57 protein-coding genes and 1 riboswitch (2 of these 58 cut by a window edge) are annotated in these 57,671 nt (G+C 42.2%); of the genes, 43 read left to right on the top strand and 14 right to left on the bottom strand.

Going from position 1 to position 57,671, the window contains the following annotated elements; all coding sequences use genetic code 11:
- Positions 1-418, bottom strand: partial view of a glycine betaine uptake BCCT transporter gene (locus ACTWPX_RS08060; protein ID WP_443119276.1) — the start only. 1,079 nt of this gene lie to the left of the window's left edge; the window shows 418 of its 1,497 coding nt (coding positions 1-418); the start codon lies at positions 416-418; its stop codon lies off the left edge, out of view.
- A 333-nt stretch (positions 419-751) separates the two neighbouring features.
- On the opposite strand from ACTWPX_RS08060, the gene ACTWPX_RS08065 reads away from it, so the two are divergent.
- The 4 genes from ACTWPX_RS08065 to ACTWPX_RS08080 all read left to right on the top strand — a co-directional run bounded on the left by ACTWPX_RS08065 (position 752) and on the right by ACTWPX_RS08080 (position 4,402).
- The gene (locus ACTWPX_RS08065) at positions 752-1,219 is read left to right on the top strand and encodes a divergent PAP2 family protein (RefSeq protein ID WP_128524373.1); all 468 of its coding nucleotides are present in this window, start codon (positions 752-754) and stop codon (positions 1,217-1,219) included.
- Positions 1,220-1,283: 64 nt separating this feature from the next.
- A complete protein-coding gene (locus ACTWPX_RS08070) occupies positions 1,284-1,451 on the top strand; it encodes a hypothetical protein (protein WP_443119277.1) in 168 nt (55 codons plus the stop codon).
- Positions 1,452-1,816: 365 nt separating this feature from the next.
- On the top strand, positions 1,817-2,716 hold the full coding sequence (locus ACTWPX_RS08075) for a glycine betaine ABC transporter substrate-binding protein (RefSeq protein ID WP_443119278.1): 900 nt from the start codon (positions 1,817-1,819) through the stop codon (positions 2,714-2,716).
- A gap of 237 nt (positions 2,717-2,953) precedes the next feature.
- The gene (locus ACTWPX_RS08080) at positions 2,954-4,402 is read left to right on the top strand and encodes a protein adenylyltransferase SelO (RefSeq protein ID WP_443119279.1); all 1,449 of its coding nucleotides are present in this window, start codon (positions 2,954-2,956) and stop codon (positions 4,400-4,402) included.
- Between the two features lie 271 nt (positions 4,403-4,673).
- Here ACTWPX_RS08080 and ACTWPX_RS08085 read toward each other — a convergent pair whose 3' ends face one another.
- Positions 4,674-5,417, bottom strand: coding sequence for an ABC transporter permease (locus ACTWPX_RS08085; protein WP_443119280.1), 744 nt, complete (start codon positions 5,415-5,417; stop codon positions 4,674-4,676).
- Positions 5,418-5,433: 16 nt separating this feature from the next.
- Positions 5,434-6,345 (bottom strand): ABC transporter ATP-binding protein, encoded by a 912-nt coding sequence (locus ACTWPX_RS08090; RefSeq protein ID WP_443119281.1) that lies wholly within the window; start codon positions 6,343-6,345, stop codon positions 5,434-5,436.
- 205 nt (positions 6,346-6,550) lie between these two features.
- Between ACTWPX_RS08090 and ACTWPX_RS08095 the strand changes: the two genes are divergently transcribed.
- The 8 genes from ACTWPX_RS08095 (at position 6,551) to ACTWPX_RS08130 (ending at position 15,361) form a co-directional block, all read left to right on the top strand.
- Entirely contained in the window at positions 6,551-8,464 is a 1,914-nt protein-coding gene (locus ACTWPX_RS08095; protein ID WP_443119282.1) for a BglG family transcription antiterminator, read from the top strand.
- A gap of 94 nt (positions 8,465-8,558) precedes the next feature.
- Positions 8,559-10,508 carry a fructose-specific PTS transporter subunit EIIC gene (locus ACTWPX_RS08100; RefSeq protein ID WP_443119283.1) on the top strand — a complete coding sequence of 650 codons (1,950 nt, stop codon included), beginning with the start codon at positions 8,559-8,561 and terminating at the stop codon, positions 10,506-10,508.
- A 232-nt stretch (positions 10,509-10,740) separates the two neighbouring features.
- A complete protein-coding gene (locus ACTWPX_RS08105; RefSeq protein ID WP_443119284.1) occupies positions 10,741-11,169 on the top strand; it encodes a MarR family winged helix-turn-helix transcriptional regulator in 429 nt (142 codons plus the stop codon).
- Between the two features lie 39 nt (positions 11,170-11,208).
- Complete coding sequence (locus tag ACTWPX_RS08110) at positions 11,209-12,066, top strand: pirin family protein (RefSeq protein ID WP_443119285.1); 858 nt, start codon at positions 11,209-11,211, stop codon at positions 12,064-12,066.
- A 235-nt stretch (positions 12,067-12,301) separates the two neighbouring features.
- Positions 12,302-13,522, top strand: a complete 1,221-nt coding sequence (locus tag ACTWPX_RS08115; RefSeq protein WP_443119286.1) for a GNAT family N-acetyltransferase — start codon at positions 12,302-12,304, stop codon at positions 13,520-13,522.
- Between the two features lie 275 nt (positions 13,523-13,797).
- On the top strand, positions 13,798-14,232 hold the full coding sequence (locus tag ACTWPX_RS08120) for a YndM family protein (RefSeq protein ID WP_443119287.1): 435 nt from the start codon (positions 13,798-13,800) through the stop codon (positions 14,230-14,232).
- Positions 14,233-14,479: 247 nt separating this feature from the next.
- Positions 14,480-14,677, top strand: coding sequence for a cold-shock protein (locus ACTWPX_RS08125; RefSeq protein ID WP_128524349.1), 198 nt, complete (start codon positions 14,480-14,482; stop codon positions 14,675-14,677).
- A gap of 486 nt (positions 14,678-15,163) precedes the next feature.
- Positions 15,164-15,361 (top strand): cold-shock protein, encoded by a 198-nt coding sequence (locus ACTWPX_RS08130; protein WP_128524347.1) that lies wholly within the window; start codon positions 15,164-15,166, stop codon positions 15,359-15,361.
- A gap of 183 nt (positions 15,362-15,544) precedes the next feature.
- Here ACTWPX_RS08130 and ACTWPX_RS08135 read toward each other — a convergent pair whose 3' ends face one another.
- Together ACTWPX_RS08135 and ACTWPX_RS08140 are read right to left on the bottom strand one after the other, a co-directional pair.
- Positions 15,545-17,506: a hypothetical protein gene (locus ACTWPX_RS08135; protein ID WP_443119288.1), complete on the bottom strand. Its 1,962-nt coding sequence runs from the start codon at positions 17,504-17,506 to the stop codon at positions 15,545-15,547.
- 30 nt (positions 17,507-17,536) lie between these two features.
- The gene (locus tag ACTWPX_RS08140) at positions 17,537-18,796 is read right to left on the bottom strand and encodes an ATP-grasp domain-containing protein (protein ID WP_128524344.1); all 1,260 of its coding nucleotides are present in this window, start codon (positions 18,794-18,796) and stop codon (positions 17,537-17,539) included.
- Between the two features lie 362 nt (positions 18,797-19,158).
- Here ACTWPX_RS08140 and ACTWPX_RS08145 point away from each other — a divergent pair, with 362 nt between their 5' ends.
- Positions 19,159-19,602 (top strand): YkvA family protein, encoded by a 444-nt coding sequence (locus tag ACTWPX_RS08145; protein WP_443119289.1) that lies wholly within the window; start codon positions 19,159-19,161, stop codon positions 19,600-19,602.
- 241 nt (positions 19,603-19,843) lie between these two features.
- Positions 19,844-22,036 (top strand): Z1 domain-containing protein, encoded by a 2,193-nt coding sequence (locus ACTWPX_RS08150; protein WP_443119290.1) that lies wholly within the window; start codon positions 19,844-19,846, stop codon positions 22,034-22,036.
- Between the two features lie 63 nt (positions 22,037-22,099).
- On the opposite strand, the gene ACTWPX_RS08155 is transcribed toward ACTWPX_RS08150, so the two are convergent.
- Both ACTWPX_RS08155 and ACTWPX_RS08160 read right to left on the bottom strand, forming a co-directional pair.
- Positions 22,100-22,378 carry a hypothetical protein gene (locus tag ACTWPX_RS08155; RefSeq protein WP_443119291.1) on the bottom strand — a complete coding sequence of 93 codons (279 nt, stop codon included), beginning with the start codon at positions 22,376-22,378 and terminating at the stop codon, positions 22,100-22,102.
- Between the two features lie 94 nt (positions 22,379-22,472).
- On the bottom strand, positions 22,473-22,967 hold the full coding sequence (locus ACTWPX_RS08160; protein ID WP_443119292.1) for a GNAT family N-acetyltransferase: 495 nt from the start codon (positions 22,965-22,967) through the stop codon (positions 22,473-22,475).
- Positions 22,968-23,268: 301 nt separating this feature from the next.
- Here ACTWPX_RS08160 and ACTWPX_RS08165 point away from each other — a divergent pair, with 301 nt between their 5' ends.
- The 8 genes from ACTWPX_RS08165 (at position 23,269) to ACTWPX_RS08200 (ending at position 29,044) form a co-directional block, all read left to right on the top strand.
- A complete protein-coding gene (locus ACTWPX_RS08165) occupies positions 23,269-24,282 on the top strand; it encodes a MerR family transcriptional regulator (RefSeq protein WP_443119293.1) in 1,014 nt (337 codons plus the stop codon).
- 106 nt (positions 24,283-24,388) lie between these two features.
- Positions 24,389-24,790: an NUDIX domain-containing protein gene (locus ACTWPX_RS08170; protein ID WP_443119294.1), complete on the top strand. Its 402-nt coding sequence runs from the start codon at positions 24,389-24,391 to the stop codon at positions 24,788-24,790.
- A 190-nt stretch (positions 24,791-24,980) separates the two neighbouring features.
- Entirely contained in the window at positions 24,981-25,757 is a 777-nt protein-coding gene (locus tag ACTWPX_RS08175; protein WP_443119295.1) for a SurA N-terminal domain-containing protein, read from the top strand.
- A gap of 207 nt (positions 25,758-25,964) precedes the next feature.
- On the top strand, positions 25,965-26,480 hold the full coding sequence (locus tag ACTWPX_RS08180; protein ID WP_443119296.1) for a DNA topology modulation protein FlaR: 516 nt from the start codon (positions 25,965-25,967) through the stop codon (positions 26,478-26,480).
- A gap of 36 nt (positions 26,481-26,516) precedes the next feature.
- Positions 26,517-26,708 (top strand): hypothetical protein, encoded by a 192-nt coding sequence (locus ACTWPX_RS08185; RefSeq protein ID WP_443119297.1) that lies wholly within the window; start codon positions 26,517-26,519, stop codon positions 26,706-26,708.
- 8 nt (positions 26,709-26,716) lie between these two features.
- Positions 26,717-26,908 (top strand): hypothetical protein, encoded by a 192-nt coding sequence (locus tag ACTWPX_RS08190; RefSeq protein ID WP_443119298.1) that lies wholly within the window; start codon positions 26,717-26,719, stop codon positions 26,906-26,908.
- A 994-nt stretch (positions 26,909-27,902) separates the two neighbouring features.
- A complete protein-coding gene (locus tag ACTWPX_RS08195; RefSeq protein WP_443119299.1) occupies positions 27,903-28,334 on the top strand; it encodes an SRPBCC domain-containing protein in 432 nt (143 codons plus the stop codon).
- A gap of 152 nt (positions 28,335-28,486) precedes the next feature.
- On the top strand, positions 28,487-29,044 hold the full coding sequence (locus ACTWPX_RS08200; protein WP_443119300.1) for a GNAT family N-acetyltransferase: 558 nt from the start codon (positions 28,487-28,489) through the stop codon (positions 29,042-29,044).
- Positions 29,045-29,162: 118 nt separating this feature from the next.
- On the opposite strand, the gene ACTWPX_RS08205 is transcribed toward ACTWPX_RS08200, so the two are convergent.
- Positions 29,163-29,891, bottom strand: a complete 729-nt coding sequence (locus ACTWPX_RS08205) for a general stress protein (RefSeq protein WP_443119301.1) — start codon at positions 29,889-29,891, stop codon at positions 29,163-29,165.
- A 254-nt stretch (positions 29,892-30,145) separates the two neighbouring features.
- Here ACTWPX_RS08205 and ACTWPX_RS08210 point away from each other — a divergent pair, with 254 nt between their 5' ends.
- The 11 genes from ACTWPX_RS08210 to ACTWPX_RS08260 all read left to right on the top strand — a co-directional run bounded on the left by ACTWPX_RS08210 (position 30,146) and on the right by ACTWPX_RS08260 (position 40,768).
- Positions 30,146-30,673, top strand: a complete 528-nt coding sequence (locus tag ACTWPX_RS08210) for a GNAT family N-acetyltransferase (RefSeq protein ID WP_443119302.1) — start codon at positions 30,146-30,148, stop codon at positions 30,671-30,673.
- Between the two features lie 101 nt (positions 30,674-30,774).
- Positions 30,775-31,086: a hypothetical protein gene (locus tag ACTWPX_RS08215; RefSeq protein ID WP_443119303.1), complete on the top strand. Its 312-nt coding sequence runs from the start codon at positions 30,775-30,777 to the stop codon at positions 31,084-31,086.
- Positions 31,087-31,364: 278 nt separating this feature from the next.
- Positions 31,365-32,072 carry a hypothetical protein gene (locus ACTWPX_RS08220; RefSeq protein WP_443119304.1) on the top strand — a complete coding sequence of 236 codons (708 nt, stop codon included), beginning with the start codon at positions 31,365-31,367 and terminating at the stop codon, positions 32,070-32,072.
- 626 nt (positions 32,073-32,698) lie between these two features.
- Positions 32,699-32,851: a hypothetical protein gene (locus ACTWPX_RS08225; protein ID WP_443119305.1), complete on the top strand. Its 153-nt coding sequence runs from the start codon at positions 32,699-32,701 to the stop codon at positions 32,849-32,851.
- 302 nt (positions 32,852-33,153) lie between these two features.
- Entirely contained in the window at positions 33,154-34,515 is a 1,362-nt protein-coding gene (locus ACTWPX_RS08230; RefSeq protein ID WP_443119306.1) for a sigma-54 interaction domain-containing protein, read from the top strand.
- Positions 34,516-34,599: 84 nt separating this feature from the next.
- On the top strand, positions 34,600-35,991 hold the full coding sequence (locus ACTWPX_RS08235) for a YjiH family protein (RefSeq protein WP_443119307.1): 1,392 nt from the start codon (positions 34,600-34,602) through the stop codon (positions 35,989-35,991).
- Positions 35,992-36,004: 13 nt separating this feature from the next.
- Positions 36,005-37,321, top strand: coding sequence for an aspartate aminotransferase family protein (locus ACTWPX_RS08240; RefSeq protein ID WP_443119308.1), 1,317 nt, complete (start codon positions 36,005-36,007; stop codon positions 37,319-37,321).
- Between the two features lie 347 nt (positions 37,322-37,668).
- Entirely contained in the window at positions 37,669-38,199 is a 531-nt protein-coding gene (locus ACTWPX_RS08245) for an RDD family protein (protein ID WP_443119309.1), read from the top strand.
- The gene (locus ACTWPX_RS08250; protein ID WP_443119310.1) at positions 38,196-38,936 is read left to right on the top strand and encodes a DUF3784 domain-containing protein; all 741 of its coding nucleotides are present in this window, start codon (positions 38,196-38,198) and stop codon (positions 38,934-38,936) included. The genes ACTWPX_RS08245 and ACTWPX_RS08250 overlap by 4 nt, the downstream gene beginning before the upstream one ends.
- 216 nt (positions 38,937-39,152) lie before the next feature.
- Positions 39,153-40,373, top strand: a complete 1,221-nt coding sequence (locus tag ACTWPX_RS08255; RefSeq protein ID WP_443119311.1) for a hemolysin family protein — start codon at positions 39,153-39,155, stop codon at positions 40,371-40,373.
- Positions 40,374-40,396: 23 nt separating this feature from the next.
- Positions 40,397-40,768, top strand: a complete 372-nt coding sequence (locus tag ACTWPX_RS08260) for a YbaN family protein (protein WP_443119312.1) — start codon at positions 40,397-40,399, stop codon at positions 40,766-40,768.
- A 121-nt stretch (positions 40,769-40,889) separates the two neighbouring features.
- Here the strand turns inward: ACTWPX_RS08260 and ACTWPX_RS08265 are convergent, their stop codons facing one another.
- On the bottom strand, positions 40,890-42,524 hold the full coding sequence (locus ACTWPX_RS08265) for a DUF2207 domain-containing protein (RefSeq protein ID WP_443119313.1): 1,635 nt from the start codon (positions 42,522-42,524) through the stop codon (positions 40,890-40,892).
- Positions 42,525-42,628: 104 nt separating this feature from the next.
- Positions 42,629-43,243 carry a superoxide dismutase family protein gene (locus ACTWPX_RS08270; protein WP_443119314.1) on the bottom strand — a complete coding sequence of 205 codons (615 nt, stop codon included), beginning with the start codon at positions 43,241-43,243 and terminating at the stop codon, positions 42,629-42,631.
- Between the two features lie 233 nt (positions 43,244-43,476).
- A riboswitch (SAM riboswitch) is annotated at positions 43,477-43,588 on the top strand.
- 78 nt (positions 43,589-43,666) lie between these two features.
- On the opposite strand from ACTWPX_RS08270, the gene ACTWPX_RS08275 reads away from it, so the two are divergent.
- Complete coding sequence (locus ACTWPX_RS08275) at positions 43,667-44,716, top strand: homocysteine S-methyltransferase family protein (protein WP_443119315.1); 1,050 nt, start codon at positions 43,667-43,669, stop codon at positions 44,714-44,716.
- Between the two features lie 130 nt (positions 44,717-44,846).
- On the opposite strand, the gene ACTWPX_RS08280 is transcribed toward ACTWPX_RS08275, so the two are convergent.
- Positions 44,847-45,110 carry a hypothetical protein gene (locus tag ACTWPX_RS08280; protein ID WP_443119316.1) on the bottom strand — a complete coding sequence of 88 codons (264 nt, stop codon included), beginning with the start codon at positions 45,108-45,110 and terminating at the stop codon, positions 44,847-44,849.
- Positions 45,111-45,334: 224 nt separating this feature from the next.
- The gene (locus ACTWPX_RS08285) at positions 45,335-46,159 is read right to left on the bottom strand and encodes a CAP domain-containing protein (protein ID WP_443119317.1); all 825 of its coding nucleotides are present in this window, start codon (positions 46,157-46,159) and stop codon (positions 45,335-45,337) included.
- Between the two features lie 416 nt (positions 46,160-46,575).
- Here ACTWPX_RS08285 and ACTWPX_RS08290 point away from each other — a divergent pair, with 416 nt between their 5' ends.
- Both ACTWPX_RS08290 and ACTWPX_RS08295 read left to right on the top strand, forming a co-directional pair.
- Positions 46,576-47,928, top strand: a complete 1,353-nt coding sequence (locus ACTWPX_RS08290; protein ID WP_443119318.1) for a tetratricopeptide repeat protein — start codon at positions 46,576-46,578, stop codon at positions 47,926-47,928.
- Between the two features lie 109 nt (positions 47,929-48,037).
- Positions 48,038-48,805 (top strand): ion transporter, encoded by a 768-nt coding sequence (locus ACTWPX_RS08295; RefSeq protein WP_443119319.1) that lies wholly within the window; start codon positions 48,038-48,040, stop codon positions 48,803-48,805.
- A gap of 322 nt (positions 48,806-49,127) precedes the next feature.
- Here ACTWPX_RS08295 and ACTWPX_RS08300 read toward each other — a convergent pair whose 3' ends face one another.
- Both ACTWPX_RS08300 and ACTWPX_RS08305 read right to left on the bottom strand, forming a co-directional pair.
- Positions 49,128-50,459, bottom strand: a complete 1,332-nt coding sequence (locus ACTWPX_RS08300) for a short-chain fatty acid transporter (protein ID WP_443119320.1) — start codon at positions 50,457-50,459, stop codon at positions 49,128-49,130.
- 306 nt (positions 50,460-50,765) lie between these two features.
- Complete coding sequence (locus tag ACTWPX_RS08305; RefSeq protein WP_443119321.1) at positions 50,766-51,899, bottom strand: zinc-dependent alcohol dehydrogenase; 1,134 nt, start codon at positions 51,897-51,899, stop codon at positions 50,766-50,768.
- A gap of 256 nt (positions 51,900-52,155) precedes the next feature.
- Between ACTWPX_RS08305 and ACTWPX_RS08310 the strand changes: the two genes are divergently transcribed.
- The 7 genes from ACTWPX_RS08310 to ACTWPX_RS08340 form a co-directional block, all read left to right on the top strand.
- Positions 52,156-52,530: a GntR family transcriptional regulator gene (locus ACTWPX_RS08310; protein ID WP_443119322.1), complete on the top strand. Its 375-nt coding sequence runs from the start codon at positions 52,156-52,158 to the stop codon at positions 52,528-52,530.
- On the top strand, positions 52,530-53,447 hold the full coding sequence (locus ACTWPX_RS08315; RefSeq protein ID WP_443119323.1) for an ABC transporter ATP-binding protein: 918 nt from the start codon (positions 52,530-52,532) through the stop codon (positions 53,445-53,447). The genes ACTWPX_RS08310 and ACTWPX_RS08315 overlap by 1 nt, the downstream gene beginning before the upstream one ends.
- Complete coding sequence (locus tag ACTWPX_RS08320; RefSeq protein ID WP_443119324.1) at positions 53,419-54,165, top strand: hypothetical protein; 747 nt, start codon at positions 53,419-53,421, stop codon at positions 54,163-54,165. Before ACTWPX_RS08315 ends, ACTWPX_RS08320 begins: the two co-directional genes overlap by 29 nt.
- The gene (locus ACTWPX_RS08325) at positions 54,162-54,851 is read left to right on the top strand and encodes a hypothetical protein (RefSeq protein ID WP_443119325.1); all 690 of its coding nucleotides are present in this window, start codon (positions 54,162-54,164) and stop codon (positions 54,849-54,851) included. The genes ACTWPX_RS08320 and ACTWPX_RS08325 overlap by 4 nt, the downstream gene beginning before the upstream one ends.
- A gap of 208 nt (positions 54,852-55,059) precedes the next feature.
- Positions 55,060-55,881: an ABC transporter permease gene (locus ACTWPX_RS08330; protein WP_128524266.1), complete on the top strand. Its 822-nt coding sequence runs from the start codon at positions 55,060-55,062 to the stop codon at positions 55,879-55,881.
- A gap of 21 nt (positions 55,882-55,902) precedes the next feature.
- Positions 55,903-56,676, top strand: coding sequence for an ABC transporter ATP-binding protein (locus tag ACTWPX_RS08335; RefSeq protein ID WP_241655952.1), 774 nt, complete (start codon positions 55,903-55,905; stop codon positions 56,674-56,676).
- An 18-nt stretch (positions 56,677-56,694) separates the two neighbouring features.
- Positions 56,695-57,671 carry the 5' portion of an ABC transporter substrate-binding protein gene (locus tag ACTWPX_RS08340; protein WP_443119326.1) on the top strand. Its footprint extends 103 nt past the window's final position, so 977 of the gene's 1,080 nt are visible here — the first part of the coding sequence; it begins with the start codon at positions 56,695-56,697; its stop codon lies beyond the right edge, outside the window.

Here is a 57,671-nt window from a genome sequence, read left to right on the forward strand (position 1 = left end):
GGATGCCGTAATGGAAAAAAGTGATTCTCATTGCGTCGGCAAGCGCTTCTGGTGTTCCAGGTTCAGCGAGAGGAGGGTTGGAGATGTATTGCTGAATCGGAGCGGCTGCCCCATAAAAAACCAGCCCGATTCCCATTCCCGCGCTGAATAACATAGCAAACCAGGTGGAATAGCTGTAGTCAGGCTTATCCTCCGGCTGGCCTAATTTCATTTTTCCATATGGACTGAAAATCATATAAATACAAAATACGACGAAAAGGGTAACTATCAATAAATAATACCAACCGAAATGTACGGAAATATAAGATTGGATGTTCATCGTGATTTTTTCTAGATTCTTGGGAGCGATGGACCCCCAACTTACTGAAAATAGTGTAATGGCGAGTGTGATCCAAAATACCGAAGTGACTTTCTTCATTGTCTTCTCCTTTCATGTTTTAGGGGTGAGTAAAATTGACTACTGTAATAGCCAATACCCATCCAGGCTTTTTATAAACAATAAGGGGAAAAATGACGAAACTTGTAGTTTGGATTAATAATCAATATTATCGGCTTACTTTCTTTTGACTCAGCATGATTTATGTAGGCGTATCAGCTCGATTCACTTATAGTATCGCTCAATATTATGAAGGTGTCGGATAGTGTACCAGGTTTCGTTATGAGGACTTTTCACCCGGAATATTGAATAAAACCACGCACAAAGGGTAATGAAAATACAGGAAGCATTATTGCAAAGTGGAGGGAGAACGAAATGCAGAAGATGAACAGAGGAATTTTGACAGCTATTTCTTCAATCGGGATCGCCCAGGCATTGAAGATTCTTACACATAAAAAATTGACGGGAGATTGGGATGTCAAGCAGGTGGCGAGCACAGGTGGTATGCCGAGTTCACATTCAGCGGGCGTGTCAGCACTGGCTACTTATTTAGCAGCGAATAAAGGATCACGTCATCCTGAAACAGCATTAGCCACCATTTTTGGTGTGATCGTCATGTATGATGCACAGGGCATCCGCCGTCATACTGGTGAAATCGCCCAGTTGGTCAATGATTTGGAGGATAACTTTGCGGCTATTTCTGGTGATTTTCCGAGTTTTGAATTCGTTGAGCGGGAAAAAGAATTGAAGGTGCTTTTAGGTCATCAACCGATCGAGGTTCTCGGCGGAGCGGTTTTAGGGATAGGTTTAGGCTTTCTTTCAGCCAAGCTTGAGAATAAGTGATTTTTTTCGGCTATTGGTATAAATAATAGCCAGAGAGAGAGCTTATGTCTAGGAGGTGCTGGATGTGACAAAACCGAATGATACTGGTCTTAACGTGAAGAATGATAAGATTGCAAGCTCAGGAACGAATATTGACGAGGTGAAACGTCGAAATGCCCAGTCAGGGTTGTCGTACAATCAAGTGAAAGAACATTTGGCAAAAACCGTTCAGAATGAAGAAAAACAAGACTAAAGGTATAAAGGCCTGTCCATTGCGTTATAACAATGGGCAGGCTTTTTTGTCGTTAGAATCATTTCAAAGATATCCTCGCGCTCTCTGAGGTTCATCAAGGTGGTCGTCACTTTTGTTTTAGTTTTCTTCTTGAAGAGTGTTTTTTGAATCTTGTGCTTCTCTTCCAATTAGATTTGACATCTAAGCTCAGTACGTTAACATTAACATTGTTCGAAAAAAATTTAACGTTTTTAACAAATTTGTTTTAAGGGAGCGGATTTATGGTTGAATCGCACGATCAAAGGTTAATTTGATCTTTACATATGCGTCGAGTCCGGCGTATAAATCGGAGGATTCAGTTAAAAAATATTTTATAGTGGAGGTTTATGATGATTTTCAAAAAGAGTTTCGGTTTTCTATTAATAGGTTTTATTACACTTACCATCTTAGCCGCTTGTGGCAGCAGTGATGGTGAAGAACAAGCTGGGGGTACAGAAGAAGAGGGTCAGGAAAAAGGAACAATTAAAATGGGGCAAATCAACTGGGCGGAAAATATCGCCGTTACAAATATGTGGAAAGTCATTCTTGAAGAAAAAGGGTACAATGTCGAATTGAACCGTGTAGACATGGGGATGACGATGAGTGCTTTGGCGAGTGGCGAACTTGATACGAGTCTGGAGGTATGGTTGCCAGTCCAAGACGCTAACTATTATGAAAAATATAAAGATGAACTCAATTTCTCCGAAGAAGTCTGGTATGAGAATGCAAAAGTCGGCTTAGTTGTACCGGCGTATATGGAAGATATCAATAGTATTGAAGATTTGAAGGAAAACAAAGAATTATTCGAGGGACAAATTACTGGTTTCGATCCAGGTGCAGGGACAATGGAAGTTACTGAAGAAATGATCAAGGAGTATAACCTTGACTATGAATTGGTCGGAAGTTCTGAACCAGCGATGCTGACAGCTATCGGGGAAGCGATCAAGAAGGAAGAACCGATCGTAGCACCACTGTGGAGCCCTCACCGTATATTTTCTCAATACGACTTGAAATATCTTGAAGATCCAAAAGAAACCTTTGGCGGCACTGAAAAAATTCACCATGCGACGCGCCATGGTTTTGCGGAAGATTTTGAAGAAGTCGATAAATGGCTGAAGGAATGGAAGATGGACGATGACTCTATCGGACAACTGATGACCTATGTAAATGACGCCGAGGAACCGATTGACGGTGCTGAAAAATGGGTGGAAGAAAATCAAGATTTAATTGACGAATGGATTAAATAATGAATGGACAGATGGAGCTGACTAATAGGTCGGCTCCATTTTTGCGTACTTCTGACAGATCACGAGAGAAATTGGTTTGAATAGGACAAACGACGGCAATAATCCTGTTTTTTATGGAAAGAATAAGCACATAACCAGCAAGATTTTTTGACGCTTGGGATAAATCATACAGGATGGCACAAGAATTGAGATATGATATGGTGAAATGAATAAGTCAGAATTCACAAAGGAGATCAAATGACACAAAATAAAGCAGGATGGAATTTTGATAATAGTTATAAACAGTTGCCTGAAATTTTTTATACCGAAACCGAACCGACGCCAGTAGACGATCCGGAGCTGGTAGTTTTCAACGAGTCTTTAGCTGAGGAGCTCGGATTTGAAATTAAAGAAAAAGCCAGTGTTTTTTCAGGAAACCATGTACCAGAAGGGGCGGCGCCGATCGCTCAGGCTTATGCGGGCCATCAGTTCGGACATTTCACCATGTTAGGGGATGGACGAGCTGTACTGCTTGGAGAACACATTCCTTCCTCTGGTAAACGGTTTGATATTCAGTTGAAAGGATCAGGGCTTACTCCTTTTTCCCGTGGTGGTGATGGAAGGGCGACCCTTGGCCCGATGATGCGTGAATACATCATCAGTGAAGCAATGCACGGACTTGGAATTCCCACGAACCGCAGCCTTGCGGTGGTCAAGACAGGAGATTCTGTTTTACGCGAAACCGAACTCCCTGGGGCGATTTTGACGCGTGTTGCTCTCAGTCATCTGCGAATCGGAACTTTTGAGTATGCGGCGAAGTGGGGGACGATAGAGGATAGACGTGCATTGGCTGATTACACCATTCAACGCCATTACCCTGAGATTGAGGAAGATGAGAACAAATATCTGTCTCTTTTTGAAAAAGTAATTGAACAGCAAGCCTCATTGATCGCCAAATGGCTGCTGGTCGGTTTTATTCATGGGGTGATGAACACGGACAACATGACCATAAGCGGTGAAACCATCGACTATGGTCCATGCGCTTTTATGGATGAATATGATCGAAAAACCGTTTTCAGTTCGATCGATACCCAAGGCCGCTATGCCTACTTGAATCAGCCGCCGATCGGTCAATGGAATCTTGCGCGCTTTGCAGAGACCTTGCTGCCGTTTTTCCATGAAAACCAAGAGCAGGCGGTGGAGCTTGCGCAAGAGGCTCATGCGAAATTTGATAAGTTGTATCACAGTCACTGGCTTGAAGGCATGAGGTCTAAACTTGGCCTGTTGAACAAAGAAGCACAGGATGAACCGCTGATTGAAGACCTTCTTGAAATCATGGAGAAAAACAACGCCGATTATACAAATACATTCCGCGCGTTGACGATGGACCAACCGGAAAAGACAGGGATGCAGCATGTAACTGCATTTGTGAATTGGTATGAGCAGTGGAAGAATAGGTTAGCCAGACAGGAAGAATCAGAGAAGGCACCTTATGAACGGATGAAGGTGTCGAATCCGGCCGTTATTCCTCGTAATCACCGCGTTGAAGAGGCCATTGATGCCGCGGTTGATAAAGGCGATTACGGTGTAGCTAAACGCTTAGTCCATGTACTTACTGACCCTTATGCGTATTCGACTGAACAAGAGGAGTATGCCAAGCTCCCTGAGCAGAGAGATCGTCCTTATCGAACGTTTTGCGGGACTTGATGATTGAATGAAGAAGCTGGATTCTCAGTCGGAATCCAGCTTCTTTCAAATTTTTTTAAACCTCAGTCCACGTTCTGGATAACTGTAATTGGTACTTTGAAAATGTTTTAAAATACCTGATTCTATCTCTTTCTATGATTGGCTGGAAAGCTTGCAACTTAGAAATGACCGGTCGAAAATCAAAATCAAAAATGCACCATCCCATTACAAGGATAGTGCATTTTTGATTTTCCATAATATGGATTACCAGAGGAGTATAAGGAATAAAAAATCAACTTCTTGATTGGCGTAAAAATCTTGGATAGGCAAAGTAGGCGATCAGCCCTCCTATGGCTCCTGCTGCAAAGAGAAACAAGCTGTGGAGCCAAATGTCACCTATTACTCCATCTTCTAAAAGAATTTCTTTATATCCATCTAAAGCCCAGTATTGCGGAAGCGCTTTGCTCAGGTTTTGGACGAGGTCTGGCATGATTTCAATTGGCATCCAAAGCCCGCCTAACAGGGCCCCTCCTAAAGCGATGACTTGCGTAAGTGCGATTCCCATGTTTTCTGTTTTGACAAGGACGGCCATGGCCATCCCCCACCCCGTTACAATGAAAGCTAACATGAGTGATAATAGGGTGAGGGCTAAAGGGTCACCCATTGGAAGATCATATACGAGGATTCCAAAACCAAATAGAACCGTAATCTGAATCAACACGATGATCATGAATGGCAGCCATTTCCCCAGGAAGTAATTTTTAATTGGAACAGGGGTGCTGGCTATACGTGCGACCATCCCTCGTTCACGGTCTTTCACAAAGGCGATGACCATCGAAATCATAATGAAGAAAGCGAACATGATCGTATACCCGGGTATGATTTGAGTGACGATTTCCTGTTGGCTGGTACTCTCATCCCCAGAAAAAACCGTAACAAAACCTACAATGAAAACGATCGGCAATACAAAGGTCCAAAACCATAACCCTTTATCCTGTATATTCTTTTTCAATTCTGTCCGTGCAATCGCCCACATAAACGATTCCTCCTCTTTAAGCGTCGCGAAGCTGTGTTCCAGTCAGTTTAAAGAATATATCTTCAAGTCTAGGGTGGTAAAGTTCCAGCCTGCGCGGTTCTTTCCCATTTTCCCTTAGCATCACTATTACTTCTTCCAAAGTTATTAGCGGCTCCTGACTGTCGATGACATATCCGGTCCCTTTTTTCTCAAGGTTTCCAAAAGGGGAGAGCATTTCTTCCTGAATCTCATCTCCGGAAATAAACAAAGATGGCTTAGCGTAGCGTGCTAATAAATCATTCATTTCACCGAATTCCATCAACTGACCTTTATCGATCAGACCGATATGGTCGCATAATAATTCTACTTCTTCCATGTAGTGACTGGAATAGATGATGGTGCTTCCTGCGGCCTTCAGTTGTTTGATGATCGTAAAAATCGAATTTCTGGACTGAGGGTCGATACCGACTGTCGGTTCATCCATGATAATGACCCCAGGTTCGTGGAGCAATGCACAGCCGATATTCAATCGACGCTTCATTCCCCCTGAGAATGTGGAGACCTTATCCTTGCTGCGTTCAAGTAAACCGATCTGGTCCAGGACTTGCTCTATCCGCTTTTCCAAGTGCCTTCCTGAGAGACCATACAACTTGCCGAAAAAAATCAGATTGTCCCTTGCCGTTAATGTGTCCTCCAGGCAAATTTCTTGGGGGACATAGCCGAGCTGTTTTTTAATAGACATACGATCTTTTGAAACAGATCGCTCGTTAACGAGAATATCACCATCGAACTCGAGGAGGATCCCGGATAAAATCTTCATAAGCGTAGATTTTCCTGCACCATTCGGGCCGACCAGACCAAAACAAGTCCCTTCTGCGATGCTTAAGCTGATATCCACCAGCGCTCGGGTCGAGCCATACCTTTTACTAACCTTGTTTACCTCGATCATCAGACAAACTCTCCCTTCTTTTCCTTCTGCCAGTTTATGTGCTTTTAATTCTTTTACGCGTAGGAAAATTTAAAGTTTCAGATTTTTAAAAATGTTTTTGATCGGTGTGAAAAATGAGGGCTCATCATTCTTCCATGGGAAATGATATACTGAGAGAAAGTGCGTCCTTCTGTATATTGAGAATTAATGGAGATGGTGTTCCTTGATGAATGATCGACAAACGGAATTATTACATAAGCTCCTCGTTCATAAAGATGAGGTTTTTCGTGTACAATCGTTAGCTGATGAACTGGAATGTTCTGAAAAAACGTTGAGAAATGATTTGAAGTTGCTCGAACAATTTTTACAAACAGAATCGGCGGCTTACCTTGTTCGGAAGCCAGGGATTGGTATCAGCCTGGTTGCCCCGGAAGAAGAGAAGGCGAAGTTATTCAACCGGCTTTATCAAACAGAAAAGAAAACTGATCAGGACCGGAAACTAGAATTAGCCTACCGAATGCTCGTAGAGGAAAAAGCATTTTCTCTTAATGAATTGGCAGCGGATTATTACACAACTATACCTATGATCAAAAATGATTTGGATGTGATCAGACAGTGGCTTGAAAGTTATCACCTTCAAATTATATCGAAACAACGATTGGGCAGTAAGATCACAGGAGAAGAGCTGGATAAGCGGAATGCTTTAGCCCATTTGTCGGAGCTTGTGGATTCCCGGGCGGATTCCAATCAGAGTGTGATTCAATTATTTCCAGGCTATGAGGTGGATATCGTCAGTCAATTGGTCAGACAGCTTGAGCAGCGTTTTTCTTTCCATTTTGCCGAGGGGGAAAAGGAAAGCCTTGTGATTCATGCATTGGTAATGATTAAACGGACGAGACAGAATTCCTTGATTTCTATTAAAGATGATGAAAAAGCGTCTGTACATCAAACACAAGAATACGAAATGGCGGAGTGGTTCTTTCATAGACTGGGAGAAGTATTGCGGATAAAGTTTCCAATAGAAGAGCAGGTGTACTTTACTTGGCATCTGATCAGTTGTAAAAGTCCTGAATGGTCAGCCTCTTCCACGGACCCATTTGTAAGTGAGGTCATAGACCAGCTGACATTTCAAATGCAGATTATGACAATGAAAAATTTCAGAGATGATCGGGTGCTGATGGATGGTCTTCAAATCCATTTAGCCTCCACCATTCATCGTGTGCGATACGGGCTGACGATTCGTAATCCGATGCTCTCCCAAATTAAGAAGATGTACCCTTATATGTTCAGTATGGTCGTGATGGGGCTAGAAGAAGTAAAACGTAAGTATGAGCTTGCAATCCCGGAAGACGAAGCAGCTTACTTAGTGTTGCATTTTCAGGCTGCTGTGGAAAGGTTGGAAAAACGGAGAAATCGGATGAAGCATGTATTGATTGTGTGTGAATTAGGCATCGGGATGTCTCATCTTCTTCAAGCTAAGCTGGAGCAAACATATAAAGGTTTAGACATAGTGGGTTGTGTGGCTGAACGGAATGTAGATTCCACTCTCAAGCAAAGTCACGTTGATTTCATTATTTCAACTAAGCCGTTGCAAGTAACGGATCCCCCTCATATCGTGATTTCCCCTTTGCTGGAAGCTGAGGATAAAAAGCAGTTGGATCGCTTTTTACAATCTATGGACGAAAACGGAAATAAAGGATTTAACATGCGTTCCCTCATCGAATACATCCATGAAGATTTCTGCATTCTGAAAGCCCCTTTTGAACATCGTTTCAAAGTGATAGAAGGCTTGGCAGACGTTTTGTCAGAAAAAGGCAGAGTAAAGCCGACTTTCGGCCACCGCACCTTATTAAGGGAACGATCTTCCGCTACGGCCATAGGGGGCGGTATTGCCATTCCTCACGCTCCTTCTGAAGAGGTTCATCAAACTACGATCGCAATCGTTACTTTAGATGAACCATTGGTATGGGGAGATGAAAAAGTGACGGTCGTGTTTATGTTAGCGATTGCTCCTAATGATCAGAAAAGAACACGCCCACTTATGCAGGCCATATCAAAGATCAGCGAACACCCTGAGCTAGTGGAAAAAATCAGGCGGGCGGATAATTTTTCCGAAATGAAACAGGTGCTGTTGAAATAATTCATTTTTACCACAGCTGCGGTAAAAATGAATTATTTTTTGTGAGGAAAAATGACTTATGCTTAAGATAGATCAATTATGAGGAGGGAACGTGATGAAGATATTAGCTGTGACCGCTTGCCCTGTCGGTATTGCCCATACCTATATGGCTGCTGAGAATTTGCAAAAAGCAGGAGACGAGATGGGAGTAAAGATGAAAGTGGAAACACAAGGCTCGATCGGCGTGGAAAATGAATTGACTGAAAAAGATATTGCCGAAGCCGACGGGATTATTATTGCAAGTGATAAAGAAGTTTCAAAAGAGAGATTTGGCGGGAAGAAGTTGTTAGTTGTCGGCGTGCAGGAAGGTATCCGTGAGCCGGAGAAATTGATCCAAAAAATCATCGACAATGATGTATCCGTTTACAAAGGGGATATGCCCTCAGCTGAAACTGTAAAACAAAAGAAAAAGGAGAAGGAAAACCCGATTTACCGTCACTTGATGAATGGTGTTTCTTACATGATTCCATTTATCGTAGTAGGGGGCCTGCTGATTGCAATCTCATTAGCTCTTGGAGGAAACCAGACCGCAGAGGGGATTCAAATTCCTGATGATTCTTTCTGGAAACAGATTGAAAGCCTGGGAGCTGCCTCCTTCAGTTTTATGGTTCCGATCTTAGCAGGATTCATCGCTTACAGTATTGCTGACCGGCCAGGATTAGCCCCTGGGATCATCGGCGGCTATATCGCAGCTGATGGAAGTTTTTACGGAAGTGAAGCTGGAGCAGGATTCATCGGCGGTATTATTGCTGGTTTCTTAGCAGGATATGTGGTCCTTGCCATTAAAAAGATTAAAGTACCGAAAGCCATTCAACCCGTGATGCCGATTATTTTCATTCCGATTATAGGTTCATTGATTGTCGGTCTCGCTTTTATATTTGTCATTGGTGCGCCTGTGGCAGGAATTTTCGAAGGATTGACAGCATGGTTGGAAGGCATGCAAGGGACGAGTGCCGTCTTACTTGCCCTTATTCTAGGTGGAATGATTGCTATTGATATGGGAGGACCTTTCAATAAGGTAGCATTCTTATTCGGTGCAGCTATGATCGCTGAAGGCAACTATGAAATCATGGGCGCTATTGCCGTAGCGATTTGTATTCCTCCAATAGGAATGGGGCTTGCAACATTCATTAACAAAAAGAAATATCACCAAGCGGAGCGGGAAACAGGAAAAGCATCGTTCACAATGGGCTTGTTCGGGATAACGGAAGGTGCGATTCCATTTGCTGCCCAAGATCCACTGCGAGTGATACCGAGTATTGTGGTCGGTTCGATGACTGGTGCAGTAGTCGCTATGTTAAGTAGTGTTGGAGACAGGGTTGCCCATGGTGGACCGATCGTTGCTGTTTTAGGAGCGGTGGATAATGTTTTCATGTTCTTTGTTGCAGCTGCGATTGGTGTGGTCGTTACTGCTTTCATGGTTAACCTTCTGAAAAAAGATGTAGCAGCAGTTGAGAGCATACCGGGAGATAACGGGATCGAGGAAACAAAAGAACCAGAAGAAGAAGAAAAAAAGGCAGAAGCATCTCAAACACAACCCAAAAAAATTTCAAAATTGACGGATATTACCACGCCGGAACTAATCAATATTGATCTGGCAGGGGCGACACGTGATGACGTCATAGATGAATTGATTCAAACTCTGGATCACAATGAAATCTTAGTTTCACAAACTGATTTCAAAAAAGCGATCATCAACCGGGAAAACCAAAGCACGACAGGACTCGGGATGAACATCGCAATACCGCACGGTAAATCATCTGCTGTGAAAAATCCAGCCGTCGTTTTTGGCATGAAGCGGGACGGAGTAGATTGGAACAGTATGGATGGCACAGATGCGAAACTTATTTTCATGATTGCCGTTCCAGAAAACCGGCAGGGAGATGACCATTTGAAAATCTTACAAATGTTGTCCCGGCAACTTATGGATGAACAGTTCAGAGAAGAGCTATTGAATGTACAGACGAAAGAAGAAGCCTATGAACTATTACAAAAAGTGAAATGAAGGACTGACTAGTGATACCTGCTTTCCCCTGCTAACTGAAGGGGAAGCAGGTATTTTCATTAGAGCGGATAAAATGGATAAATACCCCACCTCAGGTCATCCAATTTCTGGATGACCTGAGGAAAAGCAGTTTACCCATCTATATTTTGACAATCGGTTTCCTGGTTTTTATAATGGAAATAACAAATAGTATGTGTAGCAACTATTTCTTCATACCGAAAGAAGGTATCTAATGAATTTGAGCTTTCAAGATTATATAAGTATTAAACTTCACAAGACCGATTTGAAGTTGACGGGTTACATCAAGTCCCAGTTAGAACCTTATAACCTTGCACCAGAGCAGAACCTCATTATGATGCTGCTTTGGGAGAAAGACGGGATGACCCAAAATCAGCTCGCAGAAAAATTAGCCAAAGATAAAACAAACATTGCACGTATGGCTTCCAACCTCGAGAAGAAAGGCTTTATCAAACGTTGTTTTTGCCCGAATGACCGACGGGCATTGGAACTTTATTTGACTGAGGGCGGCAGGGAGTTGAAAGAAAAAGTCGTGCCTGTAGCAGAAAGATTCAATGATGTAGTGACAGAAGGAATTTCTGAGGAAGAGTTACAAGAATTGGACCGGCTTCTTACAAAAATGGAGCAGAATATTGGTGGATGAGTGGTTGCAGCAGCTAATCTCTCTGAAAGGATGATAGAAATGACGGAAAGATATCTTAGAGAGGTGAAAGATCATTGGTATGTGAAATACAACGAGATGGGTTTCCCGGCAATTCAGAAGGGCTGGGTATTGCCAGCGGATCGCTGGAAAGAATTCGATCCATTCATCCTGATGGCGGAGGACTGGTTTAAAAAAGGAACGTTCCCGGACCACCCGCACCGTGGTTTTCAGACAGTCACTTATGTGGTCGATGGGCGCTTGGAACACATTGATAATGGTGGCGGGCGCGATATTCTCGAGCCAGGTGATGTCCAGTACATGAACGCCGGATGGGCTGCCCGTCATGCTGAAGATGGGGTAGAGAACGACGTTGCTCACACGTTGCAATTGTGGTTGAATCTTCCTGAAGATAAGAAAAAATCCGAAACGATTTATCAGAATGTATATGGGGAAGATGCTCCTGTTGTACCTTTCGAAGGTGGATCTGTGAAAGTTTTCTCTGGAAAAGTGGCTGGCGCAGAAGGGCCCTTGGATTCAATCGTGCCCATTACATTAAGCGAAGTCACTTTATCTGAACAGGCCGAGTGCACACTTGATTTGCCCGAAAATCATAACGCCTTTTTATATGTATTGGCAGGAGATGTAGATGCCGGGGCGAATAATGTCAATCTGAAAAAGCATGGCGTTGGGACTCTGACGTTTAATGAAGAAGGAAAAGGGAAGAGCGAACTTCAGCTTAAGTCCCACAAACGGCGCACGAAAGTGTTGGTGTATTCTGGAGCGCCGATCAGAGAAGAGATCGTGCCACATGGTCCGTTTGTAATGAATTCGATGGAAGAGATCAAACAGGCATATGATGATTTTCGCAGCGGGAAGTTTGGCCCGCCGGCGTTATAAATAGTTCGATGAGAAAGACTCCTTAAAATTCGGGAGTCTTTTTTTAGTTGATTGGGTCATTTGTAAAAATAATAGTTAAATGTATTATGTAATTCTAGACTTGACATTAGCCGATAAGTGGGCATCACGTCTTTTTATATTTTCACCTTTTCATAAGTCGACATGGTAGGATGAATAGAAAGAGGTACAGCCAAGTAAATAAATGTGACACTCTTTATTAAAGGAGGAGCTGGATATGTATTTTAAAGAAATTGAAAACTTCACTGCGTTTACGGAGTTGTCCCAACGCTGCTATCCAGGAATGGGGTTGGATACGAAGGAAGAAAAAGATCGCTATATGAAGCATCGCGAAAAAATGGCCCAAGAAAATACGATTCGTCACATCGGGTTATATGATGAAGAGAATTTAATTGGTGCGTTTATCGAGTATGACCATCAGATGAACGTACACGGTGCATCTGTCCAAGCAGCTGGTATAGGTACAGTGGCAGTCGACTTACCTTATAAAAAACAGGGCCATGCAAAGCGGATTGTGAAGAAGTTTTTACAGGATGCGAGAAAAAATGGGTTTGTGATTGCACATCTATACCCTTTTCAACCTACCTTTTACAAAAAGATGGGATTCGGATTAGGCCCCAGCTTAGCAACGTATCAGTTCCGGCCAGTGCAGCTTCCAATCTTTGAGGGGGCACTTCCAGTCGAGACTTTGAGTGATGCGAATAAAACCGAAGTTCGGAATTGTTACCAACGGTGGGCAAGAAAGACTCATGGAGCTACAGATATCGAGGAATACGGATTTTCCTTTTTGGAAAAAGAAAATTTGCATACATTTGGGGTGAGGAAGGAGGGCGGTCTTGAAGGTTATGTAACATGTGAATTCAAGGGAGGAAAACACTTTTTGGAAAACGATTTATATATAAAGAACTTTTTTCATACTTCACGAGAAGCGTATCAAGCTTTGATCCAATTTCTACATAATCAAAAGGACCAAGTACGTACCATCCACTTTCCGACGTTTGATAAGGAATTCTCGTATTTACTGAATGACCCAGTTCATACAGATGAGAATTTGATTTTTGGGATCTATCATAAGACGAGTGTACAAGGAAAGGGACTAATGTATCGGATTTTAGATATGGACGGGTTTATCGAAAAGACCAACCCTAATCGTTTTGGGGAGGAGACTGTACGGGTGGGTTGGAAAGTGGCAGACACTTTATTAGAAGAAACTTATGACAGAGTGTGGCAGTTTACAAAAGGAGAGGCTTCTTTGACAGACGATCCTGCTGAAGTTACGGTGACGATTGATATTGGAAACTTCTCATCTCTAATGATGGGTTGTGTCACATTGGAGGGTTTGTTGATCAGCAGGGCGGCGAGTGTTGAGGGTGAGGAGGAAAAGGTGCTGAACCTTTTTCAAGGCCATCAAACGCCGCAGTGTTGGACGTTTTTTTAATCACTTACATTTAAAAAAATAATCACAAAGCTTGACTGAAGTATTTTCGGTCAAGCTTTTTTTCAGTTTAAGAAATAAATAATGTTGAAATTCATCTAACCAAACTCTGGAGAGACTAATTGAGGTCAAAGTGTTTTTGCTCTTATTTTTTAGATTTGGGTTGAGGATTTGTTTTTGAAGAAAAGAAACAGTTTCCAGATTTCCATTGATGAAACTCTGTTGTATAGAGTGATGGTTATCGTAAAAGATAAGCATTGGAAGGAGGTGTGATTAATATGGAGCACATCAAACTGTTGGCCATCAAATTTTTTGTGACATTGGCCTTCCTTTATATTGTCTTAGGTGCCGGGTATGATATGGCGTTCGGAAACGTCTTTTTGATTACAATGGTTGTCAGTCTCCTCTCATATGTGGTGGGGGATATGATCATCATGCCGAGAACGAACAATACGATTGCAACAATTTCAGATTTTGTTCTGGCTTTTGTCATCATTTACTTCATGAGTGATGCATTGACTGTTGGAGGGGACTTGTTTACGGCGTCCTTAATATCTTCAGTAGGTTTAGCGGTTTTTGAGTATATGTTCCACAAATATGTAAGAAGCGAGTTAGAGGAAGACACAGGGGCAAATGAAGTGGAGACAAATGTAGCGCAGCTGCGCGCGGAGGCTTCGGAAGAATTAACGCCGTATCCTGAAGACGACGAGTAATAAGTGTAAGTTGATTATTCGAATGTTACTTTCGCGCTTATTGACTGCTACCCTTTTCAATAGGACTGCAAAAAATACTGAATGATGTTGACAGATGATGATCAGGCAGATATAATGGGAGTTAATTATTCTTGTTCGTTTACGAATGAAAGCTAAAGTAACTTGAAAGTCACTTTCGTCTGAATGAATTCGCAGAGCAATAATAGTAATACAATGTGGATGACACATCCACGCAGGAGGTAACAACATGTTACAAGGTACAGTTAAATGGTTCAACGCAGAAAAAGGTTTCGGTTTTATTGAAGTAGAAGGTCAAGACGATGTATTCGTTCATTTCTCTGCTATTCAAGGCGAAGGCTTCAAGACTCTAGAAGAAAACGAAACAGTTTCTTTTGAAATTGTTGAAGGCGACCGTGGCCCACAAGCTGCTAACGTCCAAAGATAAGTAAGAGGAAAGAGGCTTCCGATTAATCGGAAGCCTCTTTTTTTTGCAATCTGAAAAAATATAAAATTACATCCATTGAATATCTTGGGCTGCTTTGGCTCACTCCAAGTAGGAGCGTTCTTTTAATTTTTGTATAGCTAACTTCATCTGTTCCTTTCTATGGGAAGTAAACACTGCCAAGTTTAAAACTGGAGGGTAAAAACATGTTGCTTGGTCGCTCTTGTTCCCGATCAGTTAGATCATACGTTTTTCTTTTGATCAGATTCCACTTCCTGCAGCACTCAAGAAATAAAATAACGTATTCATAAAAAAATTTCAGGGACCGCTTGACGGAATGGGCAGATCGGGTTATAATTAAAATTAATTATTCTTGTTCGTTTACGAGTGAAAGCTAAAGTAACTAGAAAGTCACTTTCGTCTTGAATGAATATGCAGAGCAAAAATAGTAATACATTGTGGAATAGTTCCACGCAGGAGGCAACACATATGGTACAAGGTACAGTTAAATGGTTCAACGCAGAAAAAGGTTTCGGTTTTATTGAAGTAGAAGGTCAAGACGATGTATTCGTTCATTTCTCTGCTATTCAAGGTGAAGGTTTCAAAACTCTAGAAGAGAACGAAACTGTTTCTTTCGAAATCGAAGAAGGCAGCCGTGGCCCACAAGCCGCTAACGTTCAAAAATAAGTAACATAAAAAAGACTTCCGGTATTCCGGAAGTCTTTTTTTGTTGTCTTAGGAAATCGTAAAATCTGCTTGTGCTTACAGAGCCTAGACACTTAACAAGTCAATCAACGATGTGAAGAAAACTCCACGTACGTTGTTTGTCTTGTGCTTGTCGTGTCTCCCCGGACGCTTCCACTTTTAATTTCACACCCAAGTGTAATCTTTCCCCCAGCTTTCCTGCGCTAGCTGGCGGATGTTCTCTACGATCGAGTGTTCCACTGCATAGGCCTCTCCCTGTTCGTAAGGATTGTAGTGGAAGGCGTAGAGGCGGGAGACGAATTCGTGGAAAGGGAGGGAACTTTCGCCTTCTGCTTCGCCATATCCGCCTACGCTTGGTTCAATGTTCTGTCCCCAGTTTTGTGAGCCGTCGTTGTTCGGATTGTAAAAATAAATCCGTTCTACGCCGTTTGGATCCTTGCCGATTTTTGTAATGGAAACGGCGTGCAGGCCAAGAAGTTTGCCGTGGACGTTCGTAATGAAAATTCCGACAGGATTAGGGTAAATCAATTCATAGTCATCGTTATATTCAGGATGGTGCGTCGCGTAGAACAGCTTGACGAAGCCGGAATAATCGAGCACATACCCTGTAATAGGATCGAATACAGAACTGAAGCCTTTTTGAACCCAGTTCCCATAGAAAGCTGGATTGACCCAGCGGTGCCCGTCATCGCCGCGCAAAGCGACTCGGGTCATCATTTCACTATAAATCCGGTCGAGGTGTGGCACTAAGACTAAAGAAACAGGGTCGAGCTCTTTATCCAGGTCTGGTGCAAGGCCGCCCTTCAGGTCTTTCGAATGAATGGGCGTCCCCTCGAATGTGAAATCGAGATCGCCGTCACGGGCAGCCCGCGGGATGATTTCAAGCAAAAATCCAGGGGCATGCTGAGCCCATAAGCTAATGCCTCGTGCAGCTTGGCAGGTCGGATTAAACCCTTGGCCGACGCCCAATGGCTGGCCAAGAATTTGGATGGCTCCAGCGACAAGGATGCTGTTGGCTGTTACACCTTCTCCTTGAGCAGTTGTAGAATACAAAGCGTTGCGTACGTCTGGGCGAATGTCGAGTTCAACCAATCTCCGTAATCCCGGTGCAACGGGGGAATGTGATAAGATACCACGTTCAAGCATCATTGCTAATCCGTATATCGCCTGGCGAGTGGCCGGAAAAATAGAAGAGCGAATCAGTTGAATGACAAGTTCCCGGTTTTCTTCTAGGTTGGCACTGCCTTTGCTGTTTAAATTGAGTGTATATGCGAGCAGACCGGGATTCTTTTTACTTAAAAAACGAATCAGTGTAGCATGGTGTGGTGCGACAAGCCCGGTTTCACGCATGGATTGTGCTAAAGCGACGCTCTCTGAAATCAAATCGGTCCTTGTGAGCAGCTTCAACTGTGAACGATAGGCATGCACGTCGTTGAACTGAGCGCTCAATGTTGAAGGCCCTTCAATCGCAGCAATGAACTGTTTCAGCTCCGCTTTGTCTTTTTCTTCAGATTCCTGTTCTACCATTTTCTTCGCCATTTTGATCATCGAAACGATCCGTTTGATCATGATCGGGCGCTGGGAGGTCAGGCGTTTGATTTCATCAATCAGCGTCTGGACAAGTGCGGTGGACGACAAATGATTAGAGAGGAATTGGAATAGCTTTTCCGCTTTTTCATCATTCTCATGGTTCTCTATTCGGGCACTTTCACTTGCATCTGGAAACAATAGGTTCAGGTTCAGGACCATTACTTCATTTAAGAACTCTTCTGCCATTTTCGCTGAAACGTTCGAATTAGCTGTTTTTCCTTCAGCAATAGCAAGCATGCGCAACTCACTTAACACTTCGATAATCATCGGCAGGCCTTTAGCTTTCAATGAACCAGCGACAAGGGGAGGTTGCAATTTTTCTGCTGCTTCCCAGGGCCCGTCTTGAAATACACCTGATTCTTCAAAGCGGTAAGCATGTTGATATAGCTTTTCAAGCCCATCCTCTGCTTCTATCAGGCGGTTGGCCTCCTGATAGACGTCTGTTTGGTATTTCATTTTTGCAAAAGAATGAGCATTTGCTAACCCGTCTAAGGCATGAGTGAATCGCTCCGCAAGGACATCAGTCGTTTGAGGCATCGGACCTCTCCTTTCTCTATCAGTGACCGCTTATACGTAGAAATTATACTGTTCGTAGGCTTTGAGCAGCTCTGTCATTTCTTCACTATCTCTGCCATAGAAAAAGATTGTTCCATAATGATTTCCGAAACCGACACGTTCTGCCACTTTTCCTTGTGGAGGTGTGAACATGTCATGCTTCTCGAAGTATGGATGCTCTTCAAGCTCATCCGGAATTTTCAAGTCTTCCACATAATCAACATTCGGGTGCACCATCAGACATCCGGCGTACTTTTCGTAGGAGTAAGGATCCGGAAAAAATTCACGAATTTCCTCTTCGGTCGTATTCGGATCACTGCACAAAATTTGCGCTTCATAAGCACTGAATCCATAGGCGCGCTCGATTAAATCGAAAATATGTCCGCCTGGTACACGTGCTGCGACTTCGCCAAAGTGAAGTGTGCCATCTTGCGTAATGAAATATTCTGGATGGATGACACCATACTCGATTTCAAAAGCGTCGACGAGCTGCTGGACCGCACGTTCGATCAGAGGTCTTTTTTCCTCCAGTGCAGGTGAAGCTGGTACGAAGTTGGAGTACCCCAATTTGACATATTCGGTGATGTTGAGAAAACGGACTTTGCCTTTGTGAATGAAAGCTTCCACTGAAAATTCCTGTCCATCCAAGTGGCTCTCCATCAGTAATGGAAAATCAGTGTCTACAATGCGGTCGATATCATCTTTATTATAAATAGCCAAGTGACCGACAGATCCTGCTTTATCGAGCGGCTTCACATGGATCGGGTCGAGGTGGTCACCTTCGAGCTTCAACAGAGCTTCATTGACACGTTTCAAGAATCGTTCAACATCCTCTTTGTCTCGTGCTTCTTCAAACACACCGACTTTAATGCCTGAAATCTGTGCTTTACGCTTCATCATCCCTTTATCACGAAGTAACAGGGAACGGTTGAATACACGAGGATCTTCACGGAAACGTGCATTTAAAGCACCGGCCCATTCCACACATTCTTCATATAATGGGACTGCGACTTCTACGCCCATTTCCTTTAACTGCATGTACAAATGATCAGAGCTTTCGTTGATTTTGTTAAAATCCCAACCGACAAACGGGATATCATGTTTCTCCGCATACATTTGGAAATCTGACGGACCTACAACGACAAAGGGACGATTCATCCTTGCTGCTGCCTCAATCGCTTGCACACTCCAACCTATCAGTGCCGTATAATACGGTTTCGTTTTCTCAGTTTCCTCCACAGTCGCATTCAATTCAAGTTGATCCAGTTCCATTTCGATCCCTCTCCTTTTTTAGTGAAAACAAAAATATAAGAAACTTTGACATTGTTACTCTAAAAGTACCAGAAGCAGCCAAGAACTGTAAGTGTTTTTGGCTGTGTCGACAAAACTAGTGTTCGTTCTACAATGAACTCACCAAGAAAGAAGCTGATAACTTCACGCTGGTTCTAAAAATGATGGTTTGGATGGCTATCGACCTGTATGGTGTCGTCATCTGTTTTGCGAACCGTTATTTATAATGCTTAAATGGAAGGCACAACTTTGCTGTCCTTCTTAATAAATGGAAAAAGCCGATATATAAAGGAGTTTAAACAGTGTCGTTTTTGTTAAAAGTATCGTAAGAGGATGGTGCTTGTATGACAAAAGAAAAAACATATCAAGAGAAGCTTGATAACCTGAACCCGAAAAAAGCGATTGCGCGCGGACGCAAATATTTTTCAGAGAAGGAGTTTGGGAAAAAGCTGCGTAAATATAGTGGTCAAATCGGAACGAAAATCGTCTATTACAGTCTTTTGCTTTACTATGCTTTTAAAAGTCCTGAAACTCCGAAGAAGGCGAAGCTTACCATTGCCGGTGCACTTGGCTACCTCATCTTGCCACTCGATGTGATTCCGGATTTCATACCAGCTGTCGGTTTTGCTGATGATAGTGCGGTAATTATTTATGCTGTCTATCAGGTTCTGTCGCATATCGATGAGGAAGTGAAAGGGAACGCAAAAACTAGAATGAAAAAGATTTTTGGTGACTCTGTCGATTTGGAAAATTTGCAAGATCCGTTAGAGGAAAAAGATAAGAAATAAGTAGTTGGTAGAATGCCCATCACGACTTACTTAAAAAATTCGACGTGAATTTTACGAAAACATGAAAAACTTCGATTGACAGTCTCTTCTGTGCAGAAGAGGCTGTCTTTTTTAATTATCTAGCAGACTATAAAATACCAGCCTGTGAGTCATGTGCTGCGTAAGTAACAGCCTGCACTCTTTTATTCGGTGGGGGAATTGCGGTATAATAGGCGTGTTTTGAAAAAAGGAGTTCATCAACATGTCGATAAACACACATCTGCTCCAGACGAATGGAGCATTTTTTCAGCAATTAAATAGAAAAAATCAATATAAGCAAGATTCACGCGAGTGTATGGTCCGGACCATGGCTCAACTTCTCGATACCTCGACGACCGAGCATCATCCTGGGATGCTGCTTGGAAAAATTCAATCAGGGAAAACGAGGACATTTATCGGGGTGATAGCTCTTGCTTATGACAACGGCTATGATATGGTCATTCTTTTGACGAAGGGTACCAATGCGCTTGTTAAACAGACCTACGCACGCCTGAACGACGAGTTTTCGAAGGCGATTGAGGAAGATGAGATGCGTGTCTATGACATCATGGCGATGCCTGACAATCTTAGAAAATATGAATTATCACAGAAATTGGCCGTAATCGTGAAAAAAGAGACTCGTAACCTCGATCACCTCCATGAGGCTCTCACGGAAAGATACCCTCAGCTAACAGACAAACGTGTACTTTTTATTGATGATGAAGCGGACTTTGCGAGTGTGGCTTATGAATATAAACGTGATCAGAACGTGAAGCATATGCGTGTCATTGCCACAAAAATAAATACCTTGCGTGAAACACTGAGGAAGCCCGCGTTCCTTCAAGTGACAGCAACTCCGTATTCACTCTACCTGCAACCGGAGGATATGACTATTCATAAAGGGAAAGTGTTCGAACCCATTCGACCTGCGTTTACAGAACTAGTTCCGATCCACGAACGTTACATTGGTGGGAAGGTGTATTTCGAGTGGAGTGAGAAAGATGGTCATTTATCTTCTTATCTGTTCCATCCTGTAGAGGAAAAAGAACTTGATGTGATGAAAAAGATGGACGGGCGCCGTGTTAAAATGGAACATTTGCTTACACAGAAAAATATCAGCAATATCCGACAGGCGATTGTCAATTTCATCGTCGGGGCTGGCATACGCCGCTGGCAGCAACGAGAAAAAGGTCAACGAGAACAGAAATACTCCTTCATCATACATACGGAACGGGGGAAAACGGCGCATGCTTGGCAAGCCGAATTGATTCAGGGATTCGAACAGTTATTAATTGAATCGGCCCGGGAGGAATCAGAGCTTTTTCAGCAGCTCATCCGCGAATCTTACAATGATTTGATGCGTTCCGTCCAAACATTGGAAAAAACCACTAAGCCGGCTTTTTCTGCTGTGTATGAAGAAGTGCGACGCTCATTGGATGAAGAATACATTGTGAGCAACATTGTCAATTCGGAAAAAGACGTCAATGAACTTCTCGACCATACAGGGCAACTGCAGTTGCGATCTCCGATGAATATTTTTATTGGCGGGCAGATATTGGACCGTGGTGTAACCATCCACAATCTGATCGGCTTTTTCTATGGAAGGAACCCGAAGTCATTTCAGCAGGATACCGTGTTGCAGCATTCAAGGATGTACGGTGCTCGGCCGGTTGCCGACCTTGCTGTAACCCGTTTTTATACGACTCAGAGAATCTATGCTGTCATGAAGAAGATTCACGAATTTGATACTGAACTGCGTCGCGTTTTCGAGCAAGGCGGGCATCGGCGTGGCGTGGTTTTTGTCCAACGTGATTTAAGTGAAGGCATTCTACCATGTAATCCGAACAAAATTCTGCTCTCGGAATTGACGATGATCAACCCGCATAAACGGATGTTGCCGATCGGTTTCCAAACCGGCTACAAAACTCATATACAGAAAACGATCCTTGAGCTCGACCGCCTGATTGCAAAAGCGAAAACATCAGCCCGCTATTCAGAGGACAATGCGTATTTAATTCCTGTCGCCCAAGCGAAAGAGATGTTGCGGCTCGTTTATGAAACTCTTGAAATGGAGGAAGGCCGTGACTTTGACCTTGATGAATATGAAGGTGTGCTGGATTATCTGAGTAAAGAAGCAGAGTCTGGGGCTTATATCTGGTTGCTGACAAGGACGCAGAGGCAGATCCGACGCTACAAACAAGATGGTAAGTTTGAAAACTCTCCTGATACGCCAGGTAAAGGAAGTGGAGAATTGGCCGCAGCAAGGAAAGTCGCCAGAGAATTTCCAGCATTGATCATGCTTCGGCAAGAAGGGAAAAAAGAACATGGTTGGCGCGGAGCACCGTTCTGGTGGCCGGTACTCGTTGCACAAGCTGAGACCTCACCGACTGTTTATGCCAACAAAACAGTGAAGTGAGGGAGAGGACTGAATCCATTTGGGGTTCAGTCTCTTTAATGCTAGAGGGAAGGTTTATTGAGGCTATTGTTCGTTCACTTTCCTGATTGATGTTTGGATCAGTGCTGTAATCAACATGCAAATGCCGTTGAAGAATAGTAAAATTGCTAAAAAAGCGACGGTCATTGTTGCTCCCTGGCTCCCTACAGCTCCTGAAAAAAGTAATCCTGCCACAAGAAACATTACAGAGATCCCTAGAGAAAATAAGCTGAGAAGAATGGTTGAACCTCCACCTTTTGATTGATATGTATAGAAGTACCAACTCCCAGCACAGATAGCGAGCGCAATGATATAAACTAGCATGTATCTACCTCCTCGTCTTATTCGGTTTACTGGTGCTTGCCCAAACACCACTGAAAAGCGCTGCGAAAATAGGGAAACAAGTCCACCCCCCCCATTATTTTAAGTCATCCCTCTCTATTTGATAAATCGATTGTTCTGCACCGAACCTTTGGCGGATAGTGACCAATTTCATTCCAGACTTTTCTAAGAGTCGTCGAGATCGCAGATTAGCTGTTTGTGTTTCTGCGACTACTCTTGGTAGTTTTAATACAGTGAAGACGTAATGGAGGACGGATGAAAGAACTTCGCCTGCATACCCTTTTCCCCACCATTGGGGTAAGAGCTGATAGGAAATTTCTAACTGATCGCCTGAATGATGAGGGTCCAAAGAAATTAATCCTACAAAACTATCGGTGCGTTTATCTTTAATCTTCCAGTAGAATGAGTGATCCGGGGGCATCACCATCTGCGCGATAATTGTTGATATAGAGCCTATTTCACGGGTTCCGCCAAGGTATTTTCTGACTTCTTCATTAAGGTAGATCTCTTTTACATCATCATAATCGTCATTGGAAATCTTTCTAACTACACATCGGTTCGTTTCAAGCATAGGCACGATCGCCTCCTGAATGTTTGACTGATATATTATATTTTTTCTGTAGAAGATATCATTTAATCTGGAGGAATTGTGAGGGAATGACTGAGGGATGACTGATAAAGAAGAGAGCACTTACCTGTTCTCTCGTTATGTATACGTTTACTAGTTTAACATAATTATCCAATGATAGTTGGTAATCACTTTACCGAGAAACATTCTAACCTTTGGCAGTCCGTTGTCTAAAACTTTAAAATAAGCCTTTACCTTAACCTGGCGTCAACCTTTATATTAAAGACAGTAAAGGAGGAATACCATGAAAATTACTGAAACTGCAAAGATGTTACATACGACACCTCGCACCATTCGTTTTTATGAAGAAAAAGGATTGATCACTCCTGAAAAAGGAGAGAACGATTACCGTTATTTTCAGGAAGAAGATTTGTGGAAACTCCAGACAATTCTGGCTCTTCGCGAAGTGGGAATGTCCACTGCTCAAATAAAAGCCAGTTTGGAAGGGGATAATATCCAGTCTTACTTGGATCTGCAGCGGTCTGCGTTATATGGAGAATGGATCCAAATCAAAGATATGATTACGACGTTGGACCAAATGATAGGAGAATCGCCAGGGCAAGAGGACCTGTTAAATCTATCCCGACAATTGAAAGAGGTGAAAAAAATGAGAAAGAGTTGGAAAGATCGCTGGAATTTTGATGAGCAAGCAGAAGAATATGATCAAACTATAAAAACCACTGGCTATCGATTCAATGTTCATGAACATTATCATGTAGCACTGTCTAAGGTTAAAGATTGGGTGGAACCGAAACCGGAGGAGCTGGGGGTCGATATCGGAACTGGCACAGGTAATTTGGCTGCTCTATTTATGGATGATGGCACAACAATGATCGGAGTGGATCAATCGGAAGAAATGCTGAAAGTTTGCTTGAAAAAGTATCCTGAATTGGAGACACGTCCTGGCCATTTTTTATCACTTCCTATTATGGATCACAGTACAGATTTTGTGGTATCAAGCTATGCTCTTCATCACTTGCCAGATGCCGAAAAAGAACTTGCCCTGGCTGAGATGGATCGTATTTTGAACGATGATGGAAGAATAGCCATTGCTGATTTAATGTTTGAAAATGAAAAAGAGAAACAGCGCATCCTCGCTCAATTTGAACAAGAAGGAAATGGAGAAGCAGTGGATGCTATCCATGATGAATACTATGCTGATCTTTCAAAACTTGTTAAGTGGCTGGAGAAAGAAGGTTACAACGTGAAAACACACCAATTCAACAGAATTCTGCACCTTTTATATGCAGAAAAATAGAGTAAAGGTCGATCTCATAATCAGAACCTTGAATATAGCCTACCGCCCCTCGCTGTGTTATTCTCTTTAACAGCGGGGGTTTTACAGTGAAAAGATATTATCCTACGTGCTATTCAGAAAAATCACCCCCTTTTTGGAAGAGCGATTGGTTTTCCGAAGTGCACGCTTTAGGGGGATCCCTGGTGGTCTGCTCGAAATCGGGGAAACCTTTGAAGCGACAGTGAAGCGGGAGGTTTTGGAAGAGACAGGCTTGACTATTCATGAGCTAGAGTTGTTTGGTGCTTATTCAGGGGAAAAGGGATACGCTCAATACGAAAATGGCGACCAGGTCTTCAGTGTACAGATTATTTTCATTTCAAGAAAGTATGATGGCGTGCTTCTAAAGAATCATGAAAGCAGGGAGTTGGATTTTTTTCATAAAACTACCATTCCTGGGCATATTAATTCACATCAGGCACCATTTATTACTGATTGGCTTGAAGGAAAGGAGCCTCCCATTATCAAGTAACTCTTTCTCAATAAGTGGAAGGCTTTTACACAGATTTTCCACATTTGTTCCTTCTTGGACCTTGAAAGTGCTCATAACAGGGGATGGAGGAACGTAAACACTTAAAAACATGATCATCTAGCTTGGTTGATGTATTTACACTTCTATAGTAAATGTTACAATAGCAATCAACGTTGATAATAAAGGAGAAATGACATTGAATAAAAAATGGTTACTGACTTTAATTTTTGCAGCTTTTGTTTCCCTACTTGCAGCCTGCGGTAGTGATGAAGGAGAGTCTGCTAAAGGTGATAATAATAAAGAGGAACAAAAACAAGAAGAGCAGGCAAGCGAAGATTCCCAGCAAAAGGAAATGCCAAAGCCTGACTTAGAAGGTGTACCTGATGTAGTAGCAAAGGTCAATGGTGAAGAAATCAAGAAAGCTGAATTTGAGAATGTGTATAAAGGTCAATTCCAACAAATGGCTATGCAATCTCAAATGTCAGGTCAAAAGGTCGACCAGGATAAATTGAAAAAGCAAGTAGCTGACAGTCTCGTTGGGCAAGAGTTATTGATCCAGGAAGCTGACAGCCGTGACTACAAGGCTCCGCAAGAAGAAAAAGATAAAAAGCTTGAAGAGCTGGCTAAGCAACGACAAGTAAAATCCACAGATGAATTCTTGAAAAAATTAGAAGAACAAGGCATGAGTAAAGAAGAAGTCATGACGCAAGTGGGGACACAAATCAAGTTGGACAAGCTGATCGCTGAAGAAGCTGGCGATACAGAACCAACTGAAGAAGAAGTGAAAAAAGCGTACGATCAAATGAAAGCTCAACAGGAAAAAGCGGAGAACGGACAGGAAGTTCCTGCTTATGAAGAAGTGAAGGATCGTCTTAAAGATCAATTGAAAAAACAGAAAGAGTCAGAAGCTACTCAAAAACTTGTCAAAAATCTACGTGAAGAAGCAGATGTGACAGTAAATATTTAAACTTGAGAAACCAGGCCTAATAGGTCTGGTTTTTTTCTGCAGAAAGGAGGCGTTTTGACGTGACAATCACTTTACTTATACTTGATGGGATTTCGTTTCTTGTTCTGTGCTTAAGAGTTATTTGGTGTTCTCAAATATTTCCACATGTGATACGTTTAGAGTGTTAAATTTTCTAAAGTATCTGAATAGTCGGATGGTGACCAAAAAGTGCAGAGGAATATTCCAAGGAAAATTCATATCATCGGCTCGGTAGCAAGCGGGAAAACAACCTTAGCAAAAGAACTGTCTACTAAATTTGGCCTTCCATATTACGAGTTGGATAATGTCGCTTGGGAGCGGAATCCAAGAGCGGATAGAAGAAGAACAGACTTAGAGAAACGTAATTACTTGAATTCAATTGTCCGTTCTGAAAGTTGGATAATAGAGGGCGTTCATAATGAGGAGTGGGTTTCGGGAAGCTTTCAACAGGCAGACTTAATTATTTTTTTGGATATCAATTATTCTACGAGAACGTACCGTATCATCAAGAGATACATTTTTCAGAAGGCCGGGATGGAACATGCGAATTATCAACCGACTCTGAAAATTTTTTTGAAAATGTTCAAATGGAATAAGCAATTTGAAGAAAGAGGTAAACCGAATTTTTTTAAGAGCTTCGGAAAATACAGGGATAAAACAATAGTTGTGTGTAATATCAAAGAATTGAAGAACCACTTCAGTTGAGTGTTGGGATCAGATATTTTCTAAGGAGAGATGAAAATGGGGCGTTCTAACTACAATGGGAAAACACTGTACTACATAGGGTTATTTCTTTTTGTCGCAGGCTTCGGAATTAATATTACGGATGCTCCAGAACCATTTTCATTATTCGTAATCCCATTGATGATTGTCGGGTTGATATTATTAGCAGTATCCAGTTTATATAGGAAAAGAAAAAAAGATTCCGAATAGGAGGAACTATGGCTAATTATAATGAAGGTCCAAATAAACCCTTCAACGATGCGATTGCCCATCAGCAAAAAATAGAGGGGCAAATCAGTTCAGGGGGTGGGCGACTTCCATTGCCAATCAGGCTGATAAAGTATTTTGTCATTGGGAGCGTAGTGTTATTGGTATTGCTTACTATCATAGGGGGGGTATTTTTAAATTAAGTATGCATTCCTTTATATTTTGATGTTTTGATGATTAAGGAAGCATAAACATGGCTGGATGTGAACAATCCATATAAAGTAGAAAATCCTACTCTAGAGTGATGTCTTTTACTGTTTTTAGCAAATAACCGAACTTGAGAGGGGTAAAAGCTTTGGTTGAATAACTTCAAAGTGCTTTACTTACTCCATGAATTTTGGTCTTTAGATTTGGGAGGAAAGGACAAGGGAAACTCTTAAGAAAACTGAACTTGGTGATTGCAGTCGCAGGATTGAGTGCAGTATTTTATCATTTGTTCATTGATCGTCTGCAAATCCCCACCGTGAGCATTTTCCTGTTTAATGCTGTTATGTTTTTTCTTTTTGGCTTAGAAAACGTTAAAGATAGGAAAGAGAAAAAGAGTGGCTATTTTTACATTTTCACATCCCTATTTATTTTTGGTCTCATAATATTGAGTTAATTTCCTTCTTCTAAAATTCGGGGGTGTGGCAGTTGTTCACTTGCTTTCTTTGGAATGCTTTTTGGAATGATTATATTTATCTTCACGTTAATGGTCCGTAGAAGTCATTTTGATTCATGTGTGTGTGAATTGGAGGATGTGATGAAGTGAAAAAGTTCCTGTTGGTCCTTTCATTAATAATCAATACTTGTTACATGGGAATAGTGCTGATCGATTTTGATATCAGGTTCAGTGCGGCCTGGAATATAATGTTCGGCCTGTTTTTTGTGCTTAGTATTATATTAGCAAGTGTCTTCCTATTTCAGTCCAGAAGTACACAAGGAGCTCATCAATACCTATCTGTTTTTGTGCTTTCATTGAGTTTAGCATCATTAGGGTGGTACTTATTCTTTAATTACTTGTCCTATATTATGGGATGATTTTTCGAGGGGACTAAGAGATAATTGAAATTATATTATGTGCAACCTGTGAGGCGCAACAGGAAGTTAGTAGAACCACTTTATAGTTCCATACATTAAAAAGAGGCAGTGATAAAAATGAATAAGGATGCAATTGAACGAGAGGTTCTCATTAATGCCTCAATACAAACAGTGTGGGATTTGGTCAGTGACCCCGCATGGTGGGTCGGAGATGCTCCGGGACCTGACAAAGTGAAAGTCGCTGGATCACTTATAATGGCTGATACAAAGTATGGCGAGTTCCCTGTCATCATTGAAAAAGAAAATCCGCCAAGCTATCTTGCATGCCGATGGGCAAGTTCTTTTCCTGGTGTGGAACCAAAAGAAGGGAACTCCACAATGGTGGAATTTATGTTGAAGGCTGAGGGTGGAGGGACATGGCTGCGTGTAGTTGAAAGTGGATTTTCCAGTCTTACTGTTTCAGAAGAAGAGCAGGAAAAGTTCTTCAAAGGGAATGTTGAAGGATGGAAATACCAGCTTGAAGTATTACGAAAGCGTGCTGGACAATAAAATGTTGTTAGCAGATAATGATAAAAATTACATGAGTTCTAACTTTGCTGATACAGGGCTCTATTTGTAAAAGGGTCAGAGCATTAATTACCTTTTCTATCTCTCTTTTTTAAAAGGGATCGTTGTATGGAAATGTAAAGGGGAAAATTCAGATGAAAATAGATGATCGGGATTATTACAATCGTAATCTACGTTATACGATTAGGTCTGCAGTAGAGAACGATGCTGGCCCTTTATCTGAGTTAAGGTTAGAAATAGATGGCGAAACGGAAAACCTGGATAGAGAACAAGGAGAAGCCTACATAAATGAAGAAGGATTTAAAAACCTCATAAGAGGAGATACAGAGAGTCTTAATCATCTTTTTTTAATAGCAGAGATTGATAGGGAAATTGTCGGCTATACAAGATGCGAATGTGATCACTTAAAAAGATTTTCCCATAAAGTGGAGTTTGGTGTTGGAGTGTTAAGGGCATTTGGGGGTAATGGTATTGGAAGAAGTTTATTGAAAGAATCGATTATTTGGTCAGATTCAAACGATATCAGGAAAATGACGTTACGTGTACTTGAAACAAATAAAAAAGCTGTAAGTCTTTATAAAGAATATGGTTTTGAAGTCGAAGGTACATTAAAAGAAGATCGATGGCTTTCTGATGGAAATTACTATAATACTTTACTGATGGCCAGGTTGAATCCCGATCGTACTATGTAATATAAAATAAAAAAATCCTGGCCCTCCGCCCCACATGGTATAAACGGTATTATTCTCGACTCATCAGGGCTTGAACGGAATGAAAAAAAAGAGGAACTCCCCCAAGAGGGAAGTTCCCTTAGTGTCCAATAAACATGGGACTACTATTGATGCCGCTCTGACGTCCTTGAGCGTGTTTTTTCGTTTTATCAGAAGGGATTGTGTTTTGGTTCTCATGATCCCCTTCATTTTTAATCGGGTTTGTTTTTTCACTGTCATGATTGTTAGTAGGAATACCATGGGATGAAGGGTTGTTTTGATTGCGATAATTGTCAGGATACATCGCCTTATTTTCAGTTTTACTCGATAGGAATGTGCGATATACTTTATCCTGCATTGTATCTGTTGCCTCTACGATTACGATTATTTTTCCATCCTTCAAGTGATTTTCATATTGCTTAGCTTCTTTTTCTGGCATCCCTGCTCCTACAAGTGCGCCTATGATCCCGCCACCCCCTGCGCCTACTCCTGCACCAGTAAGAGAGGCGACGATCGGGCCCGCGGCAGCAATTTGTCCGATGCCAGGTATGGCGAGAAGACCAAGTCCTGTAATTAATCCACCAATTCCACCTAACGCCCCACCGGATAAAGCCCCTAATCCAGCTCCTTTTCCAGCGTTTTTCCCACGACTGCCTTTATTAGAAGTGACGGAAGTATCCATTTCATCTTCTAAGACATTCACTTTACTTTTTTCTTTAGCAAAAACAGAGATGTCATCGTGTCCATAACCGTGACGTTGTAATTCAGATATGGCTCTTTCTGCATTACCTACACTAGAAAAGACGCCGCCTATTATTTTGTTATTCATCAGTTCATCCTCCTTGTGCATTAACTTCTATCTAATATCCCATACCCGAATAATAAATGGGTAATCCTTCAATCCTTTTACAAGCAGTCACAGCACGTATACAACTTCGGTGGACTTGGTTCAAGAAAAGAGCGAATGTTTTTCCCTGACATTGAGAACGGGGGTTTTAGTAAATGCATTATGTTAGAGTTAAGAAAAGATGAACTGCACAAAAAACGTTTATTTTAGGCGTGTGAGATATTTGGAGTGAGAAGATGGTTTATTTCGAATCAGCTCGACTGATATTTCGTGATTGGGAAAGTGGAGATCTGGATAGTTTCAGGCAAATGAATGCTGATGAAAATGTAATGTCTTACTTTCCGCAAACTCTATCTTGTGATGAAACAGACAAATTTTACGATCGTATTCAACAAGAGTTCGAGCATCATGGTTATGGCTTGTTTGCGGTTGAAACAAAGGAAAAGAACGAGTTTATCGGCTTTATAGGTTTTCACCGTGCTACTTTCGAAGAGGATTTCACCCCTTGTGTGGAAATCGGTTATCGGTTGAAAAGGTCTGCGTGGGGGAAGGGATACGCGACAGAAGGTGCCAGAGCATGTCTGGACTATGGCTTCGGAAAGCTTGGATTTGATGAAGTTTTCAGTTTCACCGCTAAAATCAACCACCCTTCGAAAGCAGTCATGAACAAAATCGGGCTGCATTTCGTGAAGGAGTTTAATCACCCGAAGCTCGATTTATCAAGCAATCTATGCCGTCATGTTTTATATAAAATTGAAAAGTGAAATTGGTCCATTTACCTGAACCTTCATGCATGTTACGGTATCGGGACCATTCAGGTTTTTTATCACTGAAGTTTACCACTCCAAGAAGGATGGGGACTAATATGAAAATTAAGTTTATCCTTTTTATATCTTCTGTAAAGGAAAAGAATAGACAAGTGACCATGATGAAAGCTTTTGATTCCAACGTCCGTCCTGTAGAAGGAGATATTATTGAAGATCCAGGTTTCCACCCGGAATATCATAACGGCTATGAAGTGGTAAAAGTTACTATGAACTATTCTTCTGATGAATGCTGGGTATCTTTATCTCCCCTTGCAATTGAAAAAGAAGATATTGAAATAGGAATATATATCGATCATCTCCAGGCAAATGGCTGGCAAGTCATTTCGAAAGAAGAATTGCAAAACACCTGATATGTTTAAATCTCTTTATTATTAAAGGGCTTTCTTGATTATCGGAGGGCGCTTTCCTACCCTGAACGGGCAATTTTATTTTTGTGGAGCCAAAGTTATACAGATTGGGGAACACTTGATAAAATGGAGAGAGGTGGATTTTGACTTCGTTTTAAAACACACGATCATTGGTTTGGAAATATAGGTGGAACGACTTATTTCATCCCTTCCTATCGATGACGGAAGCACCTTGCAAATTCCTCGCAAAACCTTCATATTATTAGAAAAGGAGGCCCATGATGCGACACGATATACAACCGAATGAAAGAGCATTCTCTACCAAAGAAGTGGCAGAAGAAATGGAGATTGCAACAACAACTGTAAGACGGTATGGGCAGATCTTAGAGCGGAATGGTTATGAGTTCTTTAAGGATGGCGATCGCCGTATTTTTGTCAGATCCGATATCGAAGCACTTATGGCGATTCGTGATACGGATAAATCCCAGGACGATGAAGCGAAAATCCTTGTCGATCAACAAGAAAAGAGATTGGAAGGATATACGGAAACTCAAATTGCATTGTCTCATACATATGACCAATCGCTGCAAGATCCCGATCAATTAAAAGATGTATTATCGCTGCTAGCTAATGAACTGGCTGCCAGTCGTGAAATGAACGTCCAACTGAAAAACGATATGGCCCATCTTCAAACAACAGTTTCCCGTCTTCAACAAGATCACCACGTCATCAGTTCTGGAGTTGGAAACTTCGCCCATAAAACCAATTCAAAAATAGACAAATTGACCGAACAACAAAAGTCTCAATACGAAACATTGCTGGAACAGGAAAAAGAAAAAAGTGAATTCCTGCAAAGAGAAATTTTAGAGATGCGGGAAGAGCAGAAAAAAGAATGGCGAGCCCAAAATGAATTCAATGAGCAACTGCAAATGAAAGTGAAACCACCTCAAGGGAAATTAGAAAAGATTCTTTCATTGTTTCGTAAATAGAACAATTATCATTTACGCTTGGATCGACTGGAGATTCAAGTGTTTTTTGTGTGAGGAATTTACATAAGCTGAACATCCACCTTTCATTTAAGTAATTTTGTTAACCGTTGATGTTGATCTTCCTGCGAGTGTTTCTTCAGTTAAATGGCAGGATTCTTGAAGACACGATTTCGAGATGTTTGTGAGATTCTAGGGGCTGCGGGAAAAGGTTCGCGTTCCATGGGGCGGGCGCTGAGCCTCCTCGGACTTCGTCCTGTGGGGTCTCAGCTGTCCCGGCACATCCCATAGGAGTCTCACCGTTTCCCTCCGCCCCTTAGCAGTATTAAGCATCTCGAAATCGAATTGTACGCTATCCGACTGTTTAATGAAAGAAGAGGTGAGAAAACCTTCTGTAGAGCCTTTTCATTATAGATCCCTGTGCTGTTCGTCCGGCAATTTCGACATACTCATTGAAGTAATGGGGGATGGGAAGCTGCGAGACTCCTGCGGGAAAGGATAGACTGGCGAGACCCCACAGGGCGCAAGGAGGCACTGAAGAACTGCAACTTTTTGAGTTATGCAACAAATAAAAAAGCCGAGTTAGACGTTTTTTATATGGGCCTCGTTGATTCCACGATGAGCGTTCGGTGGTGACGCCTGCGGGAACAGCGCGAGCCGAAGATCCACTTGGTCAAGTGATCTTCTTGACCAAGTTAGCTGAGGCCGTGCCCGCGGCAAGCACCCACCGACAAGCGATTCGTGAGAAGCAACACCAAACTTTAACAGCTCCTCTAGATTGAAAAGTTTTTTTCAGTAGCTTCGGCGTTAGCCCGAGGAGGCTTGCCGTCTTCCCCGCGGAAAGCGAGTAGCTTCCAAGACCCCATTCGCACTCCCAGATATCTCGGAACTGAGTCTTCCAGATAAGGGAGCTTTTATGGAAGTGAAGATCAACACCGAAATTAAATGATTCTGAAGTTATTCGTAGAGGTATGTTATGATTAATTGTAGAACTATTCAGAAATGAATAATTTTTCATTGTATATATAGACATTTGGTAAGTGGTACAGAAAATTATTCAAACATGAATAATGTGGGGGATTCGATGACAGAGTGGGATGAATACAAAACGCTTTTACATTCTCTTCAGGAAGATATACTTGTTACGAATACAGATGGAACGATCGTCAAAGTGAGTGAAGCGACCGGCAAGGTTTATGATGTGGATGTAGAGGATCTGATGGGGAGGTCTGTCTATGATTTGGAAAAAGAGGGACTGTTCACACCACTGGCCACACCGATGGTTATAGAATCGAAAGAAAGAGTAACGTTTGTGCAGACCGTTGCAGATGGTAAGAAATTGCTTGTCACTGGTTTACCTGTGTTTGATGAAGAGGGGGAGCTGTTTCGTGTGGTCAGTTATTCCCATGATGTGACTGAGCTGATGGAAATCAAATCAGGTATGGAAGAAATGACAGTGGAAATGGAACGCGTCCGTAAGGAATTGAAACGCTTAAAAAACCAGAGTGAAGAAAAATTCATCGGAAAAAGTGATGGGATGCGTAAAGTTCTCGCAATCGCTGATCAAGTGGCAGGTGTCGATGCGAATGTTTTGCTTCTCGGTGAGTCTGGTGTCGGGAAAACACAGCTGGCCAACATGATCCATGATAAAAGTGAACGGCGGGACGGACCTTTTATAGAGGTCAACTGCGGTGCAATTCCGGAGGCTTTATTCGAAGCAGAACTTTTCGGATATGAAGGAGGTTCTTTTACTGGAGCGACAAAAGGCGGAAGAAAAGGCTTTGCGGAAATGGCAAGTGGTGGTACGTTGTTTCTTGATGAAGTTGGAGAGCTTTCTTTACAAAATCAAGTGAAGGTGTTGAAGCTGATTCAGAAAAAATCCTTCTATCCTGTCGGAGGTCGTAAAGAACTCCAATCTGATTTCAGGTTGATCAGTGCTACTAATAGACAGCTTGACAAGTCAGTCGAGCAGAAGCAGTTCCGCGAAGATCTTTACTTTCGTTTGAATGTCGTGCCGATAATAATCCCGCCTTTAAGAGAAAGGAAAGAGGATATCACACCTCTTATCCATTCCTTTTTAGATCATTTCACAAGCCGTTATAACAGAAAAAGAGTGTTAAGCAGGGAAGTACTCCATGATTTGAACGGATTGGAATGGAGGGGGAATGTAAGAGAGTTGATTAATCTCGTGGAACGACTGATAGTCACTTCACATAATTCGATCATCGAGCCTGACGATTTGCCCGATGGGTACAGGAAGAATATTAATTCTTATTCAGAAGTGAATATTTTTGAAGAATCATTGAACAGAACTTTAGAGAGAGTGGAAAAAGAAAGGCTGGAACGAGCGAAACAGAAATTTAAAACAACAACGAAAATGGCGGAAGCATTGGGGATCAGTCAGCCTAGTGTAGTCAGAAAACTCAAAAAATACAGAATAAATTAAAAAGTTGGCATGATTCTTGCAAGTAAGAGGGTAAGGGATGAAAATCTTTTGCCTTTTTTATTACTTATTTAAGGAGTGGGGTAGATGGAGGCTAAACAGAAAAAGAGTGTGGATAGAGGGGAGCAGGAAGCAATGAACTACAGGACCAGACGAAATTATTTTTGGTTCATAGTTCCATCTCTATTAGGGGTATTGCTATTCTTATTCCCAATCCCTTATGGAGGAAAAATCACCATCGGTGTGGGAGTAATGGCAGAAACCATTCAGGCGTCACTTGAGCCGATCCTGCCAGGTTTAATGACGGGTATTCTAGTACTCTCAGCCATAGTTCCGGTTTTTGCAAAAGCGCTCAAGCCGAAGTTAATCATGGATAGCCCTTTTATGAAACAGCTTTTTTACATTCATACGTTTTGGATGATTACGAGAATGGTTGGAGCTTTGTTTGCACTCATGACTATATTCGGGATAGGACCGGCAATCATCACCTCTGATTTAACAGGTGGAACCATGCTGAATGCCCTTGTCCCCGTACTTGCTGCATGGTTCCTTTTTGCGGGAGTCTTGATGCCGCTCCTCATGCAATTCGGTTTGATGGATTTTATCGGTACTATGTTGCGTAACGTCATGAGACCGGTATTTAAACTGCCGGGACGTTCCTCGATTGATGCTCTGGCATCCTGGATGGGAGCGGGTACAGTAGGGGTGCTAATCACGACGAAACAATATGAAGAAGGGTATTATACGAAGCGGGAAGCGTCGATAATCGCTACGAACTTTTCCATAAATAGTATCGCTTTCAGTTTAGTAGTCATCAGTTTCATCGGTTTGGAGGAGTACTTCGTTCCATTCTATTTGACAGTAGTGGTCGCAGGCTTGATTGCTGCCTTTGTTTGCCCACGTATTCCTCCGTTATCAAGAAAAGCGGATACGTACTATGAAGGGACAGGCAAGCAGATCTCTGAAGACACGCCTGAAGGGATGTCCAACTTCCAATGGGGTGTAGAAAAAGCGCTTCATAAAGCATCAGAGGTCAAAGGGATAAAGGAAGTTAGTAAACAAGGCATACAAACGGTCCTGGATATTTATTTTGCTTTAATTCCATTAGTGATGGCACTCGGAACGGTAGCCTTGATTATCGCCGAGTTCACGCCGTTTTTCACTTATTTATCGCTGCCGATCGTTCCAGTTCTTCAATGGATGCAAATTCCTGAAGCAGCCCAGGCAGCCCCTGCCATGCTCGTTGGCTTTGCGGACATGTTCCTTCCTGCTGTTATCGGTTCAGGAATCGAAAGCGAATTGACCAGGTTCGTCATTGCTGCTATTTCTCTGACCCAGCTCATTTATATGTCTGAAATCGGAATTTTACTCGTCAAATCCAAGATTCCTATTTCCGTCCTGGAACTGGCTATTATTTTCTTGCAAAGAACCATCATTACTCTTCCGATCATCGTAGTGATCGCACATTTTATTTTTTAGGGGGAATTGATAAATGAAGCCGACTTTTGATGAACTATATACGCGTTTGCCCGACCTGCTTGCACCAAGTATGGCCAAAGACCATCCTAACCTGCCTGTCGAAAAAGAGGAAGGGTGCTACTATTATGGAACGGATGGTAAGCAATATTTGGACTTCACATCAGGAATCGCGGTAGCTAATACAGGACATCGCCACCCGAAAGTTGTCAAAGCGATCAAAGAAGGCGCTGACGAGTTGATGCATGGCCCTTCTGGAGTGATTATGTATGATTCGATTCTAAGAATAGCGGACCGATTGCAAGGTATTCTGCCGGGGAACCTTGACTGCTTCTTTTTTGCAAATAGTGGAACAGAGGCGATTGAAGGTGCTCTGAAGCTTGCAAAATACGCGACTCAACGTCCTTATGTTGTGTCGTTCACCGGCTGTTTCCATGGTCGTTCCTTAGGCGCACTGGGTGTCAGTACATCAAAAAGTAAGTATCGGAAGTTTTTACAACCGAATGGACTGACTTACCAGCTTCCTTATGCGGATATGGAAGGTTGTCCAGCGGGGGAAGATCCAGCTGAATACTGTGTTGATAAGCTGGAAAAGGATTTTGAACTTTTATTTGATCACCAGGTGACTCCTGAAGAAGTTGCAAGCGTTATCGTTGAACCGGTCCTGGGGGAAGGTGGTTATATCATTCCCCCGAAAGAATGGCTGCAAAAAGTGCGTGAAATCTGTGATCGTCACGGAATACTGTTGATTTTTGATGAAGTGCAAACGGGTTTTGGCAGGACCGGGGAATGGTTTGCTGCTCAAACCTTCGGGGTGACACCTGATATTATGGCCATCGCCAAAGGAATTGCTTCAGGGATGCCGTTGAGTGCCACAGTCGCTTCCAAAGAACTGATGAGTAAATGGCCGATGGGAACGCATGGTACGACATTTGGCGGGAACCCGATCGCTTGTTCTGCTGCGCTCGCCACTTTGGATGTTATTGAAGAAGAGAAGTTGCTCGATAACTCGAAAAGGCTTGGAGCATATGCCTTGGAACGTCTGGAAAGTATTAGTGAAAACCATAATGTCATCGGTGATATCCGTGGGGTCGGATTAATGATCGGTATCGAAATCGTTGACCCTGTGACAGGAGAACCGGACGGAGAAGGAATGATGCGTGTCTTGGATTCATCTCTTGAGAAAGGGGTTTTATTTTACCTGTGCGGCAAACATCAAGAGGTGATTCGTATGATTCCACCGTTGATTGTAACTCAGGAGCAGATTGATCATGGTTTGGAAGTGTTTGAAGAGGCTGTTGCTGAATATGAAAAAGCGTTATCGATTTGCTAAATGAAGCTCTTGGTGGGGAAACCCTTCAAGAGCTTTTTTTGCTTTGATTTCATCCAATTCCCAAAGCGCCCCGCAGGCGTCCACCACCGAACGCTCATTGTGAAATCAACATAAGCCTCCCTGAGGGAGAAGCAGAAGAACAAGGTCAATAGAAGAATCAATGAAAATAAATGGCGGAGTTTTCTTAATCTTACCCTCTTATTGATAGCGTGAGATAAGTGTGTAAGCCCGTTAAGACAAAAAAGAATACCAAAACACCTTGAGGTGAACACCTCTCCATTGTCAGTTAATACAGGACAAAACTATAATAGAAGAAATAAATCCTTTTAGAGGAGTGTCGGAAGGTTATGAGCTATGCCCCTTTTAAAATGCGCGTTTTTGCTTTGTTGCTGGATTATCTCCTCATTTTGTCTTATGGGATTTTTGTGGTGGGGAGTGTTTCTTTCTTGTTCAGGCAGCCCTTGAATTTTTTATTTTCCAATTCTCCTGTTACAGCTCAGATCACGGGTTTTGTGATGATGACAGCACCTGTCTCTCTTTACTTTATTTTGAGTGAATGTTCAAAGTGGAAAGGAACCTGGGGAAAAAGGAAGATGAGCTTACAAGTGGTGGATGATCAAGGAGATCGGTTGGGGTTGAGTCGGTCTCTTATACGGACTGCCATTAAATTTCTGCCCTGGGAAGTGGCACATTTCGCAATTTGGCGGTTGATGCTTCCGACAAGCTACTCTGAAAAGACCCTTTATATAGTCCTGAACACAGTGAACGTCGCTATTTTACTTTACTTAATCGTCCCATTTACAAATAAGAAAAGGAGGAATATTTATGACTGGTTGGCAAGAACAGCAGTAGTTGAAAAGGAGGATGAAGCCTCTTGATTGATACAGGAAGAATCGTTTTCATTATCGTTATGGGATGGTCGTTAATTATCTATGGCGGATTGACGTATTTAGTTGTGAAGAAAAAAGAATATGGGTTGTTATCAGGATTCGGCAGTCGACCTGAGGAAGAAAAAGAAATATTAATATACAATGGGTATATCAATGCTCTCGGTAAACTATTAAAGTACACGTTCTACTTGCTTGTCCTCTCTTTTTTGTTAGGACTTTCATCAGTTCCCTTTGGCTTTGAGGTCAGCATCGGAATTTTTTCAATAGTGCTGATGGTCGGGATAGTCTGGGTACAGCGTTATGAAGTTCCTCGAAAAAGGAAGAAGATGGTGTGGATAACCGGAATTATTTCAGCTGCCACTTTCATGTTTATCTGCGGATTGACGGTGCTTGGATTTATGGAGAATGAAGTCATCATTACAGAAGAGAGTTTTGAGGTATCAGGGATGTATGGTGTCGAATGGCCGATGGAAGAAATCACTTCGGTTGAATTGCTTGATACTATGCCCGAAATCATCGTTAAGACAAACGGATTTGCTGCCGCCGGTCAACTGAAAGGCAGGTTTCGTTTGGAAGACCCATACAATGGTATATTGCTATTTGTCCAAAAGAACGAGGGGCCATTTCTCTACGTTTCCAGCAAAGATGATCATCTGATATTGAGCAGGGATGAGAGTTCGAGGACCAAAGAGATTTATGAATCATTAATGAACACTAGTGGGTGAGAAAACAATATAGCAAGGGGGCGGCGGGGAATAGTTCGCTTCACTCATCAAATATCTCGAAATCAAATCTTCCCGATGAAGAGCTAATATGGATGTTAAAGAAATGGACAGGCAGGGTAAGATGGTTTGTGAGCGATAATTTTTTACTGGAATAAAAGAAATATTATATAATCAAAATCTAGTGACGAATGTACATATCCAGGGGGGAATTTGCTAGTGGTCATTGCGATCATCCTATTATTATTTGTTTCGCTTTTCTTTTCAGGAAGTGAAACAGCACTTACAGCTGCCAATAAAATGAGGCTGCAATCCAGAGCTAATAAAGATAATAAAAAAGCCGGAAAACTTTTAAGTCTACTCTCACGGCCGAGTGAATTCATAACGACTATACTTATTGGGAATAACATTGCTAACATATTGCTACCGACACTTGTGACAACGTTAGCTATCGAGTATGGGTTCAGTGTCGGGCTTGCTTCAGCTATTTTGACAATAACCATCATTATTTTTTCTGAAGTTCTCCCAAAATCCATTGCTGCTGCATTTCCCGATCGGATCGCCATGACTGTTTCGCCTGTGATTCGTTTTTTTGTAGTCATTTTCAAACCGATCACCATTGTCCTGAACTGGCTGACAGGATTCATTACCCGAGCACTAGCTAAAGGACAAACCACCGATGTATCAATCTCTAAAGAAGAGCTGCGCACGATGGTCGATATCGCTGATTCCGAAGGGACTTTTAATGAAGCGGAATCCCACCGTATTAAAGGTGTGCTGGACTTTTATAATCTAAACGTGAAGGATGTATTGAAGACACCACGTGTTGATATGATTGCCATTTCTGAGGCTGCTTCTTTTGAAGAAGTCCGTGATATGGTCATCCAGCATCCTTTTACAAGGTATCCAGTCTATGGGGAGGACATCGATGATATCGTGGCTGTTTTCCACTCAAAGTATTTAATTTCGTGGGCGATGGAAGCAGGTAAGCCATTTGTAGAGTATACGTATAAAGACCCATTAGTAGTCTATGAGTTTCACAAGATCGAATGGGTATTCCGCAAGATGACGAAAGAGAAAAAACACATGGCTATCGTTTTAGATGAATACGGAGGAACAGAAGGGGTCTTGACTCATGAAGACGTCATCGAGGCGATGATCGGTCTTGAAATAGAGGATGAAATGGATCTGGAAAGTGATTCGATTATTGAAAAAGTTTCAGAAACTGAAATGATCTGTGATGGTAAAATTACTCTTCGCAGGCTCAATTCCTTTTTTGACACGGAAATTCCTGAAGAAGAAGACGTCTTAGCCGGATATTTACTGAAAGAGTTCAATGACTTCCCGGGAGAAGGAGATGTTCTTGAGCAGAGCAATTTGACTTTTAAGGTGTTGGAAATTGAAGGCAGGATGATCCGAAAGGTCCAGATTATCAAGTGACCATTTCTTAGTGGAGGACCATAATGAAAACGATAAAAAAAGTATTGCTCCTCATATTCGGTTGGGTTTCTTTAATTATTGGAGTGTTGGGAATCGTACTGCCCTTAATTCCGACTACACCACTTCTTTTGTTGGCAGCAGCTTGTTTTGTCCGTAGCTCAGATCGGATGTATGATTGGCTGCTTACAAACAAATATTTCGGAAAATACATCCGTGATTACCGCGAGCACCGGGGTATTCCGCTCCGTGCAAAGTGGATCGGTGTGAGTGTATTGTGGATTTCTATTCTCTATTCTGCAATTTTTGTTGTTCCTCTGATGTTTGTGAAAATATTGATGTTCGCCGTAGCCAGTTACTTCACCTGGTTCATATTAAACTTAAATACGATTCGCTGAACATAATAGAAGCCCGGGATGAATCTTACAGTCACCCGGGCTTCTTTGCTTCATATTTATTTTCTAACAGGGTGGATCCTTCTTTATCTGAGTGACATTCATTCAAAGATATTGAGGCTTTTTAAAAGGCTCCAGAACCTCCACCACCGCCACCGACACCCGCGCCGCCACTTCCTGTAGAGGCAGAAACAGATGTATGTTGCTCAGCGGAATGGAAGCTGTTTTGCAAAGACGCTCCAAGGATCAAGAAAATCACCCAGTCATCATTATTGGAAGTGTGGAGGGGCGCAGGCGTTGCCAAAAGATCGCGTTTGCCAATGCCGATTTGATATAGCAAGGCAGGCACCTGGTCTTCTTTGGCCCATGTTTTCCAATGATCTCCGTTTTTTAAAGGTTGCAAATCCTGTTTGATTTTCTGACCTTTGATGTTCAATGGGCGGTAAGCGATACTGTAGATGATGAAAAAACCCAGCAGGACAATAGAGGCTGCCATCCAAATGAACTGACCGTAAAAAGGGAAAAGGACGACAAACGGCAAAGTTACAACTGCTCCAAAACCAGAAATCCATCGAGGCGTTGCTGCAGTCTCATACAAATCATATTGCCGGTATTCTTGATTAACCATTTCCTTCCAGGTGGCAAACCTCTGGCGATATTTTTCCTGGTTTTCTTCTTTTTCAGCATAGCGCTCTATATCATCTACATGGAACATTTCTTGTTGAGCGATTTCATCAAACAGCCAGTCGATAAGAAGGCGTTCGTGGGCATACACGGTGTCTCGGTTGCTGACTCGGAATTCTTTTTCCGAAATTTGTTCGATGTTTCCTTTGTGTACGAGGTCGAGCAAGGATGAAGTCAAAGCTGTTGTCGGCAAGTGTCCATAGTTCGTGAACGTCATCATTGCAGGTAAGCTCATTTTCTCGTTAGGAAATCGTCCGCTTCCACTGCGTTGGCGTCTAACTTCACGCATAGTCTCTTTTCTTTTTCTAAGGCCATGAACAGCCAGCCCTAAGGCAACTAGAGTGAAGGGGAGGATAATGTACGGTCCTAGAATTCCCCATTGAGCAGTTGCTTCTGCACGGGCGGCTGCCTCTTCGTCCACGGCTTGTTTTTCCGCAATGACTTCATCGAGCATTGGCTCAAAGCTTGTCACTGCTGCATTAGGAAAGAGGCTTGCAGGATATGCGACACGGATGTCACCGTTTTTTCCATTTGGAACCTCGCCAAGTTTAAATGTGACTGTTCCGTTGTCTGAGATGGTGACAGTATCATACGCTTCATCGTAACCGTATGCTGCTTTCACATCCGCTGATTGAGGAGGTTTGATTGTGATCGTTAAATCCTCATAAGTGGATTCATTATTTTTGTCAAAAAAAGACCAGTAAAACTGGGCGATGTCTTCATAGACTTCCATACCATCTTCTATCGTGTAAAAAAGATCGATGGTGACCGTTTCATCTGACCCTCCCCGATAGATTTTGTATAATTCATCTTCTTTTTCAATCTTTAAATCTGTTCCATTTTCTGCGGCGTGCACATCAGTGATGGTTGCCTTTTCTTTTGGTATGAGCGTCCTCGTAATGCCATTGAATTCTCCTTCGAATTTATACCTATGTGTTTCCTTCACTTCCACTTGCCCGTTAGTTTTTAGAGAAGCATGGATGTCTGTCTCATCAATCGTGAAATCGACTGCAAACACGCGTGTAGGAAGAAGGAGGAGAGTGATGAGAAGGAAGAGGCTTATGAAATTTTTCATAATGTCACCTGCTTTCTAACTTTTATACGGCGGTGTGTGTGAAAAGGTTTCATAAGCTTACTGAAAAAGAGCGGTCAACTCGTGGTTGACCGCTCGGAAATGGATTAATTTTCAATGACACCACAAGCGATACGTTCGCCTGCATCCCCGGATGGCTGTGACTTTTGATCATCAGCTCCGGCGTGGATGACAAGGGAAGTCCCGTCTCCGCCTAGAAGCGAGTTATCTTGTCCCTCTTTAAGTGTCACCATGTCTGCCATCACTTCCTCTTCGGCATTTCCCTCCTCATGGATATCAATGTTATTTAAATCTCCCGCATGTGGACCATCTTCAGAATCGCTGCCATGACTGACGTCAGTCGGGTTAAAATGACCGCCGGCAGATTTATAATCAGGTGCTTCACAAACTCCTTTTTCATGGATGTGGAAACCATGTGTTCCTTCAGGCAAACCAGAGGCTGAGAGTTTGATGTTCACGCCTCCATTTTGTTGTTCCAATTCTGCAGAACCTACTTCATTTCCATCTCGATCGTTTAAGGTTACCGTAATATTTTCTGGGGTTTCTGATTTTTCTTGGTTTTCTTCATTCGTCGCATTTTCTTCTGAAGTATTTTTTTCTCCATTTTCTGATGGAGAAGAATCTTCTTCAGAATTCGTACCACAAGCGCTGAACACTATAGCTGTTAATACAAGAAAGAATACAATCGACCAACTTTTCAATTTCATCTCTCCCTTTCTATTATATAATGTTACTAACATATTTTCACAAGGAGGCTAGGTAATAAACGTGGGTGAGTCCATTTCATCCATATTTCCTAAACCAATCCATTACTGGTATGCAAATCCATAATGTCAGACCTTTGACCCTCTTTTCAGATTTATCAGAAAAATGATTGACATTTACCTGCGACCCCCTTTATAATTTCCAACAAGCTAAAAAAACTGAATGATTACTCTTATCCAGAGTGGCGGAGGGACTAGGCCCTGTGATGCCCGGCAACCTTTCAAGTTGACGCTTGATGATGGTGCCAATTCCTACAGACTACAATGTCTGGCAGATAAGAGAAGGACATAAGCAACTAAAACCCTTCTTCCTCTTGCCAGGAAGAAGGGTTTTTTAATTTTAAAAAAGGTGGGTTATTGATGAAGAGAAGTTTAGAGCAGCGTTTACAGGAAGGGCCAGTGGTGTGTGGAGAAGGATATTTATTTGAACTGGAAAGGCGCGGATATCTGCAAGCTGGTTCGTTTGTCCCGGAAGTGGCGCTTGACAATCCGCAAGCACTGAAGCAGACATATCGTGATTATATGCTTGCAGGGTCCGATGTCGTATTGGCTTTCACTTATAATGGTCACAGGGAGAAAATGCGCATCATCGGAAAAGAAGATTTGTTGGAGCCGCTGAACCGTCAGGCGATCCGGTTAGCTAAAGAAGTAGCAGCGGAGCATCCAGAAGAGGAAGCCCTTGTAGCTGGGAACGTTTCCAACACGAACCTGTTCGACCCGGACGATGAGGAATCGAAAGCGAATGTCCGAGGGATTTTTGCTGAAATGATAGGATGGTGCAAAGAGGAAGGTGTCGATTTTGTAAATGGAGAAACGTTCTATTACTATGAAGAAGCAAAAATCGCTTTAGAGGAAATACAGAGGCAAGGCTTACCGGCAGTCATCACACTGGGGCTGATGAGTGAAAATATTTTGCGCGATGGCTACACGGTTGAAGAGGCCTGTCGTTTATTAGAGAAGCAAGGGGCTCTAGTTGTAGGAATGAATTGCTTCCGCGGCCCGGCAACAATGCAGCCGTATATTGAACAGATTCGTCAAGAAGTGGAGGGGTATGTAGGGGCTTTGCCGATTCCATACCGCACCACAGAAGATCACCCGACGTTCTTCAACTTACCTGACGGGGGTTGTTCATGTTCACTGCCGACCGAAACGACCTTTCCGACATCGCTTGATCCGTTGTACTGTAACCGCTATGAACTTGCCGAATGGGCAGCGGAAGCGCAACAATCTGGTGTTAACTATATAGGTTTGTGTTGTGGTGCCTCGCCAAGTATGTTGCGAGAAGTCGCGGAAACGGTTGGAAGAAATACAGTGAACTCTGTTTATTCTCCGGACATGAAAAAACACTTCCTTTTCGGAACAGATGAGACGTTGAAAGGCCACAACACGGCTTACCGGACGAAAGCTTAATTAGCGCATCCCCACTGAAATCGTCGGAGATCCGATTAAGGACAAATAGTGACCGGTCTACAATAACAGAATGAACTGCAATGAAAAGGGGAGCGACTCAATGGAATGAGACGCTCCCCTTTTTCAATATTTATGCAAACTGCTGTAATTCACGGTACACCTGCTTTCCTTCATCATTCAGTACATGGCCGTTTCCGTGGCAGCGGCTGCATTCTTTTTCATAGCTTGTTTCTTCGATGGCTAGTTTCCATGCTATTGTGTCCTTTGCGTGGTTCGTACGCTGATAGTGGTCCATGATCATATTCGCCTTGCTATCATCGTACTCTTCATACGTTCCGGTTCCGTGGCAGAGGTGGCAGACGTTATAAAGATGGCTTACGGTTTGTGTATTCAAAAAGAACACTTCCTTTTGTTTTAATATAGATAAAGTATGATTGATTTTAGTGAATATTCAGACGAATTGCAATAGGTTTTCTACATATAAAAAAGAAAAAAAGTCATACGGTTGATTTTAGTAGAGTTTGAGCATCTAAGATCATCAATCATCATCTGGATTTTGTGTTTTTGAATAAAAAAATGCCACCGGAAATTCCGGTGGCATCTGAACTTCAATATCTATTATTTTCCTATGAACATTTGTGTCCAATAGTTGCCGTTCTCTGCATGGCCGACTCCGATGTGGGTGAAGTTAGGGTTCATGATGTTTTTACGGTGCCCTTCACTATTCATCCAGCCTTCTACTACTTGTTCAGGAGACGTTTGCCCCATCGCAATGTTCTCACCAGCCGTACGGTAATCGATTCCGTAAGCTTTCATCATGTCAAACGGAGATCCGTGGGTAGGGCTATTGTGAGAGAAATAATTATTTTGCTGCATGTCCAGAGACTTGTCTTTCGCTACGCCACTTAATTCTGTATCCAACTCTAGTGGAGCTAGACCTTGTTTCTCACGTTCTTGATTCGTCAATTCAACAACCTGTTTTTCAAATTCAGAAACCTCTGAAGCTGCTGCTTCTTCTTGCGTGTTTTCTTCTGGTTGTGCTTCTTCAGTTGACTCTTGTGGAGCTGGCTGTGCTTCAGGCTTTTCAGCTGGTGCTTCTTCTTTAGACTGCTCTTCAGCAGGTGCTTCTTGTTCAGCTGGAGCTTCTTCTTTAGACTGCTCTTCAGCAGGTGCTTCTTGTTCAGCTGGAGCTTCTGGAGGCTGCTGCTTCATTTGGAATTGTTCCAATAGAGATTGAATATCAGCCTGTTGAAGCTTGTTATTCTGAATTGAATCCTGGTTTTCATTTACCCAGTTAAGGATTTGTTCAGAATCTATTTGAATGGTTTTTGTATCCACTTCATAGTTTTGTTGCACATCTCCTGAAGATGCTAGAGATGTAGCTGGAGATGCAAGTAAGGATAGAGCGAGAGCTCCTGATACGATTAATGATTTCTTGATCATACTGAAAACTCCTCCTAGAAAATTTGTATTTTTGGAACGACTCTATCGTACCATCAGAATCTTGTAATATTGGAGGATATTTTTGGTATTGAAAGGATGGATTCTCTTACTTTTGAAGATTTAGAAAGGAAACTCACCATCATCTCTATAGTTGACCCTTTTTGTGGAAATCTCTTAATAGTTTGTCTGGGTGGAAGTATCATCCATCAAATAGAAAATTTACTAGAATAGAAGGGTTGACAGACTTTTTTCAATGGTATGTTTTTTACAAATGTAACATCAAAGTGACAAAGTTTGCAGACTTATAAAAGCGAACTCCCTTTTTGCAGCAGAATTCTGATGCAAAATCGATTACTTCTTGTTTAGGAGTAGATGAAGAGGTGTGATATAGTGGAGGAAAGAGGGAGGACGGTATTGTGAAATCAATTCAATTAATCAGCAACAAGCAAAAGAACCCCGAATGTGTGCAGCCTGAACGCGTCACTTTTTTCAAGCAAGGACAAGTGATGGAAGCCATAAATGAACACAATGAGATGTATTATCTTTTCTTCTATAAACAACAATTCCTTACGGCTGTCAAAACGAAAAGCCTCAAAAGATATTCTTATATTGCTCAAGCCTTCAGTGAAGGGGCCATTTATGAAGCTCCACATCCATTTATAGAAGCGCTTGTCACAGAGAATCAGCCCCTCCAAAAGCTCAGTTACCCTCAACTGATTAAAAAAATAGACCACAATCATACCAAACAAGAACAAGCTCATATCCTCACATTTTTTGAATCATTTATTCCGAAAAAGCAACTGTTCAAAGAGATAAAATCACTTTTCTATCAATACCGTCGTGAAGGGAAAATGTTCGCTGCTTATACGATTGTCCGCGAACTGAGGGATTTTGCACCGAAAAACAGCTTCGTCAAACAAGTCGGTAATGACCTTTCCTTCAGTAAGTTCCACACGATGTATGAAGAGGAATCACAGAAACTCACAGACCGTGACCCTCTTTTCGCGGAAGAGAATGCAAGCAATCACCTGAAAATATCGATTCTCGAGAATGAAAATCGCTGGATTGAAGCTGTTTCCATCCATATGAAAGAAATTTCAGTACATCCAACGAACGAGGGCTACCAAACGTTTATCAATGTAGTGAATCATCACTTTGATGAAAATAGCCATACCTGCCTTCTAGAGGAATTGTCCCGATCCCTCCCTTCCTTCGATCGGCTGACGGAAGATCTTTTCCAAAAATACATGCATACAAGACAACTTCATAAACTTTCAAAGTTGGTGACAGACCAAGGCGTCGAGCTCGATACCAGTCAGCTTCAAGCTTTATCTACCAACCTGCAAACATTCGATTTTACCGAACATCCAGAATCCATGAATGCACTTATGGAGCGAATTGTTGCCGCTCATCCGGAAAATGCAGAGCCTCTTTTAGAAAAATACGTAAAGGCATTGATGGAAACTCTTGAACTCGAAGACATTTCCAAACGCTTGGCTGGATTTCCACGGCACTTCAGTATTATCGAAAAAGTAGATAGGATGAATGGTATACGCGACGACCTTGATCAAATGCAGCAATTGGGCGAATGGTATTATGAATTGGAACAATTGGACAAAGCATTAGAATGCTTCCAGCTGGAAATGGAAATGAAACCGAGTGATCCTAAACCACTCCGTTGGCTCGCTCAAGTGTACCAGGATAAGAAAATGGTACATGAATCGAAAGCATACCAACAGTTATGCATTGATGTACAGAAGTGGGCTTAACCATGGAAGACCGATATTTAAAATCATTTAATGATAATTAGAGGAAATTCATTATAAAAGACGAGAGAATATTGAATGCTGCAACTCTTGGCTGTGGGAAAGTGGGGAAATGGGAATTAGTCTACATCATTTTGTTGAACATAAGCTTTTTTCACGTTTTATATTAGGGGTCATTTTAGTAAATGCTGTCCTGATCGGACTAGCAACAAATAACTCTCTCTACGAAAATTATCAATCTATATTTGTCTTCTTAGATGTGTTGATATTAGCCATTTTCACCATTGAAATCCTTGTAAAGCTGACCGTGTATCGTCAAAACTTTTTTAAAGATGGATGGAATGTCTTCGATTTTGTTATCGTGTTTGGAAGTTTGGTATTATATAACACTCATTTTGTAGGTGTTTTAAGGATTTTGAGAGTGTTACGGGTACTACGGACGATTTCTGTAGTCCCGTCTTTAAAAAGGTTGACCTCTGCATTGTTTATGGCGATACCAGCTATCGGTTCCGTGACCATACTGATGGGGATCATATTTTATGTTTACGCTATCATCGGTACAAGTTTTTTTGGAAAGCTTACGCCGGAGTATTTTGGAAATGTCGGGTTAAGTGCTTTGACTCTGTTCCAGGTTTTCACCCTTGAAAGCTGGGCGAGTGGAGTTTTCCGGCCTATCTTTGCGGAAATAGCCTGGTCATGGTTGTACTTCGTTTCATTTATTGTAGTTTCAACGTTTATAATTTTGAATTTAATTGTCGGTGAAATCGTCAACAATGCCCAGCAACTTTCCGAGCACGCGAAGGAAGAGAGTGAAGATATGCAAAAAATCATGGACGAATTGGATGAATTGAAAAAATTGATTAAGGGAAAGGAACAGTAAACGGGGCGAGGTCGAGAAACTGAAACAGAATTAATGAATGAAAAGAGACTGGGATAAAAGAATTTTCCCACTAGAGAACCCGGACGATTTTTTCGTTCGGGTTTTCTTTATGAAGTAATAATAGGATAATCCGCTTTCGGCAACATACTTCGCTATACGCGGACACGGTCTCAGCATCCTCTGAAAGCATAGACCGTTCTCTTCCGGGGACTTCGCCTCGTGCTCTGTTCCAGCAGGATTTTACGTATGTTGCCTACGCTCCATTTGATCCATTCTCCTCTATTGTCCGACTTTTCCAATGGAAGTTATCGTTTGAGGTACTCTAGTTCAAAAATAAAAGGGCTAAGGAAATCGGTATGAAACTCCAAATTAAGATAATGACACAAAAGCCCATAATGTCCTTCACTTTTAAACCAGCAATTGCGAGCAGAGGTAATGCCCAGAAAGGCTGAATCATATTGGTCCAGGCATCTCCCCATGCTACCGCCATAGCTGTTTTTGCTGTACTTACTCCAAGATCCAATGCTGCAGGAATCATAATCGGAGCTTGTACCGCCCATTGACCACCGCCGGAAGGGACGAAGAAGTTCACAATTCCAGCACTGATGAAAGCGAATAATGGAAAAGTGAATTCAGTGGAAACATTGACGAACCAGGTAGACATTTGTTCGGATAAACCTGAAGCGACCATCATTCCCATGATTCCTGCATAAAACGGAAATTGAATAATAATTCCACCCGCATTTTTAACCGCATCATTCACACTATTCAAGAAATTTCTAGGTGTTTTATGGAAGACGATACCTAGAAACAGGAAGATGAAGTTCACAATATTAATATTCAGATCAAATCCACTTTGAACAAAATGGTAGACAATGAAAGATAAACCTAATAGTCCTATGAATAATGAGGTGATCTTACTGTTTTCCAATCGTTCAGCAGGGGTCAAATCACTTGTCGTAGCGGCAAGCTGCTCTTCATCAGAATCGTCTTTTATGAAATCAAGATTGTTTTTACTTAAATCTCCATTAGACTTTAATAACCACAGGTTAAGTAATGGAAGGGTCAATAGTAAGACTAGAACAATAAATAGATTCATTCCACTGAAAAGTGTGTCTGAGATAGGAATAGAACCGATAGAATCTGAAAGAAAATGATACTCTGATGCGATTGTTAAAGGTATGGAACCTGAAAAACCGCCATGCCAAAGTAAAAAACCACTGTAAGCACTTGCCATCAGCAATCGATAATCTACGTTAGGCACACGCCTCGCTACATGGATAGCTAGCAAAGCGCCAACCACCAGGCCAAACCCATAGTTGATTAAACAAGCGATTGCAGCAACAAAAGACACTAATAAAATAGCCTGCCCAGGTGTTCTTGCCAACGTACTTAACTTCTGTAGAATTGATTTCACAAAGGGAGTGTTAGCCAATATGTATCCTGTGACGACAATCAATGACATTTGCATAGCAAAAGCTAAAAGATCCCAAAAGCCATTCCCCCAGAACTGTACCATCTGTACGGGTGAGCTTGCTGTGAAAAACACACCTAATCCGAATACAACTAACGTCAGGATGACAGCAAACAAAAAAGCATCCGGCAGATAACGCTGAATTAAACGATCAAAAAAACTGGTAATTCCTCGAAGCATACAGATCCTCCTCAATATGTAATCGCTTACAAAAAAATCTTGGATAAATTCTGGTTTTATTTTTTATGTATAAGGAATATTCTGACTATGATCAGTGTGTATTAAATACATGAAAAATGCAAGGTGAAAGACGAATGAGGGGGGATTTCTTCCTGTATATCCGAAGTTGAGAGAGTAGGATTGCTTTTCAAAAATATAGACTACGGTTTAATGCTATTGATGATATAGTACAGCTGATAAAATACGACATTTTGAACAATAAAAAGAACCAAGACGTGGATAAAACGACTTGGTTCTTTCATTGTTTTATGGTTTCAAGATAACTTTGATGTTTCCATCTTCTTTTTTATCAAAAATGTCATACCCTTTAGCTGCTTCCTCAAGTGGCATGCTGTGTGTAATGATATCGGTAGGGTCGAACTCATTGTTTTCAACCATGTCATAGAGCTTCGGCATCAGGTGAATGACAGGTGCTTGCCCCATTTTCAGCGATACGTTCCGAGAGAAAAAGTCACCGAGTGGGAAACCGTTCGCTTCAGTGCCATAAACGCCGGTCAGTTGCACTGTCCCGAATTTACGTACAGCCTGGGAAGCGGTTTTGATCGGACTGATGGTCCCGAACTGGTTATCGAAATCAGAACCGAATTCTTCCTCTTCTGGTACTGTTCCATCCATACCGACACAATCTATGACAACATCTGCGCCACCTTTCGTCTCTTCATGTAAAAGCGCACCGATGTCTTTTTCTTTTTTGAAGTTGAATGTCTCGACGTTGTTGGTCCGTTTGCCATGTTCAAGGCGGTGGTCAATCTGGTCAACACCGAGGACACGTTCAGCACCTTTCAGTTTAGCGAATTTCTGCGCCATTAATCCGATCGGTCCGCTACCTAGAATGACCACCGTGTCTCCTTGTTTGACGCCGCTGTGCTCGACACTCCAGTAAGCAGTAGGTATAACGTCGGATAAAAACATTACACTTTCGTCATCTAATTCACTTTGTTCAGGGACTTTAAAGGATGTGAAGTCTGCGTAAGGGACACGTAGGTATTCCGCTTGGCCCCCCGGGAAATTACCGAACATTTCCGTAAATCCGAAGAGTCCGCCTGGTTCTCCGTGCGGGTTGGATTCGTCGCATTGGCTTTCCATTTGGTTTTTACAGAAGAAGCATTCGCCACAACCGATATTGAAAGGGATGACGACACGGTCGCCTTTTTTCAGACTCTTCACATCTGGACCGACTTCCTCAACGATGCCCATCGGTTCGTGTCCGACGACATAGTCTTGAGAAGGCTCCATACCGCCTTTATAAAGATGCAGATCGGACCCGCAAATTCCAGAAGCAGTAATACGGACAATCATATCTCCATCTTCCTGGATTGTAGGAGTTTCGACTTCTTTAACAGTCATTTGCTCTTTTCCCTGATAAGTAACACCTTTCATGCTGTATCCTCCTTTTTTTACTTGTATGAGACATTTTCCTTTTGTTGGTCATTTGAAACGTGTTTTGGATCACGGAGGATACTGATACGCGGAAGTCGATTATTCAATATTTTGAGTATGGGGATTTCATGAGAATTCAAGCGAATATGCCCAGTCTAAATTTAAACTTAAATAGGAATAATCCTTGTCAAATCCTGGTTGGAGTAATATACTACATTACAACACTAATGCACCCATTCAGAGAGAAGGCGATACATTGATCCTCGATACAGATGGCATGAAACCGATCTATATCCAAATAGCAGAATGGATGGAGAGTGAGATTCTGCACGATAATTTCAGGCAGGATGAGAAAGTTCATTCCCAATACAAGCTCGCCGATATGTACAACATTAATCCAGCGACAGCGGCCAAGGGTCTGACTAAACTTGCAGAAGAGGGCATCCTTTATGACAAGCGTGGGATTGGTAAGTTCGTTTCTCACGCTGCGAAATCTATCATCTTGGATAAACGGAAAAATCAAACCTTGAAAAAAAAGATTAATGATCTCATTACTGAAGCGGGTCACCTTGAGATGTCCGAAGGAGAGGTCGTCGGGCTCGTTCGGGAAGCTTGGAAGGGAGAAGTGTGATGAAGGCAATCGAATGTAAGAGTTTAACGAAAACTTATAGGAGGAAAAAAGCGCTCAGCGACTTTACTGTTTCGATCGACGAAAACAAAGTTGTCGGTCTGGTCGGACGCAATGGGGCAGGAAAAACGACTTTCATGAAAATTTTAGCAGGGCTATTGAAAGAACAGTCCGGTACTGTAGAAGTGTATGGAAGGAGACCGTTCAACGATTTGTTCGTCTCAGCCAACACGATCTATATTGATGATGAGATGAATTTCCCTGCCCCACTCACCTTGAAAGAAATATTAGAAGAGGGGCGGCGCTTTTACCACAATTGGGACCATGAACTTGCCGGACGCTTATTCAAATACTTCGGGTTTCATCCGAAGCAGCGTCATAATGAATTGTCTAAAGGGTATGAAAGCACGTTTAACATGATTATTGGGCTAGCCTCACGTTCGCCACTGACAATCTTCGATGAGCCTACGACCGGTATGGACGCTGCGGTGCGGAAAGATTTTTACCGTGCCTTGTTGAAGGATTATTTGGCACACCCACGTACAATCCTCTTATCGACACATCATTTAGAAGAAATGGAAGATGTTCTGGAAGAAATCGTACTTATTGATAAAGGTGAACTTTATTGGCAAATGTCGATGGATGAGCTGAAAGAATACAGTATTGGTCTTGCTGGCAAGAAGGACGTACTGGAGCCTTGGGTTCAGAATCAGGAAGTTTTTTATACTCGGGAAACAGGCGTGGATGATCGATATATGGTTGTTGAGAATACGTTTAATGAATATGAACGGCAGCAAATGCAGCTGGCGGGCATCGGTTTGTCAGCTGTTTCAGCAAGTGATTTGTGTGTCTATGTGACCGATGAAAAAGGGAGAAAAGGAGGTGTGGACGATGTCTTTGATCGAAGTCCAGACCGCTGATATCGTAAAAAAACAATATAGTTACAAGTGGCGGGCGTATATTGGTGTGTTTACCTCACTGGTCATCATACAGCTGCTTGGTGTGTTGTTTTCACTGAATGGAACGGGTTCGAGAGGGAGAGGGACCACAGGTTATGATATTCGTATAGATTATTTCAACGCTGATATGGTGCTGATATTTACGATTTTCTGGGGATTCATAACCGCCTTCCTCTTAACGACTAAAGCTTACCGTGAGGATGATTTTGCCTTTGTAACCAATCGGGCGAGCAGTACTTTTTCAACTATTGCTTTCTTGTTCACCATTTGTGGAATCGGGGCCATTACAGCAATCCTGTCAGGCTACTTGCTGAAAGTGATCACTTACTTTTTCCTTCCTGGTGAGGAAATCTTCCTTGCTGGTGGAGCAGTAGGTCCGGGTGTGTTCATCATTGGTTTCCTTGCCACCACCTTGATAATCTTTCTGTTCAGCAGTATTGGATATTTGTCCGGCATGATTATCCAATGGAATAAAATGTTTGTCATCTTACTTCCCGTTATCGTGTTTGGAACCTTGATTTTACTAAGCAGAAGCGGGATGTCCGTAGATTCATTCGTTCTCAAATTCATTTTTCAAGAATCCAATTTTATTTTGTTTGTCATAAAGACAATTGCATCTACAACTATTTTTTACGCGATTGCCACCCTTATATCTAACCGGTTGGAGGTGAAACAATGATACTCAGCTTTTTACCTATCCTGATTATTCTAGTGGTTGTACTTATGCTTACTATTACTACGAGTAAAAGCGCAAAAGTCGGTTTATCACGTGGAAAGACTGGATGGTGGATGATGATAGGATACGTTGTCTTATTGTTAGCCTCAACCAGTATTTTTCTTTTGCTGCCGGTCGATCGAATCGATTCTCAAGAAGAGGGAAGTGTACCTGACACACAATCTGAACAGCTCTATACTCATCTGCAAGAAGGAAAAACGGAGCAGATTGATGAAGGACTCATTGTGGAGCAGTGGACGTTGGATTACGAGAGCGATGAACTGTTTTTATCAACACCCAGTAACGATGTGAATGGGGTGAACATTTTTGTAGAACATACAGAGGCGGTAGAAAACGCAGTCGAAGCGACATACTACCAAACGCCAATGAGTATCAACGGCATTGCAATCAAGCGACGCTACAAACCCAGGGTTGACTTATCAGAGGGTAAGCTTACCGTGTACCCGTCTGAAACGGTCCAAATAGAATATAAATTGTATGAAAAGGAATTCCCGTATAAGCAGTTCTCAGATGAAAAAAACTCCGGCGATATCGTGAGTGGCTGGAGCATATCCGCTTTATATATAAAAGTTCCTGAAAATGTTGAACTGGAAGCTGAAGCAAATACATTTGAAACAGTGAGACCATAAGAATCCAAAACGTCCAGAGTTGTAACTCTGGACGTTTTTATTGGTTTTCTAGATATTTTTTAAAGACGAGTCTTGATACCATGATAGCCATTGAGGTGAATTTCCCCACCTGCCTCGAACGAAAAAAGTTCTACCCTTTCCATAAATAAAGCAGTCTCTTTCACACAAATAGGCAGATGTACATAAATTAGCAAAGAGGTGGTGAAACATGAAAGAGCGTGAAAGGGAACTTGTTCACGATCCTTTACTAATTGAAAAAAAGGAATGGAAAAAAAGGCAGCTTCAACACCGGTTCAAACAAGTGTTGACCATTTCATCGCCAATCTTCATTTTATTGCTGTGGGAATTTTTATCACGCACGGGGTTGATTGACGCGCGTTTCTTCCCGCCACCGTCAGAGATTGTCGGTACCTTCTGGGCGATGGGAATGAGCGGCGAGTTGTTCGGTCATATCGGCATTTCGCTTTACCGTATTTTTGCAGGGTTTTTGCTTGGTGTGATTCCGGCGATTGTCCTCGGATTACTGATGGGGCTTTACTCACCAGTACGACACTTCTTATCGCCCCTTGTTATGGCGTTGATGCCAATTCCGACTCTTGCCTTATTGCCAATCATCATCATTTTATTTGGTGTCGGAGAAGTTTCCAAAATTGTCACCATTGCAGGAAGTGTATTTTTTCCCGTTATCATCAACACCGTTGCAGGAGTAATCAATATCGACCGGATTTATTTGGATGTTGCCAAAAATTACGGCGCCGATTCTAAGCAATTCTTTTTCAAGATAGCTCTGCCGGGCTCACTCCCAGTCATGTTGGAAGGGATTCAAATGGGGCAGGCAATTGCCTTACTCACTATTGTCGCAGCAGAAATGATGGGGGCGAATTCAGGAATAGGATACTTGATCTGGACCTCCTACAAAGCCTTCTTATTGAAAGAGATGTACGTCGGCCTTGTGCTCATATCTTTCTTTGGGTACCTGTTTTCCTTGATGCTGAGAGGTTTGCAAGCTAAGTTACTGCCATGGCGGTAAAGGATGGAAGGAGAGGATGGTATGGATCCGAAAATATCAATCAATGATTTGACGAAAGTTTTTTATAAAAAAGAAAGTCGAGTCACAGCGCTTGAGGGGATCTCACTCGATATTGCCGATGGGGAGTTCGTTTGTCTCGTTGGACCGAGTGGATGCGGGAAAACGACATTGCTCCGCATACTAGCAGAATTAGAGAAACCTAGTTCTGGAACGTTCGAGATAGCCCGCAGCCAAGCAGACCGCCCGCTCCAATCAATGGTCTTCCAAGAACGTGGAGTCATTCCATGGTTGACTGTTGAAGGGAATGTGAGCTTTGGCTTGAAGATGAGGCATTTGCCACATAATGAAATCAAGCAGCGTACGTCTTATTATTTGGAAAAAGTCGGCCTCGACCGCTTTGCTGAATTGTATCCGAAAGAGTTGTCCGGTGGGATGAAACAGCGCGTCAGTATCGCGCGCGCTTTTGCCAACGATCCGGAAATTTTGCTGATGGATGAACCATTCGCTGCTCTTGATGAACAGAATAAATTCATTTTGCAGGAAGAACTGCTCAATATTTGGTCAGAAACGAAGAAAACTGTGTTATTCATTACTCATAGCATAGATGAAGCCCTCCTACTTAGTGATCGTATCCTGTTAATGAGCTCCCAACCAGGGAAAATCATTGATGAAAAACGCATCAACCTGCCAAGGCCAAGGAACATGGAACAAGTTCGTGCAGATCCTGTTATGGCAGAACAATTTGTGGAGATTTGGAATCACCTTCAAGACGAAGTGCAACGATCAAGAAATTAGAAAGGGGAACGAATTCCCATGATAAAGAAAACTTTAGCTTTATTGTCTTTTTTATTTGTTGTTTTTGTTTTAGCGGGATGTGGAGCTAATGAGCAAAAAGAGGAGCAGAAAGAGTCGCAAAAAGCCCCATCCGGTGACCTGGCACCCCTTGAAGAAGAAGCCACCGTCGTCATAGCTGAAGATGGCGCTGCCTCAGGGGCAGGTTTTTATATTGCCGAAGAAAAAGGGTACTTTGATGATTACAACATCGATATCAAGTTCACGACATTCGCTAACAGTGACGATATGCTCCCGGCGCTCGCTGCTGGGGAAGTGGATATTGCGGGTGGCGTATCAACCGCTTCCTTTTTCAATGCGATTGCACAAGGCATTGACGTAAAAATAATTGCTGATAAAGGTCACTATTATGACGGTAACTCATACTTCAGTTTTGTTATCCGTGAAGATTTACAAGGTGAAATTAAGGATTACGCGGATTTGAAAGGGAAACGAATCGCTATTTCTTCTAAAAACGCAGTGGATGACTATATTTATCATCGTATGCTAGACCACGCAGGATTGAAGGAAGATGACGTTGAGCTCGTTCTCATGTCTGACTTTGGCAACATGCTCGCAGCTATGGGGAACAAATCAATCGATGCCGCTCTCCAAATTGAACCGTTGATCACCCAAGGGGAATCGGAAGGGCTGCATGTGCGTTTTGGGGATGCGACCGATTATGCGCCAGATGCACAAATCGCTATGGTCTTAGGTTCACCTTCGTTCGTTGAACAAGAAACGGATGTTTCCTTACGTTTCATGTCCGCTTACTTGAAAGGTGTACGTGATTACAACGATGCTTTCCTTCATGATGATGGACTTGACGAGGTTATTGATATCATGACCAAACACACAGCTTTGAAGGATCCTGAGATTTGGAAAAAAGTCGGTGTGACAGGGCTCGATCCGAATGGGGAAATGTTCGTGGATGATATTAAGAAGCAGTTTGAAATGTA

The sequence above is a fragment of the Halobacillus sp. H74 genome, assembly GCF_052246715.1.
GTDB lineage: Bacteria > Bacillota > Bacilli > Bacillales > Halobacillaceae > Halobacillus > Halobacillus litoralis_A.

What these genes read in the sequence shown, in the direction of transcription:
- ACTWPX_RS08155 (WP_443119291.1), bottom strand. Translation starts at nt 22,378, where the DNA reads ATGCTAGTTTATATCATTGCGCTCGCTATCTGTGCTGGGAGTTGGTAC.
- ACTWPX_RS08075 (WP_443119278.1), top strand. Translation starts at nt 1,817, where the DNA reads ATGATGATTTTCAAAAAGAGTTTCGGTTTTCTATTAATAGGTTTTATT.
- ACTWPX_RS08300 (WP_443119320.1), bottom strand. Translation starts at nt 50,459, where the DNA reads ATGCTTCGAGGAATTACCAGTTTTTTTGATCGTTTAATTCAGCGTTAT.
- ACTWPX_RS08285 (WP_443119317.1), bottom strand. Translation starts at nt 46,159, where the DNA reads ATGATCAAGAAATCATTAATCGTATCAGGAGCTCTCGCTCTATCCTTA.
- ACTWPX_RS08140 (WP_128524344.1), bottom strand. Translation starts at nt 18,796, where the DNA reads ATGGAACTGGATCAACTTGAATTGAATGCGACTGTGGAGGAAACTGAG.
- ACTWPX_RS08150 (WP_443119290.1), top strand. Translation starts at nt 19,844, where the DNA reads ATGTCGATAAACACACATCTGCTCCAGACGAATGGAGCATTTTTTCAG.
- ACTWPX_RS08080 (WP_443119279.1), top strand. Translation starts at nt 2,954, where the DNA reads ATGACACAAAATAAAGCAGGATGGAATTTTGATAATAGTTATAAACAG.
- ACTWPX_RS08135 (WP_443119288.1), bottom strand. Translation starts at nt 17,506, where the DNA reads ATGCCTCAAACGACTGATGTCCTTGCGGAGCGATTCACTCATGCCTTA.
- ACTWPX_RS08065 (WP_128524373.1), top strand. Translation starts at nt 752, where the DNA reads ATGCAGAAGATGAACAGAGGAATTTTGACAGCTATTTCTTCAATCGGG.
- ACTWPX_RS08175 (WP_443119295.1), top strand. Translation starts at nt 24,981, where the DNA reads ATGACATTGAATAAAAAATGGTTACTGACTTTAATTTTTGCAGCTTTT.
- ACTWPX_RS08125 (WP_128524349.1), top strand. Translation starts at nt 14,480, where the DNA reads ATGTTACAAGGTACAGTTAAATGGTTCAACGCAGAAAAAGGTTTCGGT.
- ACTWPX_RS08200 (WP_443119300.1), top strand. Translation starts at nt 28,487, where the DNA reads ATGAAAATAGATGATCGGGATTATTACAATCGTAATCTACGTTATACG.
- ACTWPX_RS08195 (WP_443119299.1), top strand. Translation starts at nt 27,903, where the DNA reads ATGAATAAGGATGCAATTGAACGAGAGGTTCTCATTAATGCCTCAATA.
- ACTWPX_RS08190 (WP_443119298.1), top strand. Translation starts at nt 26,717, where the DNA reads ATGGCTAATTATAATGAAGGTCCAAATAAACCCTTCAACGATGCGATT.
- ACTWPX_RS08260 (WP_443119312.1), top strand. Translation starts at nt 40,397, where the DNA reads ATGAAAACGATAAAAAAAGTATTGCTCCTCATATTCGGTTGGGTTTCT.
- ACTWPX_RS08235 (WP_443119307.1), top strand. Translation starts at nt 34,600, where the DNA reads ATGGAGGCTAAACAGAAAAAGAGTGTGGATAGAGGGGAGCAGGAAGCA.
- ACTWPX_RS08205 (WP_443119301.1), bottom strand. Translation starts at nt 29,891, where the DNA reads ATGAATAACAAAATAATAGGCGGCGTCTTTTCTAGTGTAGGTAATGCA.
- ACTWPX_RS08165 (WP_443119293.1), top strand. Translation starts at nt 23,269, where the DNA reads ATGAAAATTACTGAAACTGCAAAGATGTTACATACGACACCTCGCACC.
- ACTWPX_RS08210 (WP_443119302.1), top strand. Translation starts at nt 30,146, where the DNA reads ATGGTTTATTTCGAATCAGCTCGACTGATATTTCGTGATTGGGAAAGT.
- ACTWPX_RS08230 (WP_443119306.1), top strand. Translation starts at nt 33,154, where the DNA reads ATGACAGAGTGGGATGAATACAAAACGCTTTTACATTCTCTTCAGGAA.
- ACTWPX_RS08305 (WP_443119321.1), bottom strand. Translation starts at nt 51,899, where the DNA reads ATGAAAGGTGTTACTTATCAGGGAAAAGAGCAAATGACTGTTAAAGAA.
- ACTWPX_RS08315 (WP_443119323.1), top strand. Translation starts at nt 52,530, where the DNA reads ATGAAGGCAATCGAATGTAAGAGTTTAACGAAAACTTATAGGAGGAAA.
- ACTWPX_RS08120 (WP_443119287.1), top strand. Translation starts at nt 13,798, where the DNA reads ATGGAGCACATCAAACTGTTGGCCATCAAATTTTTTGTGACATTGGCC.
- ACTWPX_RS08215 (WP_443119303.1), top strand. Translation starts at nt 30,775, where the DNA reads ATGAAAATTAAGTTTATCCTTTTTATATCTTCTGTAAAGGAAAAGAAT.
- ACTWPX_RS08185 (WP_443119297.1), top strand. Translation starts at nt 26,517, where the DNA reads ATGGGGCGTTCTAACTACAATGGGAAAACACTGTACTACATAGGGTTA.
- ACTWPX_RS08100 (WP_443119283.1), top strand. Translation starts at nt 8,559, where the DNA reads ATGAAGATATTAGCTGTGACCGCTTGCCCTGTCGGTATTGCCCATACC.
- ACTWPX_RS08335 (WP_241655952.1), top strand. Translation starts at nt 55,903, where the DNA reads ATGGATCCGAAAATATCAATCAATGATTTGACGAAAGTTTTTTATAAA.
- ACTWPX_RS08265 (WP_443119313.1), bottom strand. Translation starts at nt 42,524, where the DNA reads ATGAAAAATTTCATAAGCCTCTTCCTTCTCATCACTCTCCTCCTTCTT.
- ACTWPX_RS08275 (WP_443119315.1), top strand. Translation starts at nt 43,667, where the DNA reads ATGAAGAGAAGTTTAGAGCAGCGTTTACAGGAAGGGCCAGTGGTGTGT.
- ACTWPX_RS08220 (WP_443119304.1), top strand. Translation starts at nt 31,365, where the DNA reads ATGCGACACGATATACAACCGAATGAAAGAGCATTCTCTACCAAAGAA.
- ACTWPX_RS08145 (WP_443119289.1), top strand. Translation starts at nt 19,159, where the DNA reads ATGACAAAAGAAAAAACATATCAAGAGAAGCTTGATAACCTGAACCCG.
- ACTWPX_RS08240 (WP_443119308.1), top strand. Translation starts at nt 36,005, where the DNA reads ATGAAGCCGACTTTTGATGAACTATATACGCGTTTGCCCGACCTGCTT.
- ACTWPX_RS08105 (WP_443119284.1), top strand. Translation starts at nt 10,741, where the DNA reads ATGAATTTGAGCTTTCAAGATTATATAAGTATTAAACTTCACAAGACC.
- ACTWPX_RS08090 (WP_443119281.1), bottom strand. Translation starts at nt 6,345, where the DNA reads ATGATCGAGGTAAACAAGGTTAGTAAAAGGTATGGCTCGACCCGAGCG.
- ACTWPX_RS08130 (WP_128524347.1), top strand. Translation starts at nt 15,164, where the DNA reads ATGGTACAAGGTACAGTTAAATGGTTCAACGCAGAAAAAGGTTTCGGT.
- ACTWPX_RS08085 (WP_443119280.1), bottom strand. Translation starts at nt 5,417, where the DNA reads ATGTGGGCGATTGCACGGACAGAATTGAAAAAGAATATACAGGATAAA.
- ACTWPX_RS08320 (WP_443119324.1), top strand. Translation starts at nt 53,419, where the DNA reads ATGTCTTTGATCGAAGTCCAGACCGCTGATATCGTAAAAAAACAATAT.
- ACTWPX_RS08325 (WP_443119325.1), top strand. Translation starts at nt 54,162, where the DNA reads ATGATACTCAGCTTTTTACCTATCCTGATTATTCTAGTGGTTGTACTT.
- ACTWPX_RS08160 (WP_443119292.1), bottom strand. Translation starts at nt 22,967, where the DNA reads ATGCTTGAAACGAACCGATGTGTAGTTAGAAAGATTTCCAATGACGAT.
- ACTWPX_RS08330 (WP_128524266.1), top strand. Translation starts at nt 55,060, where the DNA reads ATGAAAGAGCGTGAAAGGGAACTTGTTCACGATCCTTTACTAATTGAA.
- ACTWPX_RS08095 (WP_443119282.1), top strand. Translation starts at nt 6,551, where the DNA reads ATGAATGATCGACAAACGGAATTATTACATAAGCTCCTCGTTCATAAA.
- ACTWPX_RS08245 (WP_443119309.1), top strand. Translation starts at nt 37,669, where the DNA reads ATGAGCTATGCCCCTTTTAAAATGCGCGTTTTTGCTTTGTTGCTGGAT.
- ACTWPX_RS08115 (WP_443119286.1), top strand. Translation starts at nt 12,302, where the DNA reads ATGTATTTTAAAGAAATTGAAAACTTCACTGCGTTTACGGAGTTGTCC.
- ACTWPX_RS08295 (WP_443119319.1), top strand. Translation starts at nt 48,038, where the DNA reads ATGGGAATTAGTCTACATCATTTTGTTGAACATAAGCTTTTTTCACGT.
- ACTWPX_RS08110 (WP_443119285.1), top strand. Translation starts at nt 11,209, where the DNA reads ATGACGGAAAGATATCTTAGAGAGGTGAAAGATCATTGGTATGTGAAA.